Origin of the sequence: Burkholderia cepacia ATCC 25416 (genome assembly GCF_001411495.1) — a bacterium.
GTDB classification, from domain to species: domain Bacteria; phylum Pseudomonadota; class Gammaproteobacteria; order Burkholderiales; family Burkholderiaceae; genus Burkholderia; species Burkholderia cepacia.
Genome location: NZ_CP012983.1, coordinates 1,086,614 through 1,141,999, shown reverse-complemented (window position 1 = coordinate 1,141,999; position 55,386 = coordinate 1,086,614). Strand labels below are relative to the sequence as shown.

General features: G+C 66.2%; 53 protein-coding genes and 1 pseudogene (2 of these 54 only partly in view). 25 read left to right on the top strand and 29 right to left on the bottom strand.

From position 1 onward, the window contains the following. Both APZ15_RS37320 and APZ15_RS37315 read left to right on the top strand, forming a co-directional pair. Nucleotides 1-320, top strand: partial view of a DMT family transporter gene (locus tag APZ15_RS37320; protein ID WP_027792389.1) — the 3' end only. 589 nt of this gene lie to the left of the window's left edge; the window shows 320 of its 909 coding nt (coding positions 590-909); its start codon lies off the left edge, out of view; its stop codon occupies nucleotides 318-320. A gap of 26 nt (nucleotides 321-346) precedes the next feature. After that, nucleotides 347-1,294, top strand: coding sequence for an ATP-binding protein (locus APZ15_RS37315; protein ID WP_049097199.1), 948 nt, complete (start codon nucleotides 347-349; stop codon nucleotides 1,292-1,294). An 8-nt stretch (nucleotides 1,295-1,302) separates the two neighbouring features. Here the strand turns inward: APZ15_RS37315 and APZ15_RS37310 are convergent, their stop codons facing one another. From APZ15_RS37310 to deoC, 4 genes are all read right to left on the bottom strand, one after another. Continuing rightward, on the bottom strand, nucleotides 1,303-2,169 hold the full coding sequence (locus APZ15_RS37310) for a DUF2071 domain-containing protein (RefSeq protein ID WP_027792391.1): 867 nt from the start codon (nucleotides 2,167-2,169) through the stop codon (nucleotides 1,303-1,305). 109 nt (nucleotides 2,170-2,278) lie between these two features. Further along, nucleotides 2,279-2,920 carry an ankyrin repeat domain-containing protein gene (locus APZ15_RS37305; RefSeq protein ID WP_034196263.1) on the bottom strand — a complete coding sequence of 214 codons (642 nt, stop codon included), beginning with the start codon at nucleotides 2,918-2,920 and terminating at the stop codon, nucleotides 2,279-2,281. Between the two features lie 93 nt (nucleotides 2,921-3,013). Further along, nucleotides 3,014-4,516 (bottom strand): catalase, encoded by a 1,503-nt coding sequence (locus APZ15_RS37300; protein WP_172535144.1) that lies wholly within the window; start codon nucleotides 4,514-4,516, stop codon nucleotides 3,014-3,016. Nucleotides 4,517-4,896: 380 nt separating this feature from the next. Further along, the gene (deoC, locus tag APZ15_RS37295; RefSeq protein ID WP_027792394.1) at nucleotides 4,897-5,577 is read right to left on the bottom strand and encodes a deoxyribose-phosphate aldolase; all 681 of its coding nucleotides are present in this window, start codon (nucleotides 5,575-5,577) and stop codon (nucleotides 4,897-4,899) included. Between the two features lie 146 nt (nucleotides 5,578-5,723). Between deoC and deoR the strand changes: the two genes are divergently transcribed. Further along, entirely contained in the window at nucleotides 5,724-6,494 is a 771-nt protein-coding gene (deoR, locus tag APZ15_RS37290; RefSeq protein ID WP_027792395.1) for a DNA-binding transcriptional repressor DeoR, read from the top strand. A gap of 34 nt (nucleotides 6,495-6,528) precedes the next feature. On the opposite strand, the gene APZ15_RS37285 is transcribed toward deoR, so the two are convergent. From APZ15_RS37285 to APZ15_RS37260, 6 genes are all read right to left on the bottom strand, one after another. After that, nucleotides 6,529-7,581 carry an aldose 1-epimerase family protein gene (locus APZ15_RS37285; RefSeq protein ID WP_027792396.1) on the bottom strand — a complete coding sequence of 351 codons (1,053 nt, stop codon included), beginning with the start codon at nucleotides 7,579-7,581 and terminating at the stop codon, nucleotides 6,529-6,531. A 2-nt stretch (nucleotides 7,582-7,583) separates the two neighbouring features. Beyond that, the gene (gene fucP / locus APZ15_RS37280; RefSeq protein WP_027792397.1) at nucleotides 7,584-8,957 is read right to left on the bottom strand and encodes an L-fucose:H+ symporter permease; all 1,374 of its coding nucleotides are present in this window, start codon (nucleotides 8,955-8,957) and stop codon (nucleotides 7,584-7,586) included. 41 nt (nucleotides 8,958-8,998) lie between these two features. After that, nucleotides 8,999-9,925, bottom strand: coding sequence for a ribokinase (rbsK, locus tag APZ15_RS37275; RefSeq protein WP_027792398.1), 927 nt, complete (start codon nucleotides 9,923-9,925; stop codon nucleotides 8,999-9,001). Nucleotides 9,926-10,265: 340 nt separating this feature from the next. Beyond that, nucleotides 10,266-10,943, bottom strand: coding sequence for a hypothetical protein (locus APZ15_RS37270; protein WP_027792399.1), 678 nt, complete (start codon nucleotides 10,941-10,943; stop codon nucleotides 10,266-10,268). A gap of 253 nt (nucleotides 10,944-11,196) precedes the next feature. Next, entirely contained in the window at nucleotides 11,197-12,054 is an 858-nt protein-coding gene (locus APZ15_RS37265) for a PhzF family phenazine biosynthesis protein (RefSeq protein WP_027792400.1), read from the bottom strand. A gap of 94 nt (nucleotides 12,055-12,148) precedes the next feature. Then, nucleotides 12,149-12,967: a TrmB family transcriptional regulator gene (locus APZ15_RS37260; RefSeq protein ID WP_027792401.1), complete on the bottom strand. Its 819-nt coding sequence runs from the start codon at nucleotides 12,965-12,967 to the stop codon at nucleotides 12,149-12,151. A 139-nt stretch (nucleotides 12,968-13,106) separates the two neighbouring features. Here APZ15_RS37260 and APZ15_RS37255 point away from each other — a divergent pair, with 139 nt between their 5' ends. The 4 genes from APZ15_RS37255 to APZ15_RS37240 all read left to right on the top strand — a co-directional run bounded on the left by APZ15_RS37255 (nucleotide 13,107) and on the right by APZ15_RS37240 (nucleotide 17,073). Next, nucleotides 13,107-13,472: a RidA family protein gene (locus tag APZ15_RS37255; RefSeq protein ID WP_027792402.1), complete on the top strand. Its 366-nt coding sequence runs from the start codon at nucleotides 13,107-13,109 to the stop codon at nucleotides 13,470-13,472. Then, nucleotides 13,469-14,674 (top strand): MFS transporter, encoded by a 1,206-nt coding sequence (locus tag APZ15_RS37250; protein ID WP_027792403.1) that lies wholly within the window; start codon nucleotides 13,469-13,471, stop codon nucleotides 14,672-14,674. Before APZ15_RS37255 ends, APZ15_RS37250 begins: the two co-directional genes overlap by 4 nt. Before the next feature lie 281 nt (nucleotides 14,675-14,955). After that, the gene (locus APZ15_RS37245; RefSeq protein WP_034196210.1) at nucleotides 14,956-15,645 is read left to right on the top strand and encodes an NUDIX hydrolase; all 690 of its coding nucleotides are present in this window, start codon (nucleotides 14,956-14,958) and stop codon (nucleotides 15,643-15,645) included. A 36-nt stretch (nucleotides 15,646-15,681) separates the two neighbouring features. Next, nucleotides 15,682-17,073, top strand: coding sequence for an MFS transporter (locus APZ15_RS37240; RefSeq protein ID WP_027792405.1), 1,392 nt, complete (start codon nucleotides 15,682-15,684; stop codon nucleotides 17,071-17,073). A 46-nt stretch (nucleotides 17,074-17,119) separates the two neighbouring features. On the opposite strand, the gene APZ15_RS37235 is transcribed toward APZ15_RS37240, so the two are convergent. Next, complete coding sequence (locus APZ15_RS37235; RefSeq protein WP_027792406.1) at nucleotides 17,120-18,091, bottom strand: AraC family transcriptional regulator; 972 nt, start codon at nucleotides 18,089-18,091, stop codon at nucleotides 17,120-17,122. A gap of 94 nt (nucleotides 18,092-18,185) precedes the next feature. Between APZ15_RS37235 and APZ15_RS37230 the strand changes: the two genes are divergently transcribed. Further along, nucleotides 18,186-19,016: an oxidoreductase gene (locus APZ15_RS37230; RefSeq protein WP_027792407.1), complete on the top strand. Its 831-nt coding sequence runs from the start codon at nucleotides 18,186-18,188 to the stop codon at nucleotides 19,014-19,016. Between the two features lie 391 nt (nucleotides 19,017-19,407). On the opposite strand, the gene APZ15_RS37225 is transcribed toward APZ15_RS37230, so the two are convergent. Next, complete coding sequence (locus tag APZ15_RS37225; protein WP_027792408.1) at nucleotides 19,408-20,091, bottom strand: glutathione S-transferase; 684 nt, start codon at nucleotides 20,089-20,091, stop codon at nucleotides 19,408-19,410. Nucleotides 20,092-20,226: 135 nt separating this feature from the next. Here APZ15_RS37225 and APZ15_RS37220 point away from each other — a divergent pair, with 135 nt between their 5' ends. Next, a complete protein-coding gene (locus APZ15_RS37220; RefSeq protein ID WP_027792409.1) occupies nucleotides 20,227-20,802 on the top strand; it encodes a TetR/AcrR family transcriptional regulator in 576 nt (191 codons plus the stop codon). Nucleotides 20,803-21,156: 354 nt separating this feature from the next. Here APZ15_RS37220 and APZ15_RS37215 read toward each other — a convergent pair whose 3' ends face one another. After that, nucleotides 21,157-21,729 carry a cupin domain-containing protein gene (locus APZ15_RS37215; protein ID WP_027792410.1) on the bottom strand — a complete coding sequence of 191 codons (573 nt, stop codon included), beginning with the start codon at nucleotides 21,727-21,729 and terminating at the stop codon, nucleotides 21,157-21,159. Between the two features lie 81 nt (nucleotides 21,730-21,810). After that, complete coding sequence (locus APZ15_RS37210) at nucleotides 21,811-22,221, bottom strand: hypothetical protein (RefSeq protein ID WP_027792411.1); 411 nt, start codon at nucleotides 22,219-22,221, stop codon at nucleotides 21,811-21,813. A gap of 227 nt (nucleotides 22,222-22,448) precedes the next feature. On the opposite strand from APZ15_RS37210, the gene APZ15_RS37205 reads away from it, so the two are divergent. Further along, a complete protein-coding gene (locus APZ15_RS37205) occupies nucleotides 22,449-23,288 on the top strand; it encodes an AraC family transcriptional regulator (protein ID WP_027792412.1) in 840 nt (279 codons plus the stop codon). A 103-nt stretch (nucleotides 23,289-23,391) separates the two neighbouring features. Here the strand turns inward: APZ15_RS37205 and APZ15_RS40475 are convergent, their stop codons facing one another. From APZ15_RS40475 to APZ15_RS37185, 4 genes are all read right to left on the bottom strand, one after another. Beyond that, nucleotides 23,392-23,964, bottom strand: coding sequence for a Fur family transcriptional regulator (locus APZ15_RS40475; protein WP_080981996.1), 573 nt, complete (start codon nucleotides 23,962-23,964; stop codon nucleotides 23,392-23,394). A gap of 123 nt (nucleotides 23,965-24,087) precedes the next feature. Next, on the bottom strand, nucleotides 24,088-25,557 hold the full coding sequence (locus tag APZ15_RS37195; protein ID WP_226153359.1) for an efflux transporter outer membrane subunit: 1,470 nt from the start codon (nucleotides 25,555-25,557) through the stop codon (nucleotides 24,088-24,090). Beyond that, entirely contained in the window at nucleotides 25,544-28,636 is a 3,093-nt protein-coding gene (locus APZ15_RS37190; protein ID WP_027792415.1) for an efflux RND transporter permease subunit, read from the bottom strand. Before APZ15_RS37190 ends, APZ15_RS37195 begins: the two co-directional genes overlap by 14 nt. Nucleotides 28,637-28,649: 13 nt before the next feature. After that, entirely contained in the window at nucleotides 28,650-29,798 is a 1,149-nt protein-coding gene (locus APZ15_RS37185) for an efflux RND transporter periplasmic adaptor subunit (RefSeq protein WP_027792416.1), read from the bottom strand. 338 nt (nucleotides 29,799-30,136) lie between these two features. Here APZ15_RS37185 and APZ15_RS37180 point away from each other — a divergent pair, with 338 nt between their 5' ends. After that, nucleotides 30,137-32,422: a TonB-dependent receptor gene (locus APZ15_RS37180; protein WP_080981995.1), complete on the top strand. Its 2,286-nt coding sequence runs from the start codon at nucleotides 30,137-30,139 to the stop codon at nucleotides 32,420-32,422. 61 nt (nucleotides 32,423-32,483) lie between these two features. Then, nucleotides 32,484-33,080 carry a hypothetical protein gene (locus APZ15_RS42805; RefSeq protein WP_027792418.1) on the top strand — a complete coding sequence of 199 codons (597 nt, stop codon included), beginning with the start codon at nucleotides 32,484-32,486 and terminating at the stop codon, nucleotides 33,078-33,080. 8 nt (nucleotides 33,081-33,088) lie between these two features. Here APZ15_RS42805 and APZ15_RS42470 read toward each other — a convergent pair. Both APZ15_RS42470 and APZ15_RS37165 read right to left on the bottom strand, forming a co-directional pair. Continuing rightward, nucleotides 33,089-33,328 (bottom strand): annotated as a pseudogene (locus APZ15_RS42470) (transglutaminase family protein); the annotation flags it as partial. Nucleotides 33,329-33,379: 51 nt separating this feature from the next. Further along, entirely contained in the window at nucleotides 33,380-33,619 is a 240-nt protein-coding gene (locus tag APZ15_RS37165; protein WP_027792420.1) for a hypothetical protein, read from the bottom strand. 419 nt (nucleotides 33,620-34,038) lie between these two features. Here APZ15_RS37165 and APZ15_RS37160 point away from each other — a divergent pair, with 419 nt between their 5' ends. Then, nucleotides 34,039-34,875, top strand: a complete 837-nt coding sequence (locus tag APZ15_RS37160) for an alpha/beta fold hydrolase (protein WP_021157880.1) — start codon at nucleotides 34,039-34,041, stop codon at nucleotides 34,873-34,875. 138 nt (nucleotides 34,876-35,013) lie between these two features. Here APZ15_RS37160 and APZ15_RS37155 read toward each other — a convergent pair whose 3' ends face one another. Next, nucleotides 35,014-35,934 (bottom strand): LysR substrate-binding domain-containing protein, encoded by a 921-nt coding sequence (locus APZ15_RS37155; RefSeq protein WP_027792421.1) that lies wholly within the window; start codon nucleotides 35,932-35,934, stop codon nucleotides 35,014-35,016. A gap of 165 nt (nucleotides 35,935-36,099) precedes the next feature. Here APZ15_RS37155 and APZ15_RS37150 point away from each other — a divergent pair, with 165 nt between their 5' ends. Together APZ15_RS37150 and APZ15_RS37145 are read left to right on the top strand one after the other, a co-directional pair. Continuing rightward, complete coding sequence (locus APZ15_RS37150) at nucleotides 36,100-36,750, top strand: LysE family translocator (RefSeq protein ID WP_027792422.1); 651 nt, start codon at nucleotides 36,100-36,102, stop codon at nucleotides 36,748-36,750. A gap of 56 nt (nucleotides 36,751-36,806) precedes the next feature. Beyond that, nucleotides 36,807-37,181 (top strand): gamma-glutamylcyclotransferase family protein, encoded by a 375-nt coding sequence (locus APZ15_RS37145; protein ID WP_027792423.1) that lies wholly within the window; start codon nucleotides 36,807-36,809, stop codon nucleotides 37,179-37,181. Nucleotides 37,182-37,223: 42 nt separating this feature from the next. On the opposite strand, the gene APZ15_RS37140 is transcribed toward APZ15_RS37145, so the two are convergent. Both APZ15_RS37140 and APZ15_RS37135 read right to left on the bottom strand, forming a co-directional pair. Next, the gene (locus APZ15_RS37140; protein ID WP_088611305.1) at nucleotides 37,224-37,913 is read right to left on the bottom strand and encodes a DUF3142 domain-containing protein; all 690 of its coding nucleotides are present in this window, start codon (nucleotides 37,911-37,913) and stop codon (nucleotides 37,224-37,226) included. Nucleotides 37,914-37,956: 43 nt separating this feature from the next. Beyond that, entirely contained in the window at nucleotides 37,957-40,137 is a 2,181-nt protein-coding gene (locus tag APZ15_RS37135; protein ID WP_027792425.1) for a PA5441 family protein, read from the bottom strand. A gap of 430 nt (nucleotides 40,138-40,567) precedes the next feature. Between APZ15_RS37135 and APZ15_RS37130 the strand changes: the two genes are divergently transcribed. The 3 genes from APZ15_RS37130 (at nucleotide 40,568) to APZ15_RS37120 (ending at nucleotide 43,663) form a co-directional block, all read left to right on the top strand. After that, entirely contained in the window at nucleotides 40,568-42,097 is a 1,530-nt protein-coding gene (locus APZ15_RS37130; RefSeq protein WP_027792426.1) for a hypothetical protein, read from the top strand. 32 nt (nucleotides 42,098-42,129) lie between these two features. Next, nucleotides 42,130-42,462, top strand: coding sequence for a hypothetical protein (locus tag APZ15_RS37125; RefSeq protein WP_034196211.1), 333 nt, complete (start codon nucleotides 42,130-42,132; stop codon nucleotides 42,460-42,462). A gap of 148 nt (nucleotides 42,463-42,610) precedes the next feature. After that, nucleotides 42,611-43,663: an AraC family transcriptional regulator gene (locus APZ15_RS37120; protein WP_027792428.1), complete on the top strand. Its 1,053-nt coding sequence runs from the start codon at nucleotides 42,611-42,613 to the stop codon at nucleotides 43,661-43,663. A 45-nt stretch (nucleotides 43,664-43,708) separates the two neighbouring features. Here the strand turns inward: APZ15_RS37120 and APZ15_RS37115 are convergent, their stop codons facing one another. Further along, nucleotides 43,709-45,121, bottom strand: a complete 1,413-nt coding sequence (locus APZ15_RS37115; RefSeq protein WP_027792429.1) for a hypothetical protein — start codon at nucleotides 45,119-45,121, stop codon at nucleotides 43,709-43,711. An 89-nt stretch (nucleotides 45,122-45,210) separates the two neighbouring features. Here APZ15_RS37115 and APZ15_RS37110 point away from each other — a divergent pair, with 89 nt between their 5' ends. Then, nucleotides 45,211-45,579 (top strand): hypothetical protein, encoded by a 369-nt coding sequence (locus APZ15_RS37110; RefSeq protein ID WP_174543647.1) that lies wholly within the window; start codon nucleotides 45,211-45,213, stop codon nucleotides 45,577-45,579. A 105-nt stretch (nucleotides 45,580-45,684) separates the two neighbouring features. On the opposite strand, the gene APZ15_RS37105 is transcribed toward APZ15_RS37110, so the two are convergent. Continuing rightward, entirely contained in the window at nucleotides 45,685-46,446 is a 762-nt protein-coding gene (locus APZ15_RS37105; protein WP_027792430.1) for a 2-keto-4-pentenoate hydratase, read from the bottom strand. A gap of 366 nt (nucleotides 46,447-46,812) precedes the next feature. Between APZ15_RS37105 and APZ15_RS37095 the strand changes: the two genes are divergently transcribed. Beyond that, nucleotides 46,813-47,286 (top strand): universal stress protein, encoded by a 474-nt coding sequence (locus APZ15_RS37095; protein WP_027792431.1) that lies wholly within the window; start codon nucleotides 46,813-46,815, stop codon nucleotides 47,284-47,286. A 15-nt stretch (nucleotides 47,287-47,301) separates the two neighbouring features. Beyond that, nucleotides 47,302-47,493 (top strand): DUF2964 family protein, encoded by a 192-nt coding sequence (locus APZ15_RS37090; protein WP_021157890.1) that lies wholly within the window; start codon nucleotides 47,302-47,304, stop codon nucleotides 47,491-47,493. 88 nt (nucleotides 47,494-47,581) lie between these two features. Here APZ15_RS37090 and APZ15_RS37085 read toward each other — a convergent pair whose 3' ends face one another. Beyond that, the gene (locus APZ15_RS37085; RefSeq protein ID WP_027792432.1) at nucleotides 47,582-47,785 is read right to left on the bottom strand and encodes a hypothetical protein; all 204 of its coding nucleotides are present in this window, start codon (nucleotides 47,783-47,785) and stop codon (nucleotides 47,582-47,584) included. Between the two features lie 105 nt (nucleotides 47,786-47,890). Here APZ15_RS37085 and APZ15_RS37080 point away from each other — a divergent pair, with 105 nt between their 5' ends. Further along, nucleotides 47,891-49,627 (top strand): site-specific integrase, encoded by a 1,737-nt coding sequence (locus APZ15_RS37080; protein ID WP_027792433.1) that lies wholly within the window; start codon nucleotides 47,891-47,893, stop codon nucleotides 49,625-49,627. A 36-nt stretch (nucleotides 49,628-49,663) separates the two neighbouring features. Here APZ15_RS37080 and APZ15_RS37075 read toward each other — a convergent pair whose 3' ends face one another. After that, nucleotides 49,664-50,380: a DJ-1/PfpI family protein gene (locus APZ15_RS37075; protein ID WP_027792434.1), complete on the bottom strand. Its 717-nt coding sequence runs from the start codon at nucleotides 50,378-50,380 to the stop codon at nucleotides 49,664-49,666. Between the two features lie 83 nt (nucleotides 50,381-50,463). Here APZ15_RS37075 and APZ15_RS37070 point away from each other — a divergent pair, with 83 nt between their 5' ends. The 3 genes from APZ15_RS37070 to APZ15_RS37060 all read left to right on the top strand — a co-directional run bounded on the left by APZ15_RS37070 (nucleotide 50,464) and on the right by APZ15_RS37060 (nucleotide 52,951). After that, the gene (locus tag APZ15_RS37070) at nucleotides 50,464-51,396 is read left to right on the top strand and encodes a GlxA family transcriptional regulator (protein WP_027792435.1); all 933 of its coding nucleotides are present in this window, start codon (nucleotides 50,464-50,466) and stop codon (nucleotides 51,394-51,396) included. A gap of 233 nt (nucleotides 51,397-51,629) precedes the next feature. After that, complete coding sequence (locus APZ15_RS37065; RefSeq protein ID WP_021157895.1) at nucleotides 51,630-51,953, top strand: TfoX/Sxy family protein; 324 nt, start codon at nucleotides 51,630-51,632, stop codon at nucleotides 51,951-51,953. An 89-nt stretch (nucleotides 51,954-52,042) separates the two neighbouring features. Beyond that, nucleotides 52,043-52,951: a hypothetical protein gene (locus APZ15_RS37060; RefSeq protein ID WP_027792436.1), complete on the top strand. Its 909-nt coding sequence runs from the start codon at nucleotides 52,043-52,045 to the stop codon at nucleotides 52,949-52,951. Between the two features lie 30 nt (nucleotides 52,952-52,981). Here APZ15_RS37060 and APZ15_RS37055 read toward each other — a convergent pair whose 3' ends face one another. Together APZ15_RS37055 and APZ15_RS37050 are read right to left on the bottom strand one after the other, a co-directional pair. Further along, complete coding sequence (locus APZ15_RS37055; RefSeq protein WP_027792437.1) at nucleotides 52,982-54,133, bottom strand: branched-chain amino acid ABC transporter substrate-binding protein; 1,152 nt, start codon at nucleotides 54,131-54,133, stop codon at nucleotides 52,982-52,984. Between the two features lie 40 nt (nucleotides 54,134-54,173). Continuing rightward, on the bottom strand, nucleotides 54,174-55,386 hold the 3' portion of the coding sequence (locus tag APZ15_RS37050; RefSeq protein ID WP_027792438.1) for an NAD(P)/FAD-dependent oxidoreductase. 17 nt of this gene lie beyond the right edge of the window; 1,213 of the gene's 1,230 nt are visible here — the last part of the coding sequence; its start codon lies off the right edge, out of view — the gene reads right to left on this strand; the stop codon is at nucleotides 54,174-54,176.

Here is a 55,386-nt window from a genome sequence, read left to right as displayed (position 1 = left end):
TGGTGCCGATGCTGCTGCGCTTGCCCGCGCAGGCGGCGTGGCCGACCCGCGCGAGCGTGCCGCTGATCCTGTATGCCGGTGTGCTGGCGTCGGTCGTGCTGCCGTACCTGTGGATGCAGGGCGTGCGGCTGCTCGGCCCGAGCCGCTGCGCGATGTTCATGAACCTGCTGCCGGTGATGACGGCCGGCGGCGCGATCGTGCTGCTCGGCGAATCGCTGCGGCTGTATCACCTGATCGGCGGCGGCGTCGCGCTCGTCGGCGTGGCGATCGCGCAGCGGTTCCCGTTCCACGCGAGTGCGTCGCAGGGAGTACGGCAATGAGCGGCGACCGCGACATGCAGAACCTGATGGCCGCGCTGCCGGACGCGCACGCATCCGTCGACGGTCCGGCGCTCGCGCATCAGCTCGAACGGATCGCGACCGCGCTCGAGGCACTCGCGGGCACCGGCCGGCCGGCGGCCGTCGATTTCGACGCGGCCGTCGCGTTCCGCTGGCGCGGTTTCGACGGCGGGCCGCGCACGGCGCCGCTCGAACCGGTTGCGGCGCCCGCGCTGATAACGTTCGATGCGCTGCGCAACGTCGAGCGTCAGGTGGCGATCGTCGAACGGAACACGCGGCAGTTCGTGCGCGGGTTCGCGGCCAATCATGTGCTGTTGACCGGCGCGCGCGGCACCGGGAAGTCGTCGATCGTGAAAGCGTGCCTGCACGCGTTCGCGCCGCACGGGCTGCGGCTGATCGAGGTCGGCAAGGAGCGGCTGAGCGATCTGCCGGCGATCGTCGAGCTGGTGCGTGCGCGGCCCGAGCGGTACATCGTGTTCTGCGACGACCTGTCGTTCGAGGCCGGCGAGACCGGTTACAAGGAGTTGAAGACGGTGCTCGACGGCTCGGTCGCGAGCGACCTGTCGAACGTGCTCGTGTACGCGACGTCGAATCGCCGCCACCTGATGCCCGAGCAGGCGAGCGACAACGCGAACGTGTCGCGCGCGGAGAACGGCGAACTGCATCCGGGCGACGCGGTCGAGGAGCGGATTTCGTTGTCCGAGCGCTTCGGGATCTGGGTGACGTTCTACGGGTTCACGCAGGATGCGTACCTGGCCGTCGTCGAAAGCCGGCTCGGCGAAGCCGGGTTCGATGCGGAGCAGATCCGCGCGGCGCGCGAACCGGCGCTGCAGTGGGCGCTGGAGCGCGGTGCGCGGTCGGGGCGGATTGCCGGGCAGTTCGTGCGGGATTACCTCGGGCGGCTGGCGGACGAACGCGACGCGGACGCACCCGCGCACGCGCGGCGCGCGGTTTGAGCGGGGCGTTACAGCACCCGCTCCGACAACACGCGGAACGCAACATCCGGCACGACGAAGCACAGCGGTTCGCCGGTCGCGCCGATCCGCGAGAGGAAGGCGCCGCCGCCGACCGGTTCGACCGGTTTCAGCGGGCGGACCGCATCGATGTCGATCGGCAGGTCGATCGACGCATGGGCGAGGCCGTCGCAGTCCGCGACATGCGCGACGGCCGCGTGCTGCAGCGACAGGTAGGCGATGGCGTCGCGCCAGCTTCCGAAGAACGGCGCGAACGCGGCGGGTAGCGTGTCGTCGTTCGATACGGCCGCCGAGCAGTGGAAGTCGGGCGCGCTCCCGGTCCCGCCTGACAGCAGCGTTCGATAACGCCCGTCCTGCACGGCATGGGTGAAGCGCGCGGCGAGATGCGACGGCAGCGCGTCGCTGAAGAGCCGGCTGCCGAGCGCATAGAGCGGATGATCGAACACGTTCTTCACGAACAGCACCGTGCGATCGGCCGGCACGCCACCCGGCAGCGCATCGACGTAAAGCCGCCAGTTGCTTTGCAGCGGCGACGGGAACACGCGTCGCAGCGGGCCCGCGATACGCGGGCCGAAATGGCGGTGCGCATAGGTGAGGATCGTGAACGGCGTGCGGCCGTCGCGGCTCGCGAGCGTGACGCCGCGCGGCACCAGGTGCGCGACGGCGGCGACATCGACGAGCCAGGTGCAGTACACGACGTTCTCGACTTCGCTCGCGAGTTGCAGGAACGGCAGCCGCGACAGCAGCGCGCGGCGTGCGCGCAGCAGCGGGCGGCTCGCGACGAGCCGGTTGGCGAGGCGGCCGACGGGGCCGGCGGACGGGTAAACGAAGGCGTTGTCTTGGCGCATGACCGGCATTGTGCCGATGTCGCGGAGCGGGCGGAAGAGGCGCCTTCGTCGAAACCGTCGGTGCCCGCCTTTGCCGTTCGGAGATCATGCCCTTGACGGCCGGTTCAAGGTCGAGCGGTCACGGCCTCGAGCGTAACGTCACATCGGCATTCGGTGTCGCGCCAACCTTTTCCAGTGCGGCAACCGCGGCGTCGTTGCCTTGCAGGATCGCGTTCTGCAGCGCGGTGCGGCCGAGCGCATCGACGTGATCGGGGTTCGCGCCGTGTGCGACGAGTACCGGCAGCATGTCGAGGCGGCCGAACAGCGCGGCGAACGACAGCGCCGTTTCGCCGGCGTGATTGGTCTGGTCGATCGGGCAGTGCGTGTCGGCCAGCCGCTTCGCGATCGCGGTCTCGCCCTTGAACAGCGCGCCCATCAGGGCCGTGTTGCCGTGACGATCGCCGAGACACGGGTCCGCGCCGTTGCGCAGCAGATAGTCGAGCGTTGCGGGCTGGTCGCGGTAGGCGGCCAGGATGACCGCCGTATAACCTTCGCGTGTCGTCGCGTCGATCGGATAGCGCGCGTCGACGAGTGCCTGCAGGATGTCGATGCGACCGAGGCGCGCGGCGGCAAACCATGCGTCGTCATAGCGGCGCAGGTCGGCGTGCGCATCGGGGTGCGGCACGGCCGCGGGCGGTGCGGTTTGTGCGCAGGCCGCGAGCACGGCGGCTCCGGCGATCGCGAGCGCGCGGGAGAGGGCAGTTCGGAGTCGATTCTTCATCAGCAATGCGCGCCGCGCGTGGCCGCGCGGCGCAATCGGATCGATGGGTCGGGACGCGAAGGCCGCACCGGCAGCCTTCGCGGGGTTGCCCGATCAGTTCTCGACGAGTTTGTCGGCGAGCGATTTCACGCGGGTCAGGTCGGCGTGCGTGGCACGCGCCAGGCGCGTCCCGTAGTCCGCATCGGCCTTGTAGAAGTACGACAGCATCGCGTACTTGTTCGCGTCGTTCGTCACGTGGTTCAGGTCACCCGACAACGCGGTCACCAGATCCTGCCGCTCCTGCGCGGGCAGCGTGCGGTAGTACTCGCCCGCCTGCCGGAAGTTCAGCGTCTTGCGGATCGCGACTTGTTGCGTCGTGCCGGCAAGCGGCGTCTGGACCGATTTGTACCGCGGGTTCTGCGCGAGTTCGTTCAGCGCCGACGGCTCGTAGTTCACTTCGCCCTTGCGGTCGCCGAAGTTCATCGCGCCGTCCTGGTTGTTGTTCGTGACGGGCACGCGCGGACGGTTGATCGGCAACTGGTTGAAGTTCGCGCCGAGGCGGTACATCTGCGTATCGGCGTACGAGAACATCCGGCCCTGCAGCATCCGGTCTTCCGACGGCTCGATGCCCGGCACCATCCGCGACGGGGCAAAGGCGGATTCCTCGGTCGACTCGAAGTAGTTGTCCGGCACGCGGTTCAGCGTCAGCGTCCCGATCTTGCGCTCCGGCACGCCGGTCCATACCTTGGTGTCGTCGAGCGGGTTGAAGTCGAACGCGTCGAGCTCGGACGGCTTCAGCACCTGGATGTAGAGATCCCACTTCGGTGCGTTGCCCGCCTTCAGTGCGCCGTACAGGTCGTTCGTCATCAGGTTCCAGTCCGCGCCGATCGAGCCCGGAATGTCCTTCGGGCGCAGCCCGTGCATCCCTTGCGCGCTCTTCCAGTGGAACTTCACGTACGTGTACTTGCCGTCGGCGTTGACGAACTTGAATGCGTGCACGCCGTAGCCGTCCATGTTCCGGTACGAATCGGGCATGCCCTCGATCGAGTACAGCCGGGTCAGCATGCTGGTTGCTTCGGGCGCGTGCGCGAAGAAATCGAACGCGAGGTTCGCATCCTGCACGCCGGTGACCGCGCTCGGCTTGTTCGCGTGGACGAAGTCCGGGAACTTGATCGCGTCGCGGATGAAGAAGATCGGCAGGTTGATCCCGACCAGATCCCAGTTGCCCTGTTCCGTATAGAACTTCACGGCGAAACCGCGCGGATCGCGCGCCTGCTCGGGCGAGCCGCGATAACCCATCACGGTCGAGAAGCGGACGAATACGGGCGTTTTCGTGCCGGGCGTGAAGACCTTGGCCGTCGTCAGGTCGCTGATGTCGGCGCTCGGCACGAATTCACCGAACGCGCCGGTGCCGCGGGCATGCACGACACGCTCGGGGATGCGTTCGCGATCGAAGCGCTGGAGTTTTTCGATGAGATGCGAGTCTTGCAGGAGCACCGGCCCGTTCGGCCCGGCTGTCTGCGAATTCTGGTTGTCGCCGACGGGCGAGCCGTTGTCGCGCGTCAGTTCGGCAGCGTGTGAGGAAGAGGCCAATGCGACGCAGGCCGCGGCAATCATGCTCTGCAAGAAGCGATTCGCGGTGTTTGACATATCGATGAGGTTCCTTGGATGAAATTCGGGGGAAGACCCCGCCGAACTGTAGTCTCGTCGACATGCGCGATGCCAATTGAATCTCTCTAATTGAGTGATAGGTGATCGTTGTTTATCGCAGATGATTCGGCTAACTAAGTTATTTCATGGCCGGCCGCCGGGCAGCAGGACAACGCGATACGGGCCACGGATGCTCTATCGATCTGAAGCTGTGCGTTACGTGCATGGAACCGGATCGACGACGCGACGGCCATGCCGACTGCAAGGCCGCTGAAGAGGATCGACAACGCGCGCGGTAGCAGCGGCGGCGCGAGGTGCACCACCGCAGCCGTCGGTGGCCCGCGTCGTCAATACGCCGATTCGACGCCGCCCTGATCGGTGACGATCGCCACCCCCGAACTCGTGCCGAGCCGCGTCGCGCCAGCCTCGATCATCGCCAGCGCGGCCGCGCGGTCGCGTACGCCGCCCGATGCCTTCACGCCGAGCACGGGGCCGACCGTGCGGCGCATCAGCGCGACATCCGCGAGCGTCGCGCCGCCGTGGCCGAACCCGGTCGACGTCTTCACGAACGCGACGCCGAGATCGCGGCACATCTGGCACACGCGCACCTTCTCGTCGTCGGTCAGCAGCCCCGTTTCGAGGATCACCTTGAGCGGCACCGCACCGCAGGCACGGTGCACGGCTTCGATGTCGGCCTTCACGTCGTCGGCGCGGCCGCTCTTCAGCGCGCCGATGTTGATCACCATGTCGATCTCGCCGGCGCCCGCCGCGATCGCGGCGGTGGCTTCGAATGCCTTGGCGGCCGACAGCCCCGCGCCGAGCGGAAAACCCACCACGGCGCAGACGAGCACGCCGGTATCGGCCAGCTCGCGCGCGGCGAGCGGCACGTTCGCCGAATTCACGCAGACCGAGTAAAAGCGATGCTCGGCCGCCTGGCGGCAGAGGTCGCGGATCTGCGCGTCGCTCGCGTCGGGCGCGAGCAGCGTGTGATCGATGGTTTGAGCGAGTTGGGCGTTGGAAAGCGGCATGTTTCAGGACTCCACGGATCGTGTGCCGGAAGGGCACACGGAAAGTTGATGTTTTCACATCGGTTTGTTACAAATACGACATTCCGGCCGGGCCCGCGCGCCCGGCACGACAAGCGACGGACGCGGCGCGCACGCAGGATACTGGCATGGAAACGAAGAAGGGCGAACGAATCAAGACGCTGATGAACGTGCTGCAAGGGCAGAACGCGATTCATCTGAAGGAAGTCGCCGAGCTGTTCGGCGTATCGGAAATGACGATCCGCCGCGATCTCGCGGACAACCCGCACGGCCTCAGCCTGATCGGCGGCTACGTGACCCGCCACTTCGCCGCGCAGCGCAGCGACATCGGCGAGTACGTGGTCAGCGCCGAGAACGACCGGCAGACCGAGGAGAAGCGCCGCATCGGCAAGCTGGCCGCGCAGTTCGTGACGACCGGCGACACGATCTTCGTCGACTGCGGCTCGACCACGCCGTTCGTCGTCGACTTCATTCCGGACGACCTCGAATTCACCGCCGTCTGCAATTCGCTGAACGTGTTCGCGAAGCTGCAGCAGAAGCCGCATTGCAGCGTGATCCTGTGCGGCGGTGCGTACCATCGCAAGAACATGGTGTTCGAGTCGGTGGCCGAGACGGGCATCCTCGATACGGTGCGCGTGTCGAAGGCGTTCATCTCGGCGGCCGGCGTGAGCGACCGCTGCGGCGTGACCTGCTTCAACTTCCACGAAGTCGACGCGAAGAAGAAGGTGATGGAACGCGCGCAGAACCGCTTCCTGCTCGTCGACCACACGAAGTTCGACGAAGTGCGCGCGGCCTATTTCGCCGAGCTGACCGACTTCAACTACGTGATCTCGGACGGGCAACTGAGCGGCCGCTACGAAACGACGATCCGCGAACACGGGATCGCGCTCGTGACCTGACGCCGTGCGCGCGGGCATCGCGCTTTGCATCGCCTCAGGCATGGCGGGCTTCCGCCGCGCTCAGGTAGCCGGTGACGACCTCGAAGCGGCGCGTCGCGCCCGGCGCGAGTGTCGCGACATGGCCCTTGCGGCGTTCGGCCTGATAACCCTCCGGCTCGCAGGTCGACGGCAGCGCGAATGCGGCGACCTGCTGGTCCGCGTTGTGCAGGATCCAGCGCGTCGCGTGCGGGAATTGCTCGGGGCGGTACGCGGTGTGGAATGCGCCGCCGTCCGGATGCGCGAGCCGGAAATGCGCGACGCCGCCGGCATCCGTTTCCGCATCGTTCATGAAGAACACGATCTCCGGGTCGTACAGCGCGGGCGCATCGAGCGTGTGAAGCCGTTGCGGTTCGCGCGCGAGCGTGGCCGTGTAGTCGCGCCATGCGGCGGTCGGCTTCACGTGCGCGGGCACGCTGTCGCGCAGCCGCAGCCCGTTGTGCGGCAGCGACTGCACGAAACGGCCGCCGGGCACGTACGCGTAGTTCAGGTGCGCCATGTACATCAGGTCCATCGGCGCGCCGCCGAGATTCGTCACGTCCATCGAGATCGTCATCTGCGCGTCGTGCTCCGTGAGCCGCACCGACGGACGCGCCATGTAGTGGCTGCCGAAACCCTGCACGTATTCGTACTCGCCGGTCACTTCGACGAACGCACCGCGCGCGTCCGCGCCGACGACCAGGCTCGCGCGGTCCATCGGCGCGCACGGCATCTCGCCGTGCAGCGCGTGCGTGTCGTCCGGCCCCGGGCAGCCGTTGCGCAGCAGCCCGCTGTGGAACATGAAGCAGCCGTAGGTATCGATGATCGAAGCCGCGCGTTTCGGTTGCCGGAACATGTGCTTCATCGTCAGGTCGCGGCCGTCGAACGCGGCGGCCCAGATCATCTGGCCGAGATACGGCAGCACGACGAGATGGCCGCGCCGGTTCTCGAGCTTCAGCGCCTCGACGCCGGACGGATACGCGAACGCGGTGACGGTCAGGCCGTCGGTGCGGTACAGCGTGCGCGGCGTGTCGCGGAAGTCGTCGCGCCGCAGTTCGATTTCGCCTCGCATGCTCATGCTCCCGACGTGTTGCGCGTGGCGGCGTAGCGCGCGGCTGCGGGGCCGTCGGCGGTTGCGTCGGGCGTCGCGGCCGGCAGGTGGCGCAGGCAGTAGAAGCCGTAGTAGACGATCACGACGAAGCAGGCGAGCGGCACGACGAACGCGAGCTGCATGTTGCCGCCCGTGTGGTCGGAGATCAGCCCCTGGATCAGCGGCACGACCGCGCCGCCGACGATGCTCATCACGAGGATCGAGCCGCCGTATTCGGTGTCCTTGCCGAGCCCGTCGATCGTGAGACCGTAGATGGTCGGCCAGCACGGGCCGAGGAACACGCTCACGCCCACGGCCGCATAGACGGCCGTGATGTTGTGCACGCTGATCGTGTACGCGAGCAGCACGATGCACAGGATGCCGTAGACGATCAGCACCTTGGCCGGGCCGACGCGCTTCATCACGAGCGTGGCGACCAGCTTGCCGACGAAGAACGCGAAGAACGTCGCGAGCAGGTAGTGCGACGCGCCGCGCTCGGTGAGGCCGCCGATCTGCATCGCGAGCCGGATCGTGAAGCTCCACACGCCGACCTGCGCGCCGACGTACAGGAACTGCGCGACGACGCCCGCGACGAAGCGCCGGTTGCCGAACAGGCGCGCGAGCGTGCCGCGTGCGTCGATCCGGTGCGTGGCCGCGCCGGGGCCGTTGCCCTTGCAGGCCGGGTACGGCGTGAGCGCGAACACGATGAACACGGCGACGAGCACGACGATCAGCCACTTGTACGGCTCGAGCGTGGCCTGGATCATCGCGAGCTGGTGCACGTGGGCTTCGGCCGCCGACATCGCGGCAAGCTGCGCGTGCGACGCATCGCCTTCCTTGAAGATCAGGAAGCTGCCCATGTAGACGCCGGCCATCGCGCCGAACGGATAGAACGTCTGCGAGATGTTCAGCCGCCGCGTGCTGGTTTCGCGCGGGCCCATCAGCGTCGAATACGAGTTCGACGCGGTTTCGAGGAACGACAGGCCCGCCGCGATCACGAACAGCGCGACGAGGAACATTCCGTACTTCGCCATCGACGCGGCCGGGAAGAACAGCAGGCAGCCGGTCGTGTAGAGCAGCAGGCCGACCAGGATCGTCGTCTTGTAGCTGAACTTCTTCACGACGGTCGCGGCCGGAATCGCGAGGAAGAAGTAGCCGAGATAAAACGCGGACTGCACGAACGCGGATTCGAAATCGGACAGGAAGAACGACTTCTTGAACTGCGCGATCAGCACGTCGTTCAGGTTCGCGGCGGTGCCCCACAGCGCGAACAGGCAGCACAGCAGCGTGAAGGCGAAGAGCGGCGTGCGGTTCAGGTAATAGCCGTCGGGTGTGTGTTCGATTCTGGCTCGGCCCATGGGTGTCTCCTTCCTGGTTGTCTCGTCGATGAAGGCGCCGTTCAGATGCCGGCGTCGCGGAGGAAGCGTTCGAACGTCGCGGTGTCGGCGTACGACTTCTGCGTGCCGAGGCCCGTGACCGAATGCGCGGCGTACGCGGACGCGTAACGCATCGCGTCGAGCGCGTTGCGCGATGCGGCGTAGCAGCGCGCGAAGCAGCCGATGTATGCGTCGCCGGCGCCTGTCGTGTCGCGCGCGTCGACCGGCACGCCGGGCACGTGCCGCACGCCGTCGCGCGAGACCAGCAGCGAACCGTCGCTGCCGAGCGTGACGAGCACGTGCTTCAGCCCGCGCGCGACCAGCGCTTCGGCGGCGCGTGCCGCGGTGTCGCGCGAATCGACCGGCATGCCCGACACGATCGCGAGCTCGGTTTCGTTCGGCACGAAGAATTCGACGGTGCGGATCCGCTCGAAATCGAGATCGGCGACCGCGGGCGCGGGGTTCAGCAGCACCGGAATGCCGTGGCGTGCGCCGAATTCGATCGCGTGATAGACGGTGTCGAGCTCGATCTCGAGCTGCAGCACGATCAGCGCGCATTCGGCGAGCTGCGGCGCGGCCGCGTCGATGTCGGCCGGCGTCAGGTGGCGGTTGGCGCCCTTGACGATCAGGATGCTGTTGCTCGAATCGGGCTCGACGAAGATCGGCGCGACGCCGCTCGGCACGCCGGCGACCTTGCGCACGTGCGTGGTGTCGATGCCTTCTCGCTCGAAGTTGCGGATCGTGTTGTCGGCGAACACGTCGTCGCCGACCTTCGTGACCATCACGACGCGCGCGCCGAGGCGGGCGGCCGCGACCGCCTGGTTCGCGCCCTTGCCGCCGCAGCCCAGTTCGAAATTCGGCGCCTCGAGCGTTTCGCCCCGGGCGGGCATGCGTGCGACGTAGGTCACGAGGTCGACCATGTTGCTGCCGATAACGGCGATTGTCTCCATCTGCGTCTCTTCCTTGGTATGGGGTGCGCCGCGCGGGTGGTGGGCGGCGGCATGCACGATATGATAATAAAATCACATTGATTGTGAAAATGCAATCACATGATGTTTGAAGGGTTACGCTCGACGCGCGATGTGGATGGGGTGGCTTCCCGGGGAAATCGACGTGTTGGCCGGTTTTGCCGTCGGATGTCGGATGAATTCGACGCGGCAGGGCCCCGCGCCGCGGAGCGCCGCAGCAGGAATGCCGTTCGGATGTGGGGAGGGGCGCCGGGCGTGACGGGCCGGCTCGACCGATCCGGCGGCGGCGATGCGGGCGCTTTCGCGTGTTCTTGCCCGGCGCTTACGCGTACTCGGCGATCAGCGTATCGAGATTGCGCTGCGCGAGCGGTGTGAGCGGCGCGAATTCCGCCGATTGAAACAGCGGAACCTGTGCGCGCAGATGTTCGAGCGCCTGCTTGCGGCCCTCGCGGAATGCAGCCGACGGCGCATCGGGATCCTGCGCCCACTCGCATGCGATTGCGCGATCGTATTCGCGCAGTCGATCGGGCGCGGCCGCGAGGATCGCGAGATCCGCGTCGAGAAAAATCCGCCCGGCGCGCTGGAGGTCGGGGGCGGACGCGAACGCATCGGGCAGCCGGTGCGACTTCGTCGCGAGTACGAGATCGTGCGCAACGGACACATGCGATGCGTGCGCACGCAACCAGGATGCGCTGCAGTGTGCGTTCGTGACCTGCACGAGCCATTGCGCGCTGCATGCTTCGTTGTCCGCATGATCCGGCAGAGTCGTCGCATACACGAAGTCGTGCGCCCATACCGCAAGCTCGATCACCGGCCACAGCGGTTCCGCGCGATACGGTGCGAGATGCGCGAACAGCTCGGCCAGGTGCGCGAGCGTGTGGTAGTGGCGTTGCGGCTCGCCATACGCGTGCTCGACGAGCGGCCAGACGGCGGTCGTGCCGAAGCAGGCATCGCAGGAGGCGTGCAGCGTGCGGACGAGGTCGGGGGCGAGGGCGTTCATGAGCGGCAATCGGCTCGGGCTGGCGATGCGCGCAGCATAACAAACGCGGCGATGTATGCCATGCGTGCCGCGTTTCGATCCGGCGATAGCCGCGGATCTTGTCGACGGCATATCGCGGCGTGGCGGGCGGGGCGGCCACACCGCATTTCCGATCCGGCGGTGGCCGGACGGTGGCGGCCGGTTCGTCATCGCAACGGGTTGCCCGCGCGCAGCGCGATGCTGACGATCGCGACGATATTTCCGCCCGGCGCGTCTACACGTTGACGACGCCGCGCCCGAGTTCGATCACGCGCCCGCCGACACCGATCTTGCCGTTTGCACTGACCGACAATCGCAGCAGGCAAGGCCGACCGACGGCTTCGCCTTGCTCGACCTGAAACGCGGCGGGCAGGTCGCGGTTCATCGCAAGCAGCCACCCGCCCAGATTCGCGCAGGCCGATCCCGTCCCCGGGTCTTCCGACACGCTGCCTTGTTTCACGAAGAAGTAACGCGACACCACCGTGCCCGGACGCTCGGCGTCGAACGCGAATACATACGCGGTCTTGCGGCCGAGACTGCTGGTCGGCCAGATGCCGATGCCCGCGCTGTCGGGCTGTGCGCGGCGCACGGCGGCGGGATCCGTCAGCGCGACGAGCAACTGGTCGGCGCCGGTATCGACCCAGATTGGCGGGGCGAGCAGGTCGTCTTCCGTCAGCCCCAGCAGGGCCGCCGTCCGGGCATCGGACAACTCGCAAGCCGCCGTCTTCGGCATGCCGGCATGCGGCGCGGTAAACGTCCACACGTCGCCGTGCGCGCCGACGTCGACCACGCCGGCCTTGAATTCGAGCGCGAGTTCGTTGCCCGCGCCCAGAAGGTCGCGCACGACATGCGCGGTGCCGAGCGTCGGATGGCCGGCAAAGGCCATCTCGTAGCCCGGCGTGAAGATGCGAACCCGCGCATGCGCGCGCTCCGACGGCAGCACGAAGGTCGTTTCGGACAGGTTGAACTGCACGGCGAGCGCCTGCATGGTCGCGTCGTCCATGCCGCGCGCATCCTCGAATACGCAAAGCGGGTTGCCGCCGAACGTCGATTCGGCGAATACGTTCAGCAGGCGGAAGGCATAGGCGGTCATTGGACGCTCGCGTCAGTGTGGTGATTCACGTACCTGGGTGGAGTGCGCGCCGCGCGATGCGCACCGCGCGGGCAGCCGTGCAGGGTCGCATGGGTCAGCTCGCCTTGTCGAGCGGTGCAAGCATCGCCTGCATGTCGGGATGCTTCAGGACTTTCCGGTACTCCGCCGGGCTCATTGCGTCGATCAACACGCGCCCGCTCACGTCCGCCTTGATGTACTCGACCGCGAGCAGCGCAATGACCGGGTTGGTCGTCAAGGTGGCGTGATCGGGCGAATGATCGCCGAATTCCGCCACCACGGCCTCGGTGTTGTCCGCCACGGCGACGGCGAGCCGGCGGCCGGACAGCCTGAGCCGCGCGCTGGCGCCGCATTTGGCCATGTCGTAGTGGCGCGGCCCGTTGAGCGTGCGATTGCCGTAAATCGCCACGTGCGTGTCGACGCCGCGTGCCGCGGCGGCCTCGAGCAGCGGCCCGAGGTCGTCGATCTCTTCGTCCCAGACGCCCGCGAAGATCTGCGTTTTCGCGTTGACGATGACGCGCGCGAAGGCGCTGGCGATCGCTTCCCGCCCGCTCAGCGACCAGACGAGCCCCGGCTCCTGTTGAACCGGCAGCCGGTCGAGCGCGCCTGCGGCCGTTTCGAGATCCGCATTGAAGCGCTTGCGCAAATCCTCGAGCAACGACCGGTGGGGCACGGCCGCATAGCGGACGGGCTCGGAACGGTTGACGAGCACCGCACCGCGCGCCTCCAGACGCCCCAGCGTTTCATAGATCTTCGAAGGCGGCATGCCGGCGCGCCGGCCGACTTCCGCCCCCGTCAGCGCGGCCTGCCCGACGAGGGCCGCGTAGGCCTGCGCTTCGTATTGGGTGAATCCAAGCCGGATCAACGACGTGATCAGCTCCGTGTTTTCGCTCATGTGTATCGGCTCCGGCTCTTGCGCCCACGGCGACTTGCATGGGCCTGCTTGATTAACTACTGGAGTAGTATACAATCGCTCGAACTTACTACCCAAGTAGTAGGCGATGCTTCTCAACCTGACTGGAGAGATCTTCAACATGCGAAAACGGATCAGCACCGGCTCCCCGTGGGAGCCCAAGGTCGGCTACTCGCGCGCGGTGGTCGTCGACAACACCATCTACATTTCGGGGACGGCCGGCAAAGGCGCGGACGTGTACGCGCAGACACGCGATGCGCTGGCGACGATCGACCGGGTGCTGGCGGACAGCGGGTTCTCGTTGTCCGACGTCGTCCAGAGCCGCCTGGTGGTCGCGGACTTCGACAACTGGGAAGCCGCCGCACGCGCGCACGGGGAGATCTACGGCGATATCCGGCCGGCGTTTTCGCTGGTGCATGCGCTTCCGTTCGTCGATCCGGAGATCCTGGTCGAAGTCGAGGCGATCGCGGTCAGGCCCGCGGCATGACCGACGCCGGCAACCGCGGGCCGCTGTCCCGCACCGCGACGGCGGTGCTTGCGCTGGCGGCCGGCGTGGCGATCGCCAACGGCTATGCGTTGCAGCCGTCGCTGTCGGCGATCGCGAGCGACTTCGGGGTGGCGGCGTCGCGCATGGCGGCGCTCGCCTCCGTGACGATGCTCGGTTATCTGGTCGGCCTCGCCGTGCTGGTGCCGCTGGTCGACCGCTTCAGCCCGCGCGTGCTCGTTTCGATGCAGATGGGCGCGCTCGCGTTGTTGCTCGCGTGCGCGTCGTTGTCGCCCGGGCCGCTCGTGCTCGATGCCGCGTTTTTTCTGGTGGGCGCGGCAACCACGGTCGCGGCGCAATGCAGCGCCGTCGCCGGAAAACACGCGGATCCGCAACGGCGCGGCGTGGCGATGGGAGCCGTGTCGGCGGGCATTTCCGCCGGGATCCTGCTGAGCCGTTTCGCGGGCGGCGTGTTGTCGCAATGGTGCGGATGGCGCGGCGCGTTGCTCGTGCTGGCCGGATGCGTCGCGCTGGCCGCCGTCGGCGGTGCGGTGCTGTTGCCGGGCGGCCGGCCGGAAGGGCTGCCCGGCCGTGCGAATGCGATCGCCGCGATTCCGCGGCTGCTGCGCGACAGTGCGCCGTTGAGGCGTCGTACCTGCGCCGGCATGCTCTGGTTCTTCGCGTTCAACCTGGTCTGGGTGGGGCTCGCGCTTCGTCTGGCCGGGCCGCCGTATAACCTGGGTGCCGCCGCGATCGGTGCATACAGTCTCGCGGGCGTGCTGGGCCTCGGCGTGACGCGCGTTGCCGGAAAACTCGCCGATCGATTCGGCGATCGCGCGGTCATCCGGGGCGGCCTTGTCGTGGCGGCCGTGTCGACCTTGCTCCTTGCCGTTGCGCTCGGTCGACCTGGATGGCTGGCTGTCGGGCTGGCGTTGTTCGATGCCGGTTGCTTTGCCGCGCAGGTCGCGAACCAGACGCGCGTCGTCGCGATTCAGCCGGCCCGCGCCGGGGCCTTGAGCGCAGCGTACCTGACGCTGTACTACGCGGCCGGCGCCGGCGGTGCCGTCGCGGCCGGGCTGCTCAACGCGCGGGTCGGGTGGGGCGCGATGATGATCGTGACGGCAGCGGCCATCGCGGCGGCCGGGTGGATCGGTACCGCATCGGCGCGCATCGATGCGCGGAGCGAGCCGACATCCGTCGCTTGAGCGAGGACGCGACGTGCGCGCGCGGTCGAACGGAGTCTCGCTTTTTCGTGCATGATCGGTTTCTCCGTTGATCGACGGCGATCGGGTTTCGGCATTCAATCATCCGCAACGCTGGCGGATATTTTTACGCCGGAGCAGACAGTCGCGCACCCGCGCGTGTCATTTGCGATCGCATGCGAACACCGGTTCATCGGATTGACCACAACGACGCCGCGCCCATGCAACACGTGTCGGGTTCAGTGTCGTGCAGCGTGTGCAGGTGCCGCACGCAGGAGGCAGACATGGAACCAGACAGAGGCGTCGTGAATACCGGCGCCGGGTTGGCAGGCGCGCACGTGGAAGCCGGCTCGCCGCAGGCCGCGCTGGAAGTGATCGTCCGTGGCGTCGAAGGTCACGGCATTCCTGCCGGCACCGACTGGCCGACGGCGAAGCAATTCCTCGCGGACAACGACGGACAGTGGAAATTCTCGGCGGTGCTGGTCGCGATCGTCGCGCGGCGCGAGCCGACGATCCTGTTGACCCGGCGCGCGTCGAATCTCAGCGAATACTCGTCGCACGTGAGCTTTCCGGGCGGCCGCCCGGCGGAGGCCGACCGCGATATCGGCGCGACCGCGTTGCGCGAGGCGTTCGAAGAGATCCGCCTCGCGCCCGGCGCGGTCCGCGTGGTCGGCAGCTTGCCGATCCATAAAACCAGAAAGCGTCACCACGCGATCTTTCCCGTGATCGGCATCGTGCCGGAAACGGCGACATGGGAGGCGGCGCCCGCGGAAGTCGCGGAAATCTTCGAGTTTCCGTTCGCCGCGCTGCTGAATCCGGATCTGCCGCGTCAATACACGGACGGCGAACGCATGGGCGCGTGGTATTGGGCGGAGCAGACCCAGGACATCTGGGGCGTGACGGCCTTCATCCTGAATTCGCTCGCGGGCCTGGCACGCGATGCCGCGCACGGCGCGCCGGCGCGCCGCGACTAGTTCATGCACCGGGCCTGCGTCCGGCAAGGGTGATTCATGGAGATCGCGGAAACGTTCGGCGACGAAGGATTCGACATCCCTCGCCGCTATTTTGCGGCCGTCGCGATTCTGGTCGGCGTATTCATGTCCGCGCTCGACAGCGCGATCGTCAATATCGCGCTGCCGACGATCTCGACCGACCTGCGCGTGAGCGCGGCGTCGGTCATCTGGGTCGCGAACGGGTATCAGGTGGCGAGTGCGGCGACGATGCTGACGTGCGCGTCGCTCGGCTCGAGAATCGGCGAGCGACGCTTTTACACGATCGGGCTGGTGTTGTTTACGATCGCGTCGCTCGGCTGCGGGCTGGCGTCCACCTTCGGTGCGCTGGTGGCGATGCGGGTCCTGCAGGGCATCAGCTACGCGATCCTGATCAGCGTCGGCTACGGTCTCTACCGGGTGATTTTCCCGCCCGCCTCGCTCGGGACGATCTTCGGTGTCAATGCGCTCGTATTTGCGGTGGGGACCGCCGTCGGCCCTGCATTGGGCGGCCTGATCGTCTCGTGGGCATCGTGGCCCTGGCTGTTCTTCATCAACCTCCCGTTCGGGATCGCCGCGATCGCGTTCTCGTTCGTCGCGCTGGGAAAAGACACGCATCGGGAGCGCGGCTTCGACGTGCCGGGCGCGGTGACTTCCGCCGCGGCATTCGGCCTCCTTGCGCTCGCCGTCGACCAGATCGGGCGGTGGAGCAACCGTACCGTGCTCGTGCTTGCCGTCGCGGCGGCCGTGCTGATGCTGGCATTCTGCGTCGGGCAGGCCAGGGCGCGGCATCCGCTGTTGCCGCTGGACATTTTCCGGTCGCGCCGATACACGTTCGCGGTGCTGACGTCCGTGACGATGTTCGTGTCGCAGGGCATGGCGCTGGTCGCGTTGCCGTTCGTGCTGCAGCACACGTATGCGTACGGCGTGCTGAAATCGGCGCTGGTCTTTACGCCCTGGCCGATCGCGGTCGCGCTGTGCGCGCCGTTTGCCGGGCGACTGGCGAATCGTTTCAATGCGACGCAGCTGTCGAGTGTCGGCGTGCTGATGTTTTGTCTCGGGATCGGTTCGCTGATCCTGTTGCCCGCGCAACCATCCCCCGGGGATTTCATGTGGCGCGTCGCACTGTGCGGCGTTGGGTACGGCTTCTTCCTGCCGCCGAACAACAAGGAGATGTTCGCCAACGCGGCGAAGAACCGCACGGCCACCGCTTCCGGCGTGCTGTCGACCGCGAGAACGACAGGTCAGTCCATCGGCGCCGCGCTGGTTGCCGTGGTGATTGCGCTCGTCAGCGGCGCGGGCGGAGGCGAGGGCGAGCGGCAATTTCCCGTCTACGTGTTCGCATTGGCCTGCGCGATCGCCGCGCTGTCGTTCTTCGCGAGCGTCGCGCGCATCTATCGGCAGCGGGGCTAGACGCGGTCGACGGAAATTGGCGCGCGGGCCTGGCGCGGTACCCGATTCAATGCGACGACACGAACACCGCATCGTCGAATGCCGCCGGAATGGCGAAGCTCTCGCGCATGCGCTGCGTTTCCTTCGCCGGCGTCAGGCCGAACAGGCGTTTGAATTCGCGGCTGAACTGCGACGGGCTCGTATAACCGACCGCGTAGCCGGCCGCCTCCGCCGTCAGGTCTTCGCGCACCATCAGCAACCGCGCCTGATGCAGCCGTGTCGACTTCAGGTACTGCATCGGCGACACCTGCGTGATTGCCTTGAAGTGGCTGTGAAAGCTCGGCACGCTCATGCCGGCTGCGTCGGCCAGTTGCGGCACGTCGAGCGGTTGCGCGTAATCGGCGTGAATCACGCGTAGCGACCGGCCGATCCGGCCGAACTGCCCGCGCATCGCCAGCGCGCTGCGCATCGCGCTGCCCTGCGCGCCGGTGAGCACGCGGAAATACAACTCGCGCAGCAGCGCCGGGCCCAGCACCGCGGCATCGAGCGCCCGGCCCATCGCCTCGACGAAACGCAGTACCGACGCGTGCATCGTTGCATCCATCGGCGTCGACATCATGCTCCTGGGCGCCTGCACGGGCTCCGCGATGCCTTCGCGGTCGATCTGTGCCGCGAGTTCGGCGGCCATCGTGAAATCGAGGTGCAGATACAGCGCGAGCAGCGGGCGCTCGGGCGTGGCGTCGGTTTCCATGCTGAACGGCACGGGCACGGACACCGCCAGGTAGTGATGCTCGTCGTACAGATAGCGCTCGCCGCCGAAGTAGCCGCGCTTGCAGCCCTGGCACACGATCACGATGCCCGGGTCGTACAGCACCGGCGTGCGCGACAGCGCGCGGTTCGACCGCAGGATGCGCACGCTCGGCAATGCCGTCAGGTTGTAGCCTTCGTCGGGTGCCAGCGCGCGCAGCAGCGTCACCAGACGCTTCCGGTCGCGCGGCGGCAGCGATGGGGATCGGGCGGAGACTGGCTCGGGGCTCATAGTTTTGTGCAAGAAAATCAGCGGAATCGGGCTTATGCGACGGGGTTCGTCAGACTAGTATGCACGCTCCAATCGACATACGGGAGAAGCTCACATGGCATCCGCAAACCTCATGCTCATTACCGGCGTCAGCAGCGGCTTCGGCCGCGCGCTCGCGCAGGAGGCGCTTGCCGCAGGTCACACGGTGGTCGGCACCGTGAGAAGCGCGCAGGCGGCGCAGGCTTTCGAAGCGCTGTCCGCGCGGGCATTCGCGCGGGTGCTCGACGTGACCGACTTCGATCGCATCGACGGTGTCGTGGCCGAAATCGAGGCGAACGTCGGGCCTGTCGACGTGCTCGTGAACAACGCCGGCTACGGGCACGAAGGGATCATGGAAGAAGCGCCGCTCGCGGAGATGCGCCGGCAGTTCGACGTGAACGTATTCGGCGCGGTGGCGATGATGAAGGCGGTCGTCCCGTTCATGCGCGAACGGCGGCGCGGGCGCATCCTCAACATCACGTCGATGGGCGGCCACATCACGATGCCGGGCATCGCTTACTACTGCGGCAGCAAGTTCGCGCTGGAAGGCATTTCCGAAGCCGCCGGCAAGGAACTCGAGCCGTTCGGCATCGCGGTGACGGCCGTGGCGCCGGGTTCGTTCCGCACCGACTGGGCCGGCCGCTCGATGTCGCGCACGCCGCGCTCGATCGCCGATTACGACGCGATCTTCGACCCGATTCGCCAGGCGCGCGAGGAGAAGAGCGGCAAGCAACCGGGTGATCCGGTGAAAGCGGCGCGGGCGATACTCGCCGTCGTTGCGGCACAACATCCGCCGGCCCATCTGCTGCTCGGCAGCGATGCGCTGCGGCTCGTGCGCGGCAAACTCGCGGCGCTGGACGAGGAAATCCGGGCATGGGAGGCGGTGACGGTATCGACGGATGGTTGAAGGGCGTAAGTCGAGATGTGAACTGTCAGTTAGTCAGCGTTAGTTCAGGTCTGGGATTGCTTCGCTGTTGCTTCGTCAGGGCCGTGATCGCCCCCGAGCTGCCATTCGGCTCGGTGGGTTCTCAGCGGCCGCTGTCCAACTGGAACGGCCTCCGTGGCGGTCGTACGCGAAGCCGTGTGCCACGACCGCGTCCTTCCACTCCGCATTGCTACGCGAGCACCGCGCGCAGTACGCCTCTACGATTGACCGATCTGCTGCGAAACGTTTGGCGTCGTGCGGCCATCCGGTATCGATCGCGTAGACGAGTCGTCGAAGTTGCGCAGGCAGGTCGTTCCCGATTTGCAACCAAGGATTGGTCGACCGTCGATGACGGTCGGGCACGACTGCTGTTTCAGGCGAATGCCGGCTGGTTCTTGACGCTGGGACGTTCCCGCATTCTCGTGTACCAATCCAGCAGCGCCCCGCACTCCGCAGGCACGGTTAACTTCACGATTGACGCAAAGACGAGACCGCCGATGACGGTGATGTCGGCCATAGAGAAGGCATCCCCAGCGACAAACGGCTGCTTTTTCAGGACGTCATTGAAGTAGTGCATGCCCCTCAGGGCTTTATCGCGCTGACGAAGCCCCCATTCGGCGTTCTGATAGAGCTCGACGTTGGGTCCCAACCCTGGCGTGGCATGGTGGAAATAGACACTGATTGCGTCGAGCAACTCCAGCTCGGCGCGCTTGCTCATCATGTGGATCACGCCTTTTTCGAGTGGTGTCCTGCCGGTCAGCGTGGGTGCGCCATCGAGCGTATCGAGGTATTCGGTAATGGCTGTGCATTCGGCGATGCACGTTCCGTCGTTTAGTTCGAGGACCGGCAGCGTTCCCGAGTAGTTTTTCTCGGAGATGAACTCGGGCCTTTTGTGCTCCCCCTTGTAAAGGTCGACCATCACGAACTCGACGCGCGATCGCAGACCTTTCTCGGCCAGGGCGATACGGACGCGTGTCGGATAGGGGCCTTTGGGGAAATCGTAAATCGTCATGATCGGGAGTTGGGTTACGTCGAAATCGGTGGTGCTGAAAGCCATGCGTGCCTCTCTATGCGGTTTGTCACACAGGGTCGGATGATATGGGGAGTGGATATCTACATCTACCTAACGTTCGTTAGGTTTACGGTAGAAGGTATAATTGCGGATGTCAACGGCCGTGGAGGCGGTAGCAGAGTGAAGAACGAGTCAGGCCTGAGTTCCAGGGAGCGAATCCTGGTGGCCGCCACAAAGATTGCCCAGGCGCACGGCTACAGCGGGCTGAACTTTCGTGATCTCGCTGAAGCTGTCGGCATCAAGGCCGCGAGCATCTACCACCACTTCGCAAGCAAGGCCGATCTTGGCGCAGCGGTGGCGAGGCGGTATTGGGAGGAATCGGCAGCTGCGCTGGATGCGATTTTGGCCGAATCCGCAAATCCGATCGATTGCCTGCGCCGCTATCCCGATACGTTTCGCAAGGCGCTTGAGCATGGCAATCGCATATGCCTGTGCAGCTTCATGGCAGCCGAATCCGATGACTTGCCGGAAACGGTGACGAAAGAGGTCCAGACTTTTGCCGATGTGAATGTTGCGTGGCTGAGCAAGGTGCTGTCCGACGCGGCCGTGGTCAGCGCCGACGATAGCGAACGGCGTGCTCGCGCCATCTACGCCGCCGTCGCTGGCGCTCAGCTCATTGCCAGGAGTCGCTCCGATATTTCTGTCTATGACGGGTTAATTGAAAGTTATCGCATTGCGGGTCTTCTGCCGGCATAGCGGCATCGAGCAAGTCGGCTTTGCGGACTTTCGTCTCAGCGAGGCACGGACGGCCGCTTTTCGCAGTGAACGGATCTACGAACGTAGGATCAGGCGTCACCATGATGTCGCTTCCTGATCGAATGGGGCCGGCCGCTCCGTGACGGATGACCGGCGCAGATCGACCCACTCCAGCCGGTCGCCGTGCCAACAGCGTAAGGGCAGGTAACGGAGCACTCCGGCCGGAAACGCCGTTCGACGGGGGAAAGGAGTCGAAGTACGGATCGGAGGGGGGGCGGAAGCGATGGTGGGGCACGAAAAACGTCTACGGCCTCACAAAAGTCGCCGCGCGTCCATGTGCGCGCCGCGCGCCGGTCAAAGCAGCCGTGGCGTGCCGACCCAGACCAGCACGGCTTCGTCGTCGCGCGTGTTGGTCCAGATAGGCGGAATTGTCGATTCATAGTGCGCGCTGTCACCCACGCCGAGCACGAACGTTTTGCCTTCCAGCGTGATCGTCACTTCACCGCTGAGCACATGCACGAATTCCTCGCACGCGTGCGTGGTTCCTTTGCCTGGCCGCTCGCCGGGCGACATGCGCACGAGAATCGCTTCGAGTTGGCGGTCGCCCGGCCGAATCGACAGGCGCGCGAGCAGATCGGCGGAATCGGCGAAGGCGAAGTACCGCAGATCCTTACGGCGTCGCACGCAACTTTCCTCGGTCGGCGTATCGATGAAATAGCTGGCGGACACGCCCAGCGCTTTCGCGATGCTCGCGAGCGAAGTGATCGACGGGCTGGCGTGATCTCGCTCGACCTGCGAAAGAAAGGGCTTGGAAAGCTGCGAGACGGTCGCGACGTCGTCCAACGTGCGACCCTGGCGCTGGCGCAGCAAGCGAATCTTGCTGCCGACGGAGACGGAGCGCCGGGTTTCGACCGTTTTCGATGCCATTGACCTGCCTCATTTCTTCGGTGCTCGTACCGCCTCTTAACGCGCCGGCCTCCAGATTCCGACCGACCTCATTAGTCGGGCCTAGTGCGACCATGCATCCGTTTGCTCGCCCAGCAACAACCTCCGCGCCAGGGCCAGCGCCTCGTCTTTCGTCGCAACCGTGAGCATGGGATAGCCCCAAAATTTTTCGTACACCAAAGCGAACGCCTTGGTCGCCAGTCGCTTGGCGGTATTCGGTTCGATGTAGATCCCTGCCTTGACGAAGGTCCGCAATTCGCTCTTGTGGCGTTTCATCCAAAGCGAGGTTTGCTTCCTTTCTTCCGGCGAATGTTCGTGTTCGCCTTTATCAAGCCCCTCGTCGTTGAGTAAGACGAAAACTTCCTTCCGTGCGAGCAATCCCTCGAACTCGGCAAAAGGCGAGACTGTGGGGTCGGTGCCTGGTGCGTTTAGTCGCATCCAGACCAAGGGGAACTTCGAGGCGTCAATCAACATGCCAATACTCCTTCGGCGCATCACGGGAAATAGCTGGCAGTCCCACTTCGTCAAGAAAAATGGGATACCCCTCCGGACCGGCAGCGCAATAGCCCTGGCGAGCAGAACGACCAGCATGGTCAATCACACGATACCGGCGGAATGACTGGACGTCATTGCACAAGTTGGCCATAATATTTTTCAATTAGGCCAGCGCCTCATCTTGGATCCGAAGCCCGATACGCATCATGTCAAGCATTGCCATCACCGATCCGGCCGTGGCCAAGGACGTGGATAACCTGCCCCGGCCCGTTGTCGCCCTGAGTGCCATGTCGGTAGCCAAGGGCTGGGAACATGCGAGGCATCGGCACCGCAGGGCGCAACTGCTTTACTCCGTCCGTGGCATCCTCAACTGCGAAATCGAAAACGGTGTCTGGATCGTGCCGCCGCAATGCGCGGTATGGATACCGGGAGACTTGCCCCACTCGGCACGGGGATCCGGTGAAACCGAATGTCATTGCCTGTTCGTGGAGCCTGATGCCGCACCGGATCTTCCAAAAACCTGCTGCACGATCTCCGTCTCGCCATTGCTGCGCGAGTTGCTTCTGAAGGTGGCCGGCTTCCCCGCGTCATACCCGTCGGGCGGCCGGGAAGACCGACTGATTGCCGCGTTGCTGGATGAGTTGGCGGCGGCTCCGGTAGAAGACCTGCATTTGCCGATGCCGCGTGATCCGCGATTGCGCCGACTCGCGGAAATGCTGTTGGCCGATCCTACCGACAAAACCTCAAAGAGCGATTGGGCCACCCGCATTGGCATGAGCGAGCGAAGCATGAGCCGGCTTCTGCTGCACGAAATCGGCATGAGCTTCGGACGCTGGCGCCGGCAACTGCATGTGATCCTTGCGCTTCAACGCCTGACCATCGGCGAAAGCGTGCAAACGGTGGCGCTGGAACTGGGCTACGAAAATGCCAGCGGGTTCATCACCATGTTCCGCAAGGCGGTAGGCAAGCCGCCAGCACGATACCTTTCCGATCGAACGACAAACGCGCAGTCTGATGCCGTACGCGGCATCGTGCTTCCCGATTAAGTCTCACCTTGAGTGGAGCGTGCCGTCGTCCACCGAGCATGGTGGCTTGGCAGCAAAAAGCGGCGAGGCGCTGTCAGATCGGGCGACCTCGGTTTAAGGTCACCTATTCTCTTCTCCTGCGGAACGGCCGACATTCCGCACACGTCACGGTGATGGTAAAAGCTGGCTCGTTGTCGAGATCGAAGCCTTCCTTGGTCGCCAGTGATCGGAGATGCTCGTGCAATGCCCGATCCTCAATAAAAACCAATCGCGCGCCACAGTGGCAGCGCACGGTGTCGTTCTGAAGGTTCTTCCTGTCCGGCTTGAGCGCGTAGAGTGCGCGGCCTTGTGCGCCCTCCGTACGGACCAGCAAGCCGGAGGTCCATAAATCATTCAGCGCACGGTAGATCGAGGCCGGTTTGAGGCTGTCAAGTTGCGTGCAGAGGATGCGATACATTTGACTGGCATCGAGACAGCGCGGCGCCGCCTGTTCCAGTACGGACAGGACACGGGTACGAGCGATCGTCGGTCGCAGTCGGCTGGCCGCCAATCGTTGTTCCTGAGACGACATCGGCGGTGTGGTCGCGGGACAGGCTGATGTGGTGTGCTTCATCGTGTGTTTGCCAGACGGCAGGCTCTTGCTACCGAATGATGTAATCAGGTCAATGATCCGAGGCGGGTCGTCGTGCGGGTCCATATCCGTATTCCTTCGCTATGCAGAACTTCCGGTTGTTCGCGACAACGCGGAGCCGCGTGGCTAATGGTTGGCATCAGACATCGGCGCGACGGTGAGATCGCTCACGCGCCGATGCCCTCAGCATTACTGCGTACTGGCCTGTTCCCAGCCACCGCCAAGCGCCTTGAATACGCTGACTCGCGCAGAACCGACTCGCTGGTCAGCAGCGGCCACCTGGGCTTTCGCGTCGATCAGACTGGTCTGTGCCACGATCACGTCGAGGTAGCTGATGGAGCCGGCGCGGTAGCGCTGGTCGGCCAGCCGGAAGGCATTCTCGGCACGGTTACGCGCCTCTACCAGCGCATCGCGCTGCTGCATCGCCGCGCCATAGGCGCTCAACGATTGCTCCGACTCCTTCAGTGCATTCAGCACGGCACCGTCGAAGCTGGCCAGCGACGCCGCGCTTTGTGCCTTCGCCTGCGCAATGCGACTGCGAGCCACCATCATGTTGGGGAACGTCCACGAGATGAGTGGCCCAAAAGAGAAGGACAAGGTGCGATTGCCTTTCAGGTAGTCGTTGCGCAGGTAGTTACCCGAAGCTCCCAGCGTGACACGCGGATAGAGATCCGCCACGGCCACGCCGATGCGGGCGGTATCCGCCGCCAGTTGGCGCTCGGCCTGACGCACGTCGGGGCGACGACGCAGCAGCGCAGTGCCATCGCCGACCGGCAACGCACCGGAAATCTCGGGCGCCTTGGTGCAGTCACGCGCCGGTTCCGGCACTTGCGAGGGCGTGCGCCCCGTCAACGCGGCCAGCTCGAACAGTGCGGCTTCGCGCTGGCCTTGCAAGGGCGGCAATGCGGACTGTGCCTGGGCCAGCGTGACGCCAGCCCGTTCCACATCCAGATGCGACGCCGAGCCCGCGTGCGCCTGTCTGTCGATGAGATCCAGGCTGCGCTGGGCCAGTTCGACGGACGAGCGCGCCACGCCGATGGACTCACCGTAGCTGCAGGCGTCCACATAGGCCCGCGTCGTCTCCGCAACAACAACGACCCTGGCGGCATCGTAGGCGGCGGCGACTGCATCGGTGTCGTCGCGAGCAGCCTCGATGTCGCGCCTGACCCGACCGAACAGATCGAGTTCATAGGAGACGTCGAGGCCCGCGCTGTAGCTCCATTGCGCGGGGGCCTGGCCGGTGCCGGACCACGTGGTCTGATCGCGCCCGTATCCCACGCCTCCTGACATACTGGTCGAAGGGAATTGCCCGCTGCGCGCTTCCGTGTAGATGGCCCGCGCGCGATCGAGGTTGGCCATCGCCACGCGCAGGTTGGGATTGGCCGACAAGGCTTCCTGCACCAGCTTGTCGAGCGCGGGGTCGTCATACAGCTTCCACCAGTTCGCGGGCAGTGCTTCGGCAACATCCGTATTGGATGGGCGACTGACGAAGGGGCCTGCAGCGGTTTCCGGTAAGGCCGGCGCGTGGTAATCGGGGCCGCTGGCGCAACCTGCGGTGATAACGGCAACGGCCACTGCCATGAAGGCAGCGCGCGGAGAGGGAAGCGTCGCCGGACGCGACACAACAGGCATCGCAGGAACCGGTTTAAAGGGCGACATCGGGAGCCTCCGCAGTAGCGAGTTCGCGGGCGCGAGAACTTTCCGCTGTTACCCGGTGATCCTTGGCAATGAAGCTGTAGATGGTGGGTAGTACGAACAGCGTGAAGAAGGTGCCGACCATCATGCCCATCACCACCACGATGCCGATGGAGAACCGGCTGGCCGAGCCTGCGCCGTCTGCAAACAACAGCGGCACAAGGCCGGCGACCATTGCCGCGGTGGTCATCAGCACGGGACGCATCCGCACCGCCGCGGCCTTCTCGATCGCCTCGATGCGGCTCAGGTTTTCGTGGTGCTGGATATGGTTGGCGAAAGTGACCATCAGGATGCCGTGCTTGGAGATCAGGCCGATCAAGGTGACCAATCCGATCTGGGTGTAGATATTGAGCGTGGCAAAGCCCAGCCACAGCGGCACCAGTGCGCCGCAAACCGCCAGCGGCACCGTCACCAGGATCACCAGCGGATCGCGCAGGCTCTCGAATTGCGCCGCCAGCACCAGGAAGATCACCACCAGCGCGAAGCAGAATGAGATCAGCAGACGGTTGCCTTCCTGCACGAACTGGCGGCTGTCGCTGAGCCAGTCCACACTGGTGCCGGGCGGCAGCGGCTGCGATTGCAGGAACTTCACAGCCTCGCCCATGCTCACGCCCGGCGCCGGCAGCATTTCGAGCGTGGTCGAATTCATCTGGCCGAACTGGGTGAGCTGGTTCGCTTGCGGGCGCATCTCGACATGCGTCACGGTTGACAATGGCACCAGTGCGCCGGAGGTCGTTTTGACATAGAAACGCCCGAGGTCTTCCGGTGTCATACGCTCGGCGCCGCGCACTTGCGGAATCACGTCATAGGAGCGGTCGTGGAAGTTGAAGCGATTGACGTAGTTTTCGCCGACCAGCACGGCAAGGGTATCGGCGACAGACTGCATGGTCACCCCCATTTCGCTGGCCTTCGCATTGTCGATCGTGATGTGCGCCTGCGGGCTGTCGTAGGACAGGTCGTTCTGCACGTAGAGGAACAGACCGCTGGCATAGGCCGCTGCCTTGATCTTCTCGCCGGTCTCGTACAGCGTCTTGAAGTCGTCGGGCGAGCGCAGCACCATCTGCACCGGCAGGCCGCCGCTGGAACCCGGTAGCGGGGGCAACTGCACGGCGGTCAACGTCTCGCCGTCGATGGCGCCGCCGGCGGCTTGAATCTGCCCCTGGATCTCGGTGGCCGACCGCTTGCGTTTCGACCAGTCCTTGAGGATCGCGCCACCCAGCATCATGTTCTGGCCACCGGCGGAGTCGCCGATGTTCATGAAGCTGCTGTCGAACTCGGGAATCTGCTCGAACAGCTTTTCGATCTGCTGAGCATAGCGGGCGGTGTAGCCGACGCCCGCATATTGCGGGGCCTTGGTGACGACGATGACGGCGCCTTGATCCTCGGTCGGCGCCAATTCGCGGCGAGTGCCGGTGAACAGCACCGCGATGGCGGCCAGCACGGCCACACCGACCAGCAGCACCGCACCGCGAGCGGCTAGCGTGCGGGCCAGCAGGCGCCCATAGAACGCCGTCAGCCCTTCCATGTAGTGCTCGACCCGCTTCGCCAGCCGTCCCTCGCCCTGCCTGGAACTGAGCAGCATCGAGCTCATCACCGGCGAGAGCGTCAGCGCGACTACTCCCGAGACGATGACCGAGCCGGCCAATGTGAAGGCGAACTCCTTGAACAGCGCGCCGGTCAGTCCACCCATCATGCCGATTGGCGCATAGACCGCCGCCAATGTGATAGTCATGGCGATCACCGGCCCGACGATTTCGCGTGCGCCGAGCAGGGCCGCGCGCACAGGTGTCAGCCCCTCCTCAATGTGTCGATGGATGTTCTCCACCACGACGATGGCATCGTCTACCACCAGACCGATCGCCAGCACCATCGCCAGCAGGGTCAACAGGTTGATCGAAAAACCGCAGACCAGCATCAACGCAGCGGTACCGACCAGCGACAACGGAATGGTGACGACCGGAATGATCACCGCGCGGAACGTGCCGAGGAACAGGAAGATCACCGCGATCACGATCACGATGGCTTCCACCAGCGTGTGTTTGACTTCCTCGATCGAAGCATTGACGAAGCGCGCGACATTGTAGTTCGGCGCTACCGTCAGTCCTGGGGGCGCCATTGCACGAATCCTGGTCAGCAGTTCGTTGGCCTGCTTGACGATCTCCAGTGGATTCCCGGCCGGCGTCGGCTGGATGGCGACGAATATCGCGGGTATGCCGGTGGCGAACGAGAGGCTATTGTAGTTTTGGCCACCTATTTCCACGGTGGCGACATCTGACAACCGCACGACGCCTCCGCCGGCGCTCGACTTCACGACCATCTGGCGGAAGTCCTCGACGCTGCGCAAATCGGTGGCCGCGCTGATGTTGGTGACGGTCAGCGCGCTCTTGAGCTGGCCCGGCGCGGCCTGCACGTTGTTGGCGCGCAGCGCGGCCGATATCTCGCCGGCCGACAGCCCGCGCGCGGCCAACCTCACCGGGTCGATCCAGATGCGCATGGCCAGCGTCTGGCCGCCATAGACGTCCGCCGAGGCCACCCCCGGAATGCTGGTGAGCAGAGGTTGCGCAACCCGCGACGCGAAATCCGTCACTTGCGGGATCGACAGCGTCTTGCTGTAGAAGGCGATGTATTGCACGGCTGTACCGCCCTCGGTGGACTTGCTGATGACCGGATCGGTGATGCCTGCCGGCAACTGGTACTTGACCTGCTGCACCTTGGCAAGGATTTCGGTCATCGCTCGATCGGCGTTGGCGTTGAGCACCAATCGCGCCTTGATCTCGCTCTTGCCTTGCGTGGTAGTCGAACTCAGGTATTCAATGCCGCTGGCCGTGGCGATGGACTGCGCGATCGGCGTGGTCACGAAACCCTGCATCACGTCCTGGGTTGCCCCCGGAAGCGTGGTACTGACCGTGATGGTGGCGTTTTCGAGATAGGGGTATTGCCGCACAGGCAACAGGAAAATCGACGTGGCGCCCATCAACAGAATGAGCAGGCTGACGACCAGTGCCAGGATGGGTCGACGGATGAAGATGTCTGTAAAGCGCATGGCGTGGTTTCCTTTACCGCGCGCTGGCGCTGGAGGACACAACGGCCGGGGCGTCAGGTGTCGCCGTTGCCGAAGGGGGCGTGCCGTTGATTTTTACGGTCGCACCGGGCGGAAGACGGTTCTGGCCAGCCATCACCACGATGTCGCCAGGCTTGATGCCTTGGGATACCAGAACCTCCTCCCCGAGCCGGCGGCCGGTGATGACCGGCACGGCAACCGCCTTGCCGACTCCCTGCGCGTCGGCCCCTTTCACGACCACCACGCTGTCACCGGAGGCCGAAGTCTGGATCGCCGTCAGCGGCAATACGATATTGTCCGTCGTGGCGGGCAATACCAGCCGCGCCGTCACATACATGCCGGGTTTCAGCAACCGGTCGGTATTGGGCAACAGTGCCTGAACGGCCACATTGCGGGTTTCTCCATCGATACGCGGTTCGATGGCGCTGATCCTGGCGGTGAATACCCGCCCCGGCACAGCATCCACCGTTACCTGAACCGGTGCGCCCGACGTCAGCCTGGGCATATCCTGCTGCGGCAACGTGAAGTTGACATAGAGCGGATCGAGCTGGGTCAGCGTGGCGATCGCGTCACCGGCATTGAGATACTGACCCAGGTTGATCCGCCGGATACCTAACTGACCGGAGAACGGCGCGCGAATCGACTTTTGCTGAATGCGTGCGTCCAGTTGCCGGACTGCCGCGGCAGTCTGGGCAGCGTCCGCCTTATGTTGTTCGAGCAATTCGCGCGGTTCCGCGCCGGTAGGCGCCAACGCTTGCGAACGCCTGAGTTGCAACTGGGCGAAATCGGCTTTGGCCACGGCAGCGGCACGATCCGCTTGTTCGGGGGCATCGTAGAGCTGAATCAGCACCGCCCCTTCCTTCACGGACTGGCCTGCGTCGAAATTGACGGCGGTCACCCGCCCCGAGGTATCGGGAGCCAGCAGCACGTCATGCACGGCTTGCAGGCTGCCAACGGCCTGCCACTCGTCGGCCACACTGCGAGGCTCTGCGCGGATCGTCGAGACAGGCATCGGCGGCATGGCCTGTTGTTCTGCGCCGCCGCTTCGAACAGCGCGCCAGGCATACAGCAGGCCGAAGACCACGACCAGCCCAACAACGCTTATGACAATGGGTTTGGTACGGGAGATAGCGGCGGTGCTCATGCGCGCCCCGCTCGAGCAAAGGGGATCGAAATGGCGCTTGAACGGCCGCGCATGGCCGATCTACCGATGATATGTGAGTGCACAGGTATTCCTCGGGAAGGACGAAGTTCTCGGCCGGCCAGAGAACAGGCATGGCAGGCCACGATGAGGCGCAGCCTACCCGTGCAGCCACACTTCTACATTGCGAAATCTAGTCAATTTATTTCGCAATACGGCCATCTCGATGGAAAGACATACACTTGGCCTGATTGAACAAGGAATTGGCCAAATCTCGCTACGGAGGTGTGTCGGCGAATCGGTAAATTGACGATCCCGATAATGCAAATGAGTCTCGTTTAATGTCTAACACGCCTCATATTGAAGGGCAATGTGCGGTACATCGCTCTCCCTTTCATCAATCCCTTGGCAGAAGTTCAGGCTCGATCGATGCGATGCGCGAAGGGCTCCCGGCGTGTGGCTTGCGTGTCGTCCGTACCGTCCGACATACATTGCTCAACGCAACGATTGCCGCAGCCGTCGCCGTCGCTGCTCCAGACGTGTTCGCTACCGAAGGAAAGCAAGCGCAATCAACCACTGAGTCGCCGGATAGCGGTACGTCGGCATCGAGCGCAGAGAGCACGGTCCTCGAGCCCGTCACGGTCACCGCCCGGAAAACGACCGAACGCCTTCAGGATGTGCCTGAAAGCATCACGGTTCTGCAGGCGAAGACCCTGAAGGAATCGCCCTTCGATCCAGGTGTGGCTATCGCCGGCCATGCGCCCAATGTGCAATGGGTCAGCCGCGCCACAGGCTCCCAGTGGTTCTCAATTCGCGGTGTCAGTTCACTTGGGACGCCTGCCAACTACTCCGATGGCACGATCGCATTCAATGTCGATGGTGTGCCGAACAGCATGATGAGCGCGTCGAACATGTTGCTCGACGTCGACCATATCGAAGTGCTGCGCGGTCCCCAAGGCACGCTATGGGGAACCAATGCACTGGGTGGCGCTATCAACGTTGTCACGAAGCAGCCTGACGGAACTCGGGATGTTCACGTGACAACCGAGGTCGGCGAACACGGCTATCGCATGGGCGAGGCAGTTCTTGGCGGCAATATCGTGCCCGGACAACTTGACGGACGGATGGCGATCCGTTACGGCCATGAGAATGGCGATATCAGTAGCCGTTACACCGACAAGCTGGGCAAGCGCGACATCGGTGCATTCCGTGGAGGACTACGCTTCACGGGGCTGGACGACACGATCATCACAGTGACGGGTAACTATCTGCATGATCAGGCTAACTCCCCGCTCTATGTCCTGCGTAGCGCCAGTCAGTTTCCGACCAGTGGCATCCTGACCGAGCCGGACTTGAAGACAACGCAAGCGGGCGCCACCGTGACCGTCGAGCATTTTTTCAAGAATTTCCAGCTCACTTCCATCAGTTCCTACCAGCACAACAAGCTGGAAAGCGAACTCGATCTCGTGGACAAACTTGTCTATGACGCGATCGGGTTCCCCGCATCCAGTAACGTGGGCCACTCAACGGATCAGGAGAACATCTTCAGCCAGGAGATTCGGCTGAATTCACTCGAGGGTGCCCCGGTTCGCTGGGTCGTCGGTGCCAGTGCCATGCGAACCAACGGCATACGCTGGTGCAGCAGTACGCAGTGCGCGCCGCCTCCGTATTCCGGCTCAGTCGCGATGAAAAGCAATCTCGATACGACCAACCTAGGACTGTTCGGGGACGTTTCGATCCCCTTTGCGAACCGCTGGGAGTTCTCGATCGGCGGCCGGGTAAGCCATGACAATATCGAGATGAAGCAGGGCAACTCCCTGGGCCTCGCTTCGCTGACCGGCTCCAACTCAACGTCGCAAACCTATCCGACAGGTCGGGTAGCACTATCCTTCAAGTGGACGAACGACATTCAAAGCTACGTGTCGGTTGCTCGTGGTCACGCGTCACGGGTGTACCCGCTCTTTAGCTATCCTGTCGATGGCATCGTGGGCAACCCCTATCCGGCCGCTTTGGGGTGGACTTACGAAGCGGGCGTCAAGGCCGATCTTCTTAGCCATCGTCTTCAGATCGATGCCAGCGTCTATCACAACGACATCAAGAACGGTGTCATGTCCTATCTCGATCCTTCGCTTGGCGCCTTTCGGACAACATATCAGGACTACAAGACCAGTGGTTTCGAATTGCAGGCGCGCGCGCTCATCGCTGAAGGCTTGAGCTTCTCCGGGGGCGTCGGCTACATCCATAGCGAACTCGGAGCCAACGGCGCCGCGGTCAATACGGTCACTGGCAATCCTGTTCCGAACACACCGAAATGGACGGCGACGGCCGGGCTGCAATACGAAACCTCAGCCAAGGCGATTCATTTGCCGGGCAAGCTCTCCGCCGACCTTCAATACCAATACACAGGCAAGCGCACCGCGGATATCGACAAATCTTATTACCTTGATGCCTATAGCCTTGTGAATGCCCAGATTGGATGGAAAAACAAGGATCTCGAAGTCTATCTGTTCGGCCGGAATCTTTTCGACAAACGCTATGAAACCTTCGGCAGCCTGTACTCCGGCATGCAACTGGTTTCGGTCGGTCGCGGCCGTACCTTGGGGGTAGGCCTGACCAAAAGCTTTTGATTGCCGCCAGTAGGGTCGTTTGGTCATCTAGCCGCCCCAGCGCATCGAGAGATTTCACGTTATGGCGAGCAAGGGGCAGCGCTATCGGATCGTCTTCGCGGGCCGTGGCGTGGCTGGCCTGCCGATCGCGCCCACAATCGGCGCTCGAACTGTGCCCGAGCGCCCCCCCCAGGCTCACCTGATGGTCCGTCGCGCGGTGGCGCGCGCCACCTTCGGCACGGCGCTGGAATGGTTCGACTTCGCGTTGTACGGTGTCGTCGCGGCGACGATCTCCGAAGCTGTTCTTTCCGTCGCTCGACCCGACCGCGTCGCTGGTGAGCTTCTGGGCGGGACCCGCGGCCCGTCCGCTCGGCGCGGTGATCTGCGGCACGCTCGGCGCAACCTGATGCTGGTCACGGTGTCGGTGATGGGTCCGTCGTCGTTCCTGATGGGCCTGTTCACCGTCACTTCATCAAGGGCCGTGATCGACCCACAACGGGCATTCAACCTTCTCCAAAGCGGCCGCTGGGGGGGGCTCAATGCTTTGACCAGTCTTAGGACGTTGCGCCACGAACGCTCAGCTCTGCGCAATTCACCGTTCGATTCGAACGGCGACGTTGCCACGCGACGCATCCTATCCGTACATTTCCGCGCCGGCTCAGCGTCGGCAGGATCGTAGCTCGGTCCTTACTGGTCGCAGTGCACCTTGAAGTGCGTTAGCACGGCGGCCCCGAATGCATTGCTGATCGCGACATCCGCGGCATCGCGCCCGTATGCCATCAAAACACGTCCAATACGCGGCGCGTTGTTTCGCGGATCGAAGGTCGGCCAGCTACCGCCCACATAGGCTTCGAACCACCCCGCGAAATCCATCGGCGCCGCAACGGGCGGCAAACCCACATCGCTGATATAGCCAGTGCAATAGCGCCGTCCCCTATGCGATCACTGAGAGTATTGCATCGGGAAACAAACATGGAATCAGTCGACGGGACCGAGTAACACGTCGATAGCAGCTTGGCCGGCGATTTCGGCTACCAGATAGGCCCATCGCTCAGTAAAAGGGCCGTTGCGCAACGAGATGCGGCCTCCCCGCGCGCCGAGCACTTCGAGGTTTGTGGCGCCTTTAATCTGAAAGGTCACGTCAAAGGTGTCCTCATCAGCAGCCGGAGTCAATTCGACCTGAATCTCGAAGCCGCGGTACGCGATCGTTCGTTGCATGAAAGCCTCCCTTTCGTCTTCGGAGACTAGCATGAGTCAGCATCGGACGGCCTACGCAACTATTGGGCTAGGTAGTTATGCGTGCGCCACCACGTGATATTCAAAATTCTACGTACCGGAGCGTTCAGGACCGCAACTACCAATTTGGTGAATGCGCCCCGATTGTCAGCGATCTAGGCGCCGTGTCGATCGACCGTTCTTGGCCGAACCGAGTCAGACGATCTGACGCTGTCTGTTCGGTCCAGTCCAGCCTTATACAGTTGACGCAGCGCCATCGTTCGCCCTTCGGGCGGGGGAGGGGGGCACGTTGGTCGGATTGTTTACGGCCGCTTGCATCGTGGCGTCATCGTTTGACAATACTGTCCGATAATGGCTCCCGGCCAGTGTGCCATGTTCATCCACGTCACAGGAGCATCGCGATGCCATACGTCACAACGAAGGATCACGTCGAGATTTTCTACAAGGACTGGGGCCCGAAGGACGCGCAGCCCATCATGTTCCACCATGGCTGGCCGCTGTCGAGCGACGACTGGGATGCGCAGATGCTCTTCTTCGTCCAGAAGGGCTATCGCGTGATTGCGCACGACCGGCGCGGCCACGGCCGGTCGGCGCAGGTGTCGGACGGCCACGACATGGATCACTACGCGGCCGATGCGTTCGCGGTCGTCGAAGCGCTCGACCTGCGCAATGCGGTGCATATCGGTCATTCGACCGGCGGCGGCGAAGTGGCACGCTACGTCGCGAAGCACGGCGAGCCGGCCGGCCGCGTCGCGAAGGCGGTGCTGGTCAGCGCGGTGCCGCCGCTGATGCTGAAAACCGATTCGAACCCCGAAGGCTTGCCGCTCGAGGTGTTCGACGGTTTCCGGAAAGCGCTCGCCGACAATCGCGCGCAGTTCTTCCTCGATGTACCGAGCGGCCCGTTCTACGGGTTCAACCGCGAAGGTGCAACCGTGCATCAGGGCGTCATCCGGAACTGGTGGCGGCAGGGGATGGAAGGCAGCGCCAAAGCGCATTACGAAGGCATCAAGGCGTTTTCGGAAACGGACCAGACCGAAGACCTGAAGTCGATCTCCGTCCCGACGCTCGTGCTGCATGGCGAGGACGACCAGATCGTGCCGATCGCGGATGCCGCGCTGAAGTCGATCAAGCTGCTGAAGAACGGCACGCTGAAAACCTATCCGGGCTATTCGCACGGGATGCTGACGGTCAACGCGGACGTCCTCAACGCCGACCTGCTGGCTTTCGTGCAGGCGTAACCGTGACGCTCGGCGCAGGCCCGCTTCGGCGGGCTGCGCTTTGTTTGGAGGGCTGGCGGCACCCGGTAACCGTGGCCGGTAGCGCCCGTCAGCCCCGTCGCGCCGTCGGCCAGGCGGCCGGTTCGCCGGCCGCAGGGTTCAGCCCGGCCCGTTGAAGCGGATGCCCGGAAACGTCAGGCGCGGCATCCGGCCTTCCAGGAACGCGAGGAGTTCGCGCACCTGCGCGGCTTTGCCGGAGTCTTCCGGCCAGACGAGGTAGTACGCGTCGCCGGTATTGACGGCCGTCTTGAACGGCAGCACGAGCTGCTTCTCGTCGATTGCCGTCGCGCACAGCGCGAGATCGCCGATCGAGATGCCGTGGCCGGCGATGGCCGCCGCGATGCCCTGTTCGAGCATGTCGAACACCTGCCCGCGCGTGATGTCCACGTCCAGGTCGTGCCCGCTGCCCTTGAGCCAGCGGCGCCAGTCGCGCCGGTCGGGCGACGGGTGGATCAGCTCGCACGCCGCCGGATTCGTGCGTGCGACCGTCGCGGTCGCACGCGAGCACACCGGAATCAGCCATTCGTCGAACAGCTTCACGCACTGCGTGGCCTCGCCGAACTTGCCCGTGCCGAGCAGGATCGCGCAATCGTAGGATTCGCTGAAGAAATCGACGGTGTCGACATCCATCCACACGCTCGCGATCTGCACCTCGAATGCGGGCCGCGTGTCGCGAAAGGCGGCCAGCGCGTCGAGCAGCCAGCGCATCGTGAGCGTGGACGGCGCCTTGAGCCGCAGCACGTCGCGTTGCGACTGGAACAGCATGCAGGCTTCCTCGATCTGCCGGAAGCCGCGCCGCAGGCCCGACGCGAAGATCTGCGCTTCCGCCGTCACGGTCATCCTGGGCCCGCGCCGGACGAACAGTTTCCGGCCGAAGTAGGCCTCGAGCGTCCTGACGTGCTTGCTCACCGCGCTCTGCGTGAGGCTCAGTTCCTCGGCGGCAAGCGTAAACGAGCCGGTGCGCGCGGCGCTTTCGAATGCGCGCAATGCGTAGACAGGGGGAAGCGGTTTGGTCTTCACGGGGCTTGAATATGAATAAAACTCATGTCATTCGACAGGATTTTCCGTTTTTCAGCAGCGGGCCGGGCACGCCATACTGCAAAAAACCGTGCAATCCGCCGCGCTGAATCCCGATGATGCCATCGTAGCGCGCACGCGCGTCGATCCATCCAACAACTTTTTGTCATGGCACTCCATTACTCGCTGCTGTTCGCCTATCTCGCCGCGATCGTGCTGCTCATCGCGACGCCCGGCCCCGTCGTCATGCTCGTGGTCGGCACCGTCGCGCGGCGCGGGTTCCGCCAGGGCATGCTGACCGCGGTGGGCGCGAATGCCGCGAGCCTCGTGATGATCGCGGGGGCGATGCTGATGGTGTTCGGCGTCGTGCTCGTCAGCGATCGCCTGCTCACGGGGTTGCACGTGGCGGGTTGCGTCTTCATCGCGGTGCTGGCCGTCCGGACGCTGCTCGGCGAATGGCGCGCCGGACGTACGCGCGGCGCCAACGGTGCCGCGCCAGGCGAACCGGCGTCGCAGGCGTGGCGCTTGCCGGGTGTGGTGCGCGGCTTTCTCGTCGGCATCGCGAACCCGAAGGACCTGCTGTTCTTCGTCGCATTCTTTCCGCAGTTCGTCGGCATCACGCCGGATTCCCGCGTGAGCCTGGCCATCCTGGCCGTGCTTTGGATCGCGGTCGATTTCACGATCATGACCGGCTACATGGCCGCGATCAACCATCCGCTGATTCACCGCAAGCAACGATGGATCACGGCCTCGTCGGCGGGTGCGCTGCTCGTGATTGCGCTTGCCGGGCTCGGCGGCGCGATCTCGGGTGGCGCGTAAGCCTGCGGGCGATCTGCGTTACGTTTCGTTTGTCCTGTTTTTTGTCGAGCTCAATCATGTCCAGCACCGCCCCGACTTTCTCCGAGCACCTCTTTTCCTATGGCACGCTGCAACTCGAACCGGTGCAGCTCGCCACCTTCGGCCGCAAGCTCGACGGTCGCGAGGATGCGATGCCCGGTTACGCGATGACGATGCTGAAGATCGACGATCAGGAGGTGGTCGCGACGAGCGGGAAGACGCATCATCCGGTGGTGGCTTATACCGGCCGACCGGGCGACCGCGTCACGGGCACCGTGTTCGCGATCACGCGCGAGGAACTGCAGCACGCGGACGACTACGAAGTCGACGCGTATCGCCGCGATCGCGTGGTGCTGGAATCGGGCGTCAGCGCGTGGGTGTACGTGGATGCGGGTTCGCCGCGCCCGGAATGAATCCGGGGCGCGGGAACGATCGACGTCGTCGCGTGTTTCCCGCTATGCGTTGCGCAGGAACACGACATAACCGCGGAACCACGGGTTTGCCGCGAGGTAGGGCGGCGCATCCCATTCGCCGCCCTGGATGATGCCGATGCGAAACGGCAATTGCAGCCGCGCGACGCGCGGCAGGTAGTCCGCGTAGTCGGGGATCGTGCGGCGGCCCTGGTAGGTCTGCACGACGACTTCGTCGACGATTCCCCTGAGCTGGTTGACCTGGTCGGTATCGATGCGGCTGCTCCAGTCGAGCAGCCCCGTGATGCTCAGCCGGCAATCGGCGGGCAGCGTCTCGCGCAGCGTCCGCAGGAATTCGAGGTAGTCCTGCAGGTGGCGCGTGCGTGCATCGAAGTCGATCTGGATACCGGTGATCGTGCGACCCGACGCGCGCCAGCGTTCGAGTTGCGCGAGCATGATCTGCGTGACGCGCGGCGTCCAGCGCAGCGTATGCGCACGATAGACGAGCCACACGCGCGCATGCGGCGCGGGTGGCAGCGCGACGCCCTGCGCGATGACGCGTACTTGCGACTCGTCCCGCGGCGATGCCTCGATCTGCCCTTGCAGCACGTAGACGGCGCGGGCGCCGCGCACGACCGCCTGCGGTTTCACGCCCGCCCACAACCAGAACGTGTCGTACTGCGCGGCATCGACGGTGCCGGCCAGCGCGACGCGTCCGGCCAGCAACAGCGCCATACACGTGACATACGCGACATACGCGACACGCTTCACGCGGCGCTTACCAGTAGTAGCGGAGTTTCTGCGCCCACACGCTGCCCGCGTAGCTGGCCTTCAGCGTATCGAACCAGCGCTTGCGCACGTTCTTCGGCACGTCCTTGCCGCCGCATTCGTTGGAGCCTGCCGGCGCGTAGCACCTGATCGCGCGGTAGTACGCATACGCGCGGTCGTTCGGGTTCGCCTGCGCATCGGCCATCACCGTCACGTAGCTCGACATCCGCTCGTACGGCTTGCCCGCGAACTGCGACGGCGCCGCGCCGAGCGTCGGCGGCACGCGCGCGGCGTTCGCCGCCGACGCGTTGCGCATCCACGGAGGCACCACATCGCCTTCGAGGTTGGCCGTGAGCGGGTTGACGCGCACGAACTCGGCGAGGCAGTTCAACCCTTTCGCGTCGGCCGGATTCTGCTGGAGCATCGCCGCGATGTCGCGCGCGGACGGGCACGTGTAGCCGTCTTCGGTTTTCGCACCGGACGCGACGAACGGTTTCAACGGATCGGCAGGCGTGCCGGACACCAGCGCGGCATCGGCGATGAACTCGGCGTAGTGCGAACGCGTGAGTTCCTTGTACAGCAGCGTGTACAGCGCGGTGTCGCGCAGCGCGCCGCCGGCCGCGGGGTTTTGTGCCTGCGCGCGCAGCAGGTCCGCATTGGCGGCGCGCCGCAGCAGCACGGCGCGGATCGCGGCGTTCTGCACGGGCGAATCGTCGGCGAACGCGTCGTTGACGAGCCCGGCCTGTTCCAGGTTGATCGCGAGCGCGAGTTCCAGCGCCTCGCGCTGGAAGCGGAATTTCGCGAGCGGGATCAGGTCGCGCCACAGCTGGCGCGCCTTGTCGGCCTGGCCGCTATCCTCCAGCGCGAACCCGCGCAGCGCCTGCTGGCTCAGGCCGAAGTAGTCGAGCGGCTCGGCGGGCGCCTGCGGCAGCAAGGCGAGCGCGGCGTCCGGCTTGTGGCCGATCTGGACATACCAGGTCGCGAGCAGGTAGTCGTAGAGCGCGGGTGCGTTCGCGAAGCGCGGTTTCTGCGCCTGCAGCTCGTCCAGGGTCAGTGGCTTGCTGCGGCTCGAATCGCTGTTGTCCGACGTGCGCATGCGCAGCAGGTCGACGGTCGCGAGCACGGTCGGCGACTGGATCTGGCGCGCGTCGAATTCCGAGCCGAACAGCAGCTTGCTGTCGAGTTCGTTCGCCAGCTGGATCAGCGGCACGTTCGACGTCGCCGGCGACCAGCGCGCGAGCGCGTGGCCGTACAGGTCGGCCTGCTGCGTGACGTTGCCGCCGAGCCACGCGACCCGCCGCAACAGCCCGTTCGCGGAGGTCGCGTAGCGTCCCTGCGGATAGATCTTCAGGTAGGTGCGAAACACCGTATTCGCGGCGTCGAGCGACACCTTCGTCACGCGGTCGAGCGACGGCGTCGGGTTGTCGTTGTCGAACACGTTGGCCTGCGCGGCGTTCAGCTGCGCGCGCCCGGCCATGTAGAGCCCGGTTTCCTTCAGCCACGGGTTCGCGCTGTGCGACGCGTTCGCGAAGGCCCGGGTCGCGGTGAGGAAGTCGGCGCGGTAGAACGCGTTCGTGCCGTCGAGATACGCGGCGAACTGCTGGCCGAGCGGCGACTTGACCGGCGGTTTCGTCCACGCGGCGCTCGCGGCGCCGGCGGCGCAGGTCTTCTGCGCGATGTCGGCACGGGCCGCGCGCAGGCGTGCGGCTTCGTCGGCGGGGAGGCCGCCGGCACCGCCCAGTGCGTCGTTGAACGCGTCGGCGCCCGAGTTCATGCTGCGGCAGATGCTGCCTTCGCCGTCGGCGTAGCGGTTCGACGACGCGTCGCCATCCGCCGCGTTGTCGGCCTTGGCGGTCGTGTCAGGCTCCTTCTGCCCGATGTAGATCCACCCGGAGAAGTCCATCGGGAACGGCACGATGATCTGGTTGATCCGGTCTTTCGCGGGGATCGTCTTCGGGTCCGGAAACGCCTGCGCGACCTTGGCGCTGTCGACCATCATCAGCATCGCGTTGATGCGCGTGTCGTTCGCGGGGCTCAGCATCGGCAGGTTGGCGCACGAGTAGGCGGTCTGCCGGAGCGTGGTGGGCGCGTAGCAGCCATCGTCGCCGCTGGCATGGGCAGCCGGAATCCAGAACAGGCCGGCCGCCAGCGCGGCGAACAGGTGTCGGTGCAGCAATGGGTTTCTGGGCATTTTTTTCTTGTGCCGGGTGTGGGGCCGCAGCGGCCGGGTCTCTCAGGTGAGGCGTTTCGCCCCGGCGCGTATCGTACCGCACCCGCGGCCCTGGCCGCGAGCGCGCGCAGGCGGGCCGGCGAAATGGAAGTCCACTCAGTGTGGACGCATCGCCACCTTGAATCCGGACCGCCTGAATTAAGATGCAGCCGGCAGCGACGGACCTTCGACGATAGACGTCGGTCGTCGTCCTCGCTGCCCGACGGGGGCGGTCTGCCGAGGGCGGTGTTCGCATCGATCCGCACGGCGGAGCCGAGCATGACGGGGGCGAACGGACGCCGGTTTTCGTGCCTGTTCAATAGCATTGCTTATCAAGAAGCCGATCGGTGCGGTACAGCGTGTCGGCGAACGGCAGACGAGAGTACGCCGGAAAGAGAAAAAGAGGATTCCGATGAAACCCATTGCATGGATGGTCATGGCAGCCGCGCTCGCGCTGTCCGCATGCGGCGGTGACGACGTTGCCACGAACGGCGGCGCATCGTTGTCGTCGCCGAACAATCCCGGTTCACCTTCCGGTTCGACCTCGCCCGGCGGCGGTTCGAACGGCGGCTCGAACGGCGGCTCGAATGGCGGGCCGACGGGTGGCGGGACCACGCAGCCGCAGGCCGGCTGGTCGAAGGCCGCCGCGGTGGACGGCAAGGGGCCGGAAGGCGAGCCGAGCGTGACCATCGACGCGAGCGGCAACGCGCTCGCCACCTGGATGACCAACGGCACGGCCGGCACGACCGGCAACGAGATGTGGGGCGCGCGCTATGTGCCGGGCTCGGGTTGGGGAAGCGCGACGCGGCTCGACACGAGCGACGGTTCGCATGCGATGAATTCGCTGACCGGGGTGCAGCCGCAACTGGTCGGCAACGCGAGCGGGCAGGCGGTCGCATTCTGGACCGAGTGGACGCCGGGCCCCAACACGTACGCCCTGTGGGCACGCCCGTACACCCCGAATGGCGGTTGGGGTACCCCGGTCGCACTGGTGCCGGACATGGCCGGTTCGTCCTATTCGGCCGGCATGGACAGCCAGGGCAACGCGCTCGTCACATGGACACAGTCGATCAGCCTGCTCGACACGCGCATCGCGTGGACGCGCTATACGCAGGCCGGACAGTGGTCGCCGACGGCGCTGGTCCAGATGCCGGTGCAGACCGGGCCGGGCGCGGTGACCGGCGATACCGACAACGTGAGGCCGATGCTGTCGGTCCTGTCGTCCGGCCGCGCGGTGCTTGCGTGGCGGCAGACCAACCATACGAAGTCGGCGTTGTGGACGGCCACCTACGACGCGACCAACGGCTGGACCAACGTCAACCAGGCCGTATCGAATACGAGCCTGTTCACGACGATCATCTCGCCTGTCGCCGGCATGGACGCGAAGGGCAACATCACGCTGCTCTGGGGGCAACTCGACGTGACGGGCGGGAAGATCTACACCGCCACGATGTCGCAGCGCTACGTCGCCGGAACCGGATGGCAGCCCTCGCAGCCGGTTGCGCCGGCGATCGTCGAGCCGACGGGTTTCATCGCGACGCCGATGCTCGCCGTCAACGAAAACGGCGTAGCCGCCGCGATGTGGGCGGAAGGGGGCGCGGTCCTGCAGGCGAGCGTGTCCGATGCCGGCGGAAACTGGGGGACGCTGCAGCGGCTGACGGAACACCTGAACGGGGCGGCGCTCCAGTACCCGCCGCTGGTGATCGACGCGGCCGGCAACGTGACCGTCGCCTGGCAGGACACGGGCACACCGAACGCGTCGCTCCTCCTCGTGGCCGGCTATCGGAACGGGGCGTGGAGCACGTCGACGCTGGATCCGCAGGACGGGTCATGGCCGGCGCTGGCCGTCAATGCCGCGGGGGCGATGGCGCTCGTCTGGCAATCGTTCGTCGCGAACGTCGGCAGCCAGATCCAGTCCAGCTTTTTTACGCCGGGCTCGTAATCGTGCCCCACCGGGAATTCGAAGGAGAAACCATGAAGCAGATCCTGCAATGCGCCGTCACCTTGCGGACGGCGCTGGGCGCGGCGGCCGCCGGCCTCGTGTTGTCCGCGTGCGGTTCGACGCAGATGAACATGGTCGACGTGCAGACGTCGACCGCGAAGACGCTCGGGCTCGCGTCGTCGGACGAGATCACGATCGCCAACGTGCAGTACGGGAAGAAGGACGGGCTCGGTGGCCAGAAGGTGAGTTACGACGCGACGACCGGCAAGGGGCGGCGCTTCGGCTGTACGGTGTTCATGATTCCGGGGCTCACGCCGATCGATCGGCCGACGTACAACAACTGGGAATGCCATCCGCAACGCTGATGGCCGCGACGACGACGGCGCCCGTCGCGGGGCGCCCGTCGACCGCCTGGGTGGACGATGTGCCGCGCCGGCCTTGCGCCGGCGCAATTTGGTCCGATAATCGACGAACCGATCTATCCTCTCGTGTCGGCTCGATAAAAACACTGTCATGGACCAAGCGGCATTCGTCCCCGTTTTCAAGTTTCGCACCATCGACTACCCCGAGCGGGACAGGTTCCACGTCTGGGTCAAGGACATGCTGTGCGACTGCCGCCTGGAAGACGACGGCGGCCACGGCGTGTTCGACGCGGAAGCGAGCGGTGCGGCACTCGGCCCGCTGATCCTGTCGGGCCGCCACTGGCGATCGCGCGCGCCGGCCTACCGGGTTCATCGGACCACGCGGCGGATCCGCCTCGACGGACAGGATTCGATCCGCTTCACGCTGCTGCTCGGTGGCCGGATGGCCAGCCACACCGGCGGGCCCGAACTGGTCAAGGGCGCCGGCGATGTGTTCGTGTACGACGTCGCGCAGATCAACGACTGCAGGGTCGAGGCCGGCGACGTGATCAGCCTGGTCGTGCCCAGGTACCTGCTGCCGAGCCATGCGGCGCAGGCGCACGGGCAGACGCTGACGAGCGGCGTCGGGCGGCTGCTCGGCGACCACATGCTGTCGCTGTTCCGCAATCTGCCGAATCTGCGCACGCACGAGATCCCGAGCATCGTCCAGTCGATGCTGCTGCTGCTCGCCGCGGCGGTTGCCCCGACCGCTCAGGCGCTGCACGACGCACGCGGCCCGATCGACGGGGCGCTGGCCGAGCGGGTCCGCCGCTACATCGACGTGCATCTGCTGGAGCCCGACCTCGATCCCGACCGGATCTGCCGCGACATCGGCGTGTCGAGAGCGCGGCTCTACCAGCTGTTCAAGGAAGACGGCGGCGTGATGCGGCAGATCACGCGGCGGCGGCTGCGTCACGCGTACCACGTGCTCGGCGACCCGCAGCGCCGGCATCAGCGCATCGCGGAGATCGCGTGGGCGCACGGTTTTCCCGACGAGAAGTATTTCCACCGGCTGTTCAAGGCGGAGTTCGGCCATACGCCGAAGGAAACGCTCGAATGCGCGGCCGCGCCGATTCTGCTGCCGTGCGATGCGGCCGGGGATCGATGGGCGGATGGCGGCCGGCTGGCGGGATGGACGCTGCCGTTCGGCGTGCTCACCAACTGAGCGGGCCGCGCGTTCCGGCCGCCGCGCGGCGGCTCGTTTCGTGCGTCACGCGTACACGCTGCTGGCCGCACCGCCTTCATCGACCTCGTCGATCGCGGCCCGCAAGTCGTCGATCGCCACCATCAGCTCGCGGACCTGCCGCAACGACGGGTACTGGTGCAGCACCGCATGCCATTGCGGCATCGTCAGCAGCGCGTGCCAGACGACGCCGAGGCCGTCGGGAACGGTGTGCGGCTGTTGCGCGAGCGCGCTCGCGTACTCGAGGCTGGCTTGCGCCGACAGCAACTGCATGCGGCTCGCGGCGCCCAGCAGGCGCGGCGTCGCGTCGGCGGACGCATCGCAGCAATAGAGCACTTCCCGTTGCAGCGCGGCGTCGTCGGTCGTCAGCGTCCGCAGCGACGCGCCGTGCACGCGCACCGTGCCTTGGTGCGTCTCGAACGAATAGATCGTGTCCGGGTCGGCCTGCGCGAGCAGGGTCAGGCCGCGCAGCAGCCGCGGCAGATCGGTCGTCGCGGCATCCGCGGACGCTTTCGCTTCGACGAGGAAGCGCACGTTCCACGCGGGCGCCGGGTCGTCGCCGCGAGGGCGTTCGAGCAGGATCGCATCCCATTCGGTTTTCGCGCGATCGTGCCGGCCCGGTATCGACGACGGCACGCGCATCGACGTCACCACCCGGTACGTGCGGCGTGCATCGACGGCGTCGAGCCTGCGGGCCAGCGCGTCGAGCGCCTGCGCGGCCAGCGCTTCGACGGCTGCGCCGCGCTGCTGCGATGCGACGCCCTGTGCAACGGCGACCGAGCTGCCTTCGAGCGGACCCTGGCGGACCCACAGCGCACGGTAGCGGCGCACGTGCTCGTCCGATGCCAGGGCGTCGACACGCAGCAGGCGTTCGAGCGCGGGGCTGTCTTTCAGCTTGACGATGTCCTGTTCGAAGGCCGGGTCGGTCTTCATGTCGGGCAGTGCGAGCAGGTGCCGCAGCGTGTCGTGCAGATCGGCCCACGACGCGCCGGTGGCGGCCGCATGCAGCCGCGCGAGCCCGTCGCGTTGCCACGGCCGGGCGCTGCGCTCGAGCTTGGCCGGGTGCGCGATCGCGTTGACGGCCGAGTGCAGCGCGCGACGGTCCTGCTCCGCGTGTGCCGACAACGACGCGTATTCGCGCACGCTCGGCGCATCGTGCCGCAGCACCGCGGCCTGAAACGCGGGATCGCCGGAATGCGTATCCATCGCATCGCGGATCATCTGCGCGAGGGCGTCGATGAAGCGCTGCCGCAGCGCCGCGTCGGGCGTGTGCCCGTCGCTTCGCATCCTGCGCGCTTCCTCGATCACGATCGCAAGCGTGGCGGCCGGGTTCGCGGCGTCGGCCGGCGACGACGCGCTGTCGAGCGGCGGCAGCCGGTAGCGGCGCACGACGGTGCGCAGGGTTTCGTCGAGCAGGGCGGGAAGCGGTGTCAGCGACATGTTCGATATCGGCGTGAAAGCGGTGCGCATGCCACGGGGTAGGGCGCGGTGCGCGCGGGGATGTGCAACGTTATCACGTCGTACGGAAGATGCAGGGGGGCGCAGCGTGCTACGGGCGGTCGTTCAAGGGGATGTCGCCCGCCGGCTCGCTGATCGTCGGGGCGATCGTGCTGGTGCCTGCCAGTCTCGCCGCCGACCGTCCGTGGACGCTTCATCCGTCGTCGCGATCGCTGCCGGCACGGGCGGCGATCGCGTTCGTCATCTATTTTCGGCTCGTGCAGACGCTCGGTTCGGTCGGCACGACAGCGCAGGCCTGTCTGCGCGTGCCGATCGGCATCGGCATGGCGCTGCTCGGGGAATCGCGGTCGGCATCGGCGTGGCCCGGGCTCGCGTGCGCCGTTGCCGGCGTGGCCGCGATGACGTTGCCGTCACGACAGTGCGCGCAGCCGCGCGCCTGACACCGGCCGCGAACCCGGCCGCGCAACGATCGCGGCCGTCGCGCTGCGGCCAGCGATCAGCGATCAGTGACAGGCCCGGTCAGCCGTGCCCGCGCGCCGCGTGCATCAGGCCGTCAACGTCACCGACAAACTGCCGAGCTCGCCGAAGCGAACCGTCAGCGCATCGCCGAGCGGCACGTCGATCGCGCCCGCGTACGATCCGGTCGTCACGATCTGCCCGGCGCGCACCGGGTCGCCGCGCGATGCGAGGAAGTTGACGAGCCACACCAGCGGCTTCAGCGGATCGCCGTCCGGATGGCGGCCGTCGATCGTGCGGTTCAGCGCGCCTTCGAACGACAGCGCCAGCGTCTCGAGCGGCACGTTCAGCCCGTCGGGCACGACCGGGCCGACGCACAGCCCCTGGTTGAATTGCCCGTCGGCCAGCAGCTCGAACTTCGACGCGCGCGCGGGCTCCGCATAGCGGCAGCCGAGCACCTCGAGCACGATGCGCACCTCGCGGATCACGTCGCGCACGTCCTGTTCGTCGTACGGCTGCTCGCGCGCGGGCAGGTCGCGATCGAGCACGAACGCGATTTCCGGTTCGATCCGCACGATCGGGCCGCCGACGACGCGGTACGGCGCATCGGCCTCGCGGATCGTCGACGCGAAGATCGGTGCGAGGATCACGCGGTCGGGCGGCGGCAGCGCGCATTTCCATCCGCCGACGGATTCGCCGAGCAGGTCGGCCACGCGCTGCTGGATCGCGAGCGCGGTGTCGATGTCGTCGGGGCGCAGAGCATCGGGCAGCAGCGGGCCGGGCGAGCCGGCATGGCGGGCGGCGACGAGATGCTGGGCGGCGCCGTCCACGCGTTCGGTAGTCGTTGTCATGTCGGTTGAGCGAGTTGAAAGTGGGCCGGCAAATAAGGGCCGGACGAAAGTCGCACATCCGATGATAGCGCCTTCGGCATGGTGGCCGCTCGATTCCGGTGCGCACGGGCGGCGCGCGGCCGCCGCGGGCCCGGCGGATTCCGTCGCGCGCCGGCGGGTTCGACAAGCACGCGTATCGCGCGCCGCATACGCGAAGACGCACAAGGGTGCGGGCTCCGGCGCACGTGCCGCGCCCTGCGTCGGCCGGTCGCAGCCGGCATGGTCGCTCGCTTGATCGCCGTCAACATTCGAACCCGCCGTCCGCCGATGATGGTGACAGGGCCGCGCGCACCCAGCCGCGCGGCAATTCACCCCAGCGAGGTTTGCATGTACAAGAAGATCATGGTGGCCGTCGACGGCAGCGCTTCGTCGAAACTGGCGCTTGCCGAGGCCGTAAAGGTCGCGCTGGCAGGCGACGCGCAAGTCAGTGCCGTGTATGTGGTCGACAAGTCGGTGCTGTTCACTTACGCGGGCCGTTTCGATCCGCACGCGCTCGTCGAGGAAATGCGCGACGACGGGCGCAAGGTACTGCGCGAAGCCGAACAGGTCATCGCGCTCGCCGGTGCGAAAGGCGAGGCCGAACTCGTCGAGACGGAGAGCATCGGCGAGGACATCTCGGAACGCCTGCAGCGCTACGTGAAGGAAGGCGGGATCGATCTCGCGGTGGTCGGCACGCACGGGCGGCGCGGCATCCGGCGCGTGCTGCTCGGCAGCGTCGCCGAGCGCTTCGTGCGCGGCTCGAAGTGCCCGGTGCTGCTGATTCGCGGCGACGATGCCGACGTAGCGGCTGCGGCCGCGTAACCCGGAGGGGACGCGATGATACGCCGCCAATCCCGGATCGTCGTCGCGGCGATCGCCGTGTTCGTCTCGCTCGTGGGGATGATGGCCGTCGTGACGGGGCTATTGTTCGACAACGCGATGGCGCTGCGTGGCGGCGCGGTCGCGCTGGTCGTCGGCGTGGCCGGTTTCGTCGTGATGCTCAATCCGGGCGCGAAAGGCGAGGAGTGACGCGTTGCGCGGCGTCGCTCCCTGAATCCTGAATCGGCCGGTCGAACCGCGTCAGCGCTTCGTCGTCGCGACCGAGGCGATGGAGCGCTCAGCCCTTGCCGTCGAGCGCATACGGGTCATCGAGTGACGGCGCGAGGCGCGCATCGATCATCGCCATCGCACGATCGATCTTCAGGCCGGCGTTGACGAGGTCGTAGCCGATGCCGTTCAACAGGTCGCCCGAGAAATTGCCTGCGTCGAGCGCGGTGTCGATGCGGCCTTCGTCCAGCTCGGCAATCGCCAGCGCGATCATCTTGGCCGCGATCTGCTCCCGGAGTGCCCGGCCGAGGTGCCCGCCGCCCCCGGAACGCCGCGCGCGACGTATCCGGCCGCGCGCGCTTCTGTCAAACTGGCGCCCATGAAACCGCGCCTCGCCTCACTGCCTTCCTCCGATTCCGCGCCTGCGCCCGCAGGCTATCCCGACGCCGACGAACTGGCCGCGCTGCGCGCATGGTACGCGGGCATGACCGTGCGCCAGGCCGTCGAACGCTACCTGCCCGATCGTCTCGGCGAAGGGCGCTCGGCGCGCGGCGTGATCGGCGGGATTCGCCGCCGCCTCGTGCGCGTCGCGCGACAGGTCGGCCGGCCCGATCTCGCGGAGCGTCTCGGTCATCCCGACGGTGAGCGTATTCGGGAGGCGAAGGCGGCCGCCGAAGCGATCGGACTGCTGCGTCATGCGCGCGCGCCGGTCCCGCAGATCAGCGACGACGTCGGCCTGTGGCTGCCCGCGCGTGCGGTCGCCGCGCTGCGGGCGCACGGGATCGCGACGCTCGCCGATCTCACGGTGCGGATTCCGCGCCGGCGCCAGTGGTGGCGTGCGATCGCGGGCCTCGGCGTGGCCGGTGCGCGGCACATCGAGGCGTTTTTCGCCGCGCATCCGGACCTGACCGAACGGGCGCGCGCGCTGATCGCGGCGACGCCGCGCGGCAGCATCGTGCCGTGGGAGCAGTTGAAGCTGCCGCACGAGGTCGACGGCTCGGCCGGCACGTTCCGCGCGCCGCGTGCGACCAGCACGCTCGATGCGGACAACGATTACGCGGCCGTGCACGCGTGGCTGTCGCTGCACGAATCGGCCGCGACGCGGCGTGCGTACCGGAAGGAGGCGGAGCGGCTGATCCTGTGGGCGATCGTCGAGCGCGGCCGCGCGCTGTCGTCGCTGACGACCGAGGACGCGGTCGCGTATCGCGCATTCGTGCGGCGCCCGAGCCCGCACGAACGCTGGGTCGGGCCCGTGCGGCCGCGCGGTGCGCCCGACTGGCGGCCGTTCTCGGGCGCGCTGTCCGCGCGTTCGGCGGCATACACGCTGTCGGTGCTCGGCGCGTTGTTTCGCTGGCTGATCGAGCAGCGCTACCTGCTGGCGAATCCGTTCGCGGGCGTCAAGGTGCGCGACACGCGCGGCGCGAACGCACTCGACACGTCGCACGCGTTCACCGAAGGCGAATGGCTGCTCGTGCGCACGATCGCCGACGGGATCGAGTTCCGCACCGGCACGGCGGCCGGTGCGCCGCAGTCGGGCTGGACGCCGGCCGCCGCGCAACGGCTGCGCTTCATTCTCGATTTCGGCTATGCGACCGGGCTGCGCGCGAGCGAGCTGGTCGGCGCGACGCTCGGCGGCATCGAGACGGACGCGCACGGCGACGCGTGGCTGAAGGTGGTCGGAAAGGGCGGCAAGGCCGCGCGCGTCGCGCTGCCGCCGCTCGCGCGCACGGCGCTCGACCGTTACCTGGTCGCACGCCGGCTGCCGGTCACGCCGGTGCGCTGGCGGCCCGATACGCCGCTGATCGCGAGCCTCGCGGAAGACGGCGCGGCCGCGATCACGAGCGTGCGGCTGTGGAAGGTGATGCAGCGTTTCTTCACGCAGACGGCCGATCAGGTCGAGGCCGACAACCCCGCGCTCGCGCAGAAGCTGCGGCAGGCGAGCCCGCACTGGATGCGTCATACGCATGCGACGCATGCGTTGGCGCGCGGCGCGGAGCTGACGACCGTGCGCGACAACCTGCGGCATGCGTCGATCTCGACGACGTCGATCTACCTGCACGGCGACGACGTGAAGCGGGCGCGGCAGATGTCGAGCGCGTTTGCGGCAGACAAGTAACGGCGTCGCGTCGATCCGGCACGGGCCGCGCGTGCGTCATGCCGGTTGTCGGCTCGCGTCGGGTAGCGCAAGGTGCTGCGCCGCACGCGCCACGACCGCATGACGATCGGGCCGCACGCGCTCGAACAGCGCGGACACCGACGCGAGAATGTCCGGCGCGGCCTGCTCGGGACGTCCGCAGTCGAACGGCGGCTCGGGCGCATATTCGATGCCGAGCTGCACCGCTTGCGCGTAGGCCGGGCCGGCCAGGTCGGCCATCACCGAGAGCGCCATGTCGATGCCGGCGGTGACGCCGCCGCCCGTGACGACCGGGCCGTCGCGCACCACGCGGCCTTCGTCGACGATCGCGCCGAACGGCGGCAGCAGGTCGCGCCACGCCCAGTGGCAGGCGGCCCGCCGGCCTTGCAGCAACCCGGCCGCGCCGAGCACCAGCGACCCGCTGCACACGGAGGTAACATAGCGGGCGCCGAGCGCGAGCCGGCGCACCTCGCGGATGAATGCATCGTCCGCGATCGCGTCGATCACGCCGAGCCCGCCCGGCACGCAGACGAGATCGGCGTGCGCGATGTCGGCGAGCCGCTCGACCTCGGCAACGGTCAGGCCGCTGTCCGCGCGAATCGATCCGCCGCGCACCGAGGCTCGCCGGATCCGCGCGCCCGGCAGACGCCAGAACACTTCGTCCGGCCCGGTGAAATCGAGCTGCGTGACATGATCGAACAATGCGAATACGACGATGAACGGCGTGGTGGCCATCACGATCTCCCCAAGTATGAGCGGCGTGTAGCATCGCGCCGCGCGCTGTCCGTCGCAATGTCATTTCTCCCGCACTTTCTGCCATGACCCATCGCGTCGCCATGCTCGTGTATCCCGGTTTCCAGGTGCTGGATGCCGCCGGGCCCGTTTCCGCGTTCGAGATGGCCGACTACGCGCGCGCACCGTATTACGCGGTTCGCATCGTCGCGGCGCAGCCGGGGTTGGTGCGCAGTTCGTCGGGCGTGACCTGGCACGCCGAGCCTTTGCCGGATGCGGCGGACCTCGATACGTTGCTGGTCGCGGGCGGCGACGGCGTCGATGCCGCGATGGCCGACGCAGCGACGTGCGCGTTCGTGCGGCGCTGCGCGGCGCGCGGCATCCGGGTGGCGAGTGTCTGTTCGGGCAGCCTGCTGCTGGCCGCCGCCGGTGTGCTGGACGGCCGGCTGGCGACCACGCACTGGGGCTGCGGCGAGCGGTTTGCCCGGGCGTTTCCGCAGGTGCGGCTCGCGCTCGACCGCATCTATGTGAACGACGGGCCGTTCTGGACGAGCGCCGGCATCACGGCCGGCATCGACCTGACGCTCGCGTTGATCGGCGAGGATCGCGGCGAGCGGCTGGCGCGCGTCGTCGCGAAACGTCTGGTCGTGTACTACCGGCGCCCCGGCGGACAGTCGCAGTTCTCGGCGCTGATCGAACTGGACAGCGCGCAAGGGCGCTTCAAGCCGTTGCTCGACCACATTCGCCGCAATCTCGGCGCACGCTTGCGCGTGAGCGACCTGGCCGAGCAGGCGTGCATGAGCCCGCGCCAATTCGCGCGGGCGTTCCAGACGGAAACCGGCCTCACGCCGGCCAAGGCCGTCGAGAAACTGCGCGTGGAAGCCGCTCGGGCGGCGCTCGAAAGCGGGGCCGCGTCGCTGCAGCGCGTGGCGAACGAGTGCGGTTTCGGCGATACCGAAAACATGCGGCGCAGCTTTCATCGCTGGCTGGGCGTCGCGCCGTCGGCATTGCGTTCGTAGGCGGGCGTTGTCGCATTGTTACGTCGTCGATCGCGATCGTCTCGCTCGGCCGCGCGCCGTCATGTGACTGTCACGACACGCAGCGTGTTGCGGGCCGCGAATGCCTGCACGTGCCCGAATGCGTCCGAATGCGCGTTCCGCCGACGAATGGATGACGCACCGCAGCGCATCCGCCGATCAGGCGGAACGGTCGGGCACACGCAGCGGTCATACACCTTTTGCAAGGAGCAGGGATGGCATCGAGCCAGGGGACAGTCGATTTCATCGTCGAGCAGATGGCGGCGGCCGGCACGGTATCGGCGCGCAAGATGTTCGGCGAGTACGGTATCTATTGCGACGGCAAGATGGCGGCGCTCGTCTGCGACGATCGGCTGTTCGTCAAGCCGACGCCCGAAGGCCGCGCGTTTCTCGGCACGTGCGAGGAAGGTTCGCCGTACCCGGGCGCGAAGCCGCACCTCGTCATCTCGGGCGAGCGCTGGGACGATCGCGAATGGCTGTCGGCGCTGATCCGGATCACCGCCGCGCAGTTGCCGGTGCCGGTGAAGCGGCGTCGATAACGGCCTTTTCGCGTGCAATGTTGCGCTGCGGCCAGGCGTATTCTGTGACACATGCGCGCGACCATCGCGCGCCAGGCGGGAGCACAAGAATGAAGACATCCGGACATCCGCGCGGCACGTGGCTCGCCCGCCGCGCCTGGTACGCGCTCGTCGCGGCCCTGTGTACGGGCTGGAGCGCGCTGTCGTTCGGCGCGGACGATGCGGCGGCGCTGCTCGACCGTTACCGCAGCCTCGGCGCGCAACTGAAGGACAACGCGTTTCACCGGCCGCTGGTGCTCGAATCGGCGGAAGCATCGTCGTCGCTGAAGGGCGACATCTACGCGGTGGTCGACTATCCGTTCGCGGTCGTGAGCGGCCAGCTCGACGATCCCGCGCAGGGCCCCGCGAACTGGTGCGCGGTGCTGATCCTGCACCTGAACACGAAGTACTGTCATGCATCGGGCGGCGGCAACGGCCCGGTGCTCGACGTGAACCTCGGCCGCAAGATCCAGCAGAAGCTGTCCGACACCTATCGTGTGCAGTTCCGCTATCGCGTGGCGGCCGCATCGCCCGACTATTTCCAGGTCGACCTGACCGCCGACAGCGGCCCGATGGGCACGAAGGATTACCGGATCGCGCTGGAGGCCGTGCCGGTCGGCGCGTCGCGCACGTTCCTGCATCTCACGTATTCGTATGGTTTCGGCACGGTCGGCCGCATGGCGATGAAGACCTACCTCGCGACCGTCGGCAGCGACAAGGTCGGCTTCACGAACGTCGGCGGATCGGCCGCGCAGCCGCAGTACGTCGGCGGCGTGCGCGGGCTGCTGGAGCGCAACACGATGCGCTACTACCTCGCGATCGATGCGTATCTCGCGACGCTCGACAAGCCGCTCGACCAGCGCCTCGCGCGCTGGTTCGACGCGACCGAGCAGTATCCGCAGCAACTGCACGAGGTCGAGCGCGGCGCGTATCTGCAGATGAAAGCGCAGGAGGTGCAGCGGCAGCAGGCGGCGCGATGACGGTGTGGTTCCCGGTCGCGCCGCCGCGCGTCAGTTCGACGCGCCGCCGACCGTGCGGATGCTGTGCCACTGACCCTGTTCGACGCGGAACAGCGTGTACGGCGGCTTGATCAGGTCGCCGCGCTCGTCGAACGAGATCTTTCCGGTCACGCCGGTGACCGATACGCCGGGCAGGCTCGCGACGATCTTGCCGCGATCGAGCGAATCGGCCTTGCGTACCGCCGCGATCATCGCGAGCGCCGCGTCGTACGAGAACGGCGCATAGAGCTCGACATCCTGGTTGAAGCGTGCCTTGTAGCGCTGCGCGAACGCGACGGCGGACGGCAGCTTGTCGAGCGCCGGCCCCGGTTCGAGATCCTGCGTGCCTTCGCCCGAGGTGCCGGCAATCTTCAGGAATGCATTGCTTTTCAATGCGCCGGCGCCGAACAGCTGCGCGCGGATGCCGAGCGAGCGCATCTGCTTGACGAGCATCGCGCCCTGTTCGTCGAGGCCGCCGAAGAACAGCAGGTCGACGTTGTTGCTCTTCATCGTCGTCAGGATCGCGCGGAAATCGACGGCCTTGTCGTTCGTGTATTCGCGCGACACGATGCTGCCGTGCGCATCCTTCACGCCCTTCTCGAACGCGTCGGCGAGACCCTGGCCGAACGCGGTGCGATCGTCGATGATGCCGATCCGTTTCGCCTTCAGCTGCTCGACCGCGAAACGGCCGGCCACCACGCCGCCGACGCCGTCGTGCCCCATCGTGCGGAACACGTTCTTGAAGCCTTGCATCGTCAGCTGCGGATTGGTCGAGCCGGGCGTGATCATCGCGACGTTCGCCTGCTTGTAGACGGCCGATGCGGGAATGCTGCAGCCCGAGTTGTAGTGGCCGATCACGCCGACCACGCCGTCGTCGACGAGCTTCTGCGCGACCTGGATCGCGATGCGCGGATCGGCCTGGTCGTCCTGCACGTCGAGCACGAAGCGCACGGGCTTGCCGCCCACGGTCGGATGTTTCGCGTTTTCTTCGTCGAGCGCGAGTTGCGCGCCGTATTGCAGATCCTTGCCGACGCGCGCGACGGGCCCCGTCAGCGGGCCGGCGAAGCCGATCTTGACGGTTTCCGGGTCCGCGGCCTGCGCGGATGCGCCGACCGTGCCGATCGAGCAGACGGCCAGCCAAGCCAGCCAGTTACGACGATTCATGATGGATGCCTCCTTGCAGTGGTGAAAGTCGCGGCGCGCGTCAGAATCGCGCGGCCCGGTACGGTGCGAGGTCCAGCGGCGGTGCGCGCTGGGCGACGAGGTCGGCGACGATTTGCCCGGTGATGCCGGCGAGCGTCACGCCGAGATGCTGATGGCCGAATGCATGGATCACGCGCGCGCTGCGCCGCGCGCGGCCGATCACGGGCACGCCGTCCGGCAGCGTCGGCCGGAAGCCGAGCCAGCTGCGCGTCGGTGCGCCGAGCGACGGCACGGCTTCGCGCGCGGAACGCGTGAGCAGCGCGACGAGCGACGGATTCATCGGCGCGTCGAAGCCGCCGAGTTCGACGGTGCCGGCCGCGCGCAGCCCTTCGTCGAGCGGCGTCATGTAGAAGCCGCGCTCGGCCCAGCCGACCGGCCGCGAGACGATCGGCTCGTGCGCGCCGAACTGCACGTGATAGCCGCGCTCGGTATCGAGCGGCACTGTGTCGCCGCACGCGGCCGCGAGTGCGCGCGAGCGGGCGCCGGCGGCAATGACGACGAGATCGAACGTGCGCACGGCGCCGCCCGCATGCACGTTCACGCTGTCGCCGGCGGGCTCGATCCGTTCGACACGCGCGCGTTCGAGCGCGGCGCCGCCGGTGGCGAGGTGCGCGAACAGGGCGCCGAGGAATCCGCATGGATCGGAGAAGTGCCAGCTTCCGACGAACAGCACGCCGCGCGTGAAGATCGGCGCGAGTGCGGGCTCGAGCCGGCGGATCGCGCTCGCGTCGAGCGTTTCGAACGGCACGCCGAGCCGGCGCCGCAGCGCGAGCGACGGCTGCGCGGCGTCGAACGACGCCTGCCGCGCATACAGGTACAGGCATTCGCGCGGCCGCACGAATGCCGCGAGCCGCGACGGTGCAAGCAGCGGCGCATAACCGTCGGCGGCGCGCGACAGCAGCGCGGCCAGCGCGGTCGCGCTGCGTGCGTGGCGCGCGGGCGTCGATGCGAGCAGGAACCGCGCGAGCCACGGCGCGCCGTGCAGCAGGTACGGCCAGCGGATGCGCAGCGGGCTGTTGGCGGCGAACAGGAAGTGCGGCATGTCGCGGAACACCGACGGGCCGTTCACCGGCACGCAGCCGTACGGCGCGAACGTCGCGGCATTGCCGAACGACGCGCCCTGGCCGATGCCGGCCGGGTCGAACAGCGTCACGCGATGCCCGTCGCGCTGCAGCCATGCCGCCGCGCCGAGCCCGATGAAGCCTGCACCCACG

Coding starts and splice junctions, on each gene's coding strand:
- APZ15_RS37315 (WP_049097199.1), top strand. CDS start 347: ATGGCCGCGCTGCCGGACGCGCACGCATCCGTCGACGGTCCGGCGCTC.
- APZ15_RS37310 (WP_027792391.1), bottom strand. CDS start 2,169: ATGCCGGTCATGCGCCAAGACAACGCCTTCGTTTACCCGTCCGCCGGC.
- APZ15_RS37305 (WP_034196263.1), bottom strand. CDS start 2,920: ATGAAGAATCGACTCCGAACTGCCCTCTCCCGCGCGCTCGCGATCGCC.
- APZ15_RS37300 (WP_172535144.1), bottom strand. CDS start 4,516: ATGATTGCCGCGGCCTGCGTCGCATTGGCCTCTTCCTCACACGCTGCC.
- deoC (WP_027792394.1), bottom strand. CDS start 5,577: ATGCCGCTTTCCAACGCCCAACTCGCTCAAACCATCGATCACACGCTG.
- deoR (WP_027792395.1), top strand. CDS start 5,724: ATGGAAACGAAGAAGGGCGAACGAATCAAGACGCTGATGAACGTGCTG.
- APZ15_RS37285 (WP_027792396.1), bottom strand. CDS start 7,581: ATGCGAGGCGAAATCGAACTGCGGCGCGACGACTTCCGCGACACGCCG.
- fucP (WP_027792397.1), bottom strand. CDS start 8,957: ATGGGCCGAGCCAGAATCGAACACACACCCGACGGCTATTACCTGAAC.
- rbsK (WP_027792398.1), bottom strand. CDS start 9,925: ATGGAGACAATCGCCGTTATCGGCAGCAACATGGTCGACCTCGTGACC.
- APZ15_RS37270 (WP_027792399.1), bottom strand. CDS start 10,943: ATGAACGCCCTCGCCCCCGACCTCGTCCGCACGCTGCACGCCTCCTGC.
- APZ15_RS37265 (WP_027792400.1), bottom strand. CDS start 12,054: ATGACCGCCTATGCCTTCCGCCTGCTGAACGTATTCGCCGAATCGACG.
- APZ15_RS37260 (WP_027792401.1), bottom strand. CDS start 12,967: ATGAGCGAAAACACGGAGCTGATCACGTCGTTGATCCGGCTTGGATTC.
- APZ15_RS37255 (WP_027792402.1), top strand. CDS start 13,107: ATGCGAAAACGGATCAGCACCGGCTCCCCGTGGGAGCCCAAGGTCGGC.
- APZ15_RS37250 (WP_027792403.1), top strand. CDS start 13,469: ATGACCGACGCCGGCAACCGCGGGCCGCTGTCCCGCACCGCGACGGCG.
- APZ15_RS37245 (WP_034196210.1), top strand. CDS start 14,956: ATGGAACCAGACAGAGGCGTCGTGAATACCGGCGCCGGGTTGGCAGGC.
- APZ15_RS37240 (WP_027792405.1), top strand. CDS start 15,682: ATGGAGATCGCGGAAACGTTCGGCGACGAAGGATTCGACATCCCTCGC.
- APZ15_RS37235 (WP_027792406.1), bottom strand. CDS start 18,091: ATGAGCCCCGAGCCAGTCTCCGCCCGATCCCCATCGCTGCCGCCGCGC.
- APZ15_RS37230 (WP_027792407.1), top strand. CDS start 18,186: ATGGCATCCGCAAACCTCATGCTCATTACCGGCGTCAGCAGCGGCTTC.
- APZ15_RS37225 (WP_027792408.1), bottom strand. CDS start 20,091: ATGGCTTTCAGCACCACCGATTTCGACGTAACCCAACTCCCGATCATG.
- APZ15_RS37215 (WP_027792410.1), bottom strand. CDS start 21,729: ATGGCATCGAAAACGGTCGAAACCCGGCGCTCCGTCTCCGTCGGCAGC.
- APZ15_RS37210 (WP_027792411.1), bottom strand. CDS start 22,221: ATGTTGATTGACGCCTCGAAGTTCCCCTTGGTCTGGATGCGACTAAAC.
- APZ15_RS37205 (WP_027792412.1), top strand. CDS start 22,449: ATGTCAAGCATTGCCATCACCGATCCGGCCGTGGCCAAGGACGTGGAT.
- APZ15_RS40475 (WP_080981996.1), bottom strand. CDS start 23,964: ATGGACCCGCACGACGACCCGCCTCGGATCATTGACCTGATTACATCA.
- APZ15_RS37195 (WP_226153359.1), bottom strand. CDS start 25,557: ATGTCGCCCTTTAAACCGGTTCCTGCGATGCCTGTTGTGTCGCGTCCG.
- APZ15_RS37190 (WP_027792415.1), bottom strand. CDS start 28,636: ATGCGCTTTACAGACATCTTCATCCGTCGACCCATCCTGGCACTGGTC.
- APZ15_RS37185 (WP_027792416.1), bottom strand. CDS start 29,798: ATGAGCACCGCCGCTATCTCCCGTACCAAACCCATTGTCATAAGCGTT.
- APZ15_RS37180 (WP_080981995.1), top strand. CDS start 30,137: ATGTCTAACACGCCTCATATTGAAGGGCAATGTGCGGTACATCGCTCT.
- APZ15_RS42805 (WP_027792418.1), top strand. CDS start 32,484: ATGGCGAGCAAGGGGCAGCGCTATCGGATCGTCTTCGCGGGCCGTGGC.
- APZ15_RS37165 (WP_027792420.1), bottom strand. CDS start 33,619: ATGCAACGAACGATCGCGTACCGCGGCTTCGAGATTCAGGTCGAATTG.
- APZ15_RS37160 (WP_021157880.1), top strand. CDS start 34,039: ATGCCATACGTCACAACGAAGGATCACGTCGAGATTTTCTACAAGGAC.
- APZ15_RS37150 (WP_027792422.1), top strand. CDS start 36,100: ATGGCACTCCATTACTCGCTGCTGTTCGCCTATCTCGCCGCGATCGTG.
- APZ15_RS37145 (WP_027792423.1), top strand. CDS start 36,807: ATGTCCAGCACCGCCCCGACTTTCTCCGAGCACCTCTTTTCCTATGGC.
- APZ15_RS37140 (WP_088611305.1), bottom strand. CDS start 37,913: ATGGCGCTGTTGCTGGCCGGACGCGTCGCGCTGGCCGGCACCGTCGAT.
- APZ15_RS37135 (WP_027792425.1), bottom strand. CDS start 40,137: ATGCCCAGAAACCCATTGCTGCACCGACACCTGTTCGCCGCGCTGGCG.
- APZ15_RS37130 (WP_027792426.1), top strand. CDS start 40,568: ATGAAACCCATTGCATGGATGGTCATGGCAGCCGCGCTCGCGCTGTCC.
- APZ15_RS37125 (WP_034196211.1), top strand. CDS start 42,130: ATGAAGCAGATCCTGCAATGCGCCGTCACCTTGCGGACGGCGCTGGGC.
- APZ15_RS37120 (WP_027792428.1), top strand. CDS start 42,611: ATGGACCAAGCGGCATTCGTCCCCGTTTTCAAGTTTCGCACCATCGAC.
- APZ15_RS37115 (WP_027792429.1), bottom strand. CDS start 45,121: ATGTCGCTGACACCGCTTCCCGCCCTGCTCGACGAAACCCTGCGCACC.
- APZ15_RS37110 (WP_174543647.1), top strand. CDS start 45,211: ATGCAGGGGGGCGCAGCGTGCTACGGGCGGTCGTTCAAGGGGATGTCG.
- APZ15_RS37105 (WP_027792430.1), bottom strand. CDS start 46,446: ATGACAACGACTACCGAACGCGTGGACGGCGCCGCCCAGCATCTCGTC.
- APZ15_RS37095 (WP_027792431.1), top strand. CDS start 46,813: ATGTACAAGAAGATCATGGTGGCCGTCGACGGCAGCGCTTCGTCGAAA.
- APZ15_RS37090 (WP_021157890.1), top strand. CDS start 47,302: ATGATACGCCGCCAATCCCGGATCGTCGTCGCGGCGATCGCCGTGTTC.
- APZ15_RS37085 (WP_027792432.1), bottom strand. CDS start 47,785: ATGATCGCGCTGGCGATTGCCGAGCTGGACGAAGGCCGCATCGACACC.
- APZ15_RS37080 (WP_027792433.1), top strand. CDS start 47,891: ATGAAACCGCGCCTCGCCTCACTGCCTTCCTCCGATTCCGCGCCTGCG.
- APZ15_RS37075 (WP_027792434.1), bottom strand. CDS start 50,380: ATGGCCACCACGCCGTTCATCGTCGTATTCGCATTGTTCGATCATGTC.
- APZ15_RS37070 (WP_027792435.1), top strand. CDS start 50,464: ATGACCCATCGCGTCGCCATGCTCGTGTATCCCGGTTTCCAGGTGCTG.
- APZ15_RS37065 (WP_021157895.1), top strand. CDS start 51,630: ATGGCATCGAGCCAGGGGACAGTCGATTTCATCGTCGAGCAGATGGCG.
- APZ15_RS37060 (WP_027792436.1), top strand. CDS start 52,043: ATGAAGACATCCGGACATCCGCGCGGCACGTGGCTCGCCCGCCGCGCC.
- APZ15_RS37055 (WP_027792437.1), bottom strand. CDS start 54,133: ATGAATCGTCGTAACTGGCTGGCTTGGCTGGCCGTCTGCTCGATCGGC.